At 45.1% G+C, this 57,671-nt stretch carries 51 protein-coding genes (2 of these 51 cut by a window edge); 38 read left to right on the top strand and 13 right to left on the bottom strand.

Annotated elements, in window-relative coordinates; translation table 11 throughout:
- From AC27HD_RS13455 to AC27HD_RS13440, 4 genes are all read left to right on the top strand, one after another.
- Positions 1-535, top strand: the 3' portion of a protein-coding gene (locus AC27HD_RS13455) for a CsgG/HfaB family protein (protein WP_487106667.1). 137 nt of this gene lie to the left of the window's left edge; only the last 535 of its 672 coding nucleotides appear in the window; its start codon lies beyond the left edge, outside the window; it ends in the stop codon at positions 533-535.
- Positions 532-882 (top strand): DUF4810 domain-containing protein, encoded by a 351-nt coding sequence (locus tag AC27HD_RS13450; protein WP_442853194.1) that lies wholly within the window; start codon positions 532-534, stop codon positions 880-882. The genes AC27HD_RS13455 and AC27HD_RS13450 overlap by 4 nt, the downstream gene beginning before the upstream one ends.
- Before the next feature lie 3 nt (positions 883-885).
- On the top strand, positions 886-1,560 hold the full coding sequence (locus tag AC27HD_RS13445; protein WP_032097680.1) for a DUF799 domain-containing protein: 675 nt from the start codon (positions 886-888) through the stop codon (positions 1,558-1,560).
- Positions 1,561-1,872: 312 nt separating this feature from the next.
- On the top strand, positions 1,873-3,957 hold the full coding sequence (locus AC27HD_RS13440) for a TonB-dependent receptor (protein WP_487106495.1): 2,085 nt from the start codon (positions 1,873-1,875) through the stop codon (positions 3,955-3,957).
- A 100-nt stretch (positions 3,958-4,057) separates the two neighbouring features.
- On the opposite strand, the gene AC27HD_RS13435 is transcribed toward AC27HD_RS13440, so the two are convergent.
- Positions 4,058-7,003, bottom strand: a complete 2,946-nt coding sequence (locus AC27HD_RS13435) for a TonB-dependent receptor (protein ID WP_487106493.1) — start codon at positions 7,001-7,003, stop codon at positions 4,058-4,060.
- Between the two features lie 62 nt (positions 7,004-7,065).
- Positions 7,066-9,747, bottom strand: coding sequence for a glycoside hydrolase family 16 protein (locus AC27HD_RS13430; protein ID WP_487106491.1), 2,682 nt, complete (start codon positions 9,745-9,747; stop codon positions 7,066-7,068).
- Between the two features lie 674 nt (positions 9,748-10,421).
- Here AC27HD_RS13430 and AC27HD_RS13425 point away from each other — a divergent pair.
- Entirely contained in the window at positions 10,422-11,399 is a 978-nt protein-coding gene (locus AC27HD_RS13425; protein WP_487106489.1) for a cation diffusion facilitator family transporter, read from the top strand.
- Positions 11,400-11,431: 32 nt separating this feature from the next.
- On the opposite strand, the gene AC27HD_RS13420 is transcribed toward AC27HD_RS13425, so the two are convergent.
- Positions 11,432-12,184 carry a TSUP family transporter gene (locus AC27HD_RS13420; RefSeq protein ID WP_487106487.1) on the bottom strand — a complete coding sequence of 251 codons (753 nt, stop codon included), beginning with the start codon at positions 12,182-12,184 and terminating at the stop codon, positions 11,432-11,434.
- Between the two features lie 317 nt (positions 12,185-12,501).
- Here AC27HD_RS13420 and AC27HD_RS13415 point away from each other — a divergent pair, with 317 nt between their 5' ends.
- From AC27HD_RS13415 to AC27HD_RS13405, 3 genes are all read left to right on the top strand, one after another.
- A complete protein-coding gene (locus tag AC27HD_RS13415; protein WP_487106485.1) occupies positions 12,502-13,587 on the top strand; it encodes a methyl-accepting chemotaxis protein in 1,086 nt (361 codons plus the stop codon).
- A 64-nt stretch (positions 13,588-13,651) separates the two neighbouring features.
- Positions 13,652-15,166, top strand: coding sequence for a sensor histidine kinase (locus tag AC27HD_RS13410; RefSeq protein ID WP_487106483.1), 1,515 nt, complete (start codon positions 13,652-13,654; stop codon positions 15,164-15,166).
- A gap of 148 nt (positions 15,167-15,314) precedes the next feature.
- Entirely contained in the window at positions 15,315-16,898 is a 1,584-nt protein-coding gene (locus tag AC27HD_RS13405) for a methyl-accepting chemotaxis protein (protein ID WP_487106481.1), read from the top strand.
- Positions 16,899-16,912: 14 nt separating this feature from the next.
- Here AC27HD_RS13405 and AC27HD_RS13400 read toward each other — a convergent pair whose 3' ends face one another.
- The 3 genes from AC27HD_RS13400 to AC27HD_RS13390 all read right to left on the bottom strand — a co-directional run bounded on the left by AC27HD_RS13400 (position 16,913) and on the right by AC27HD_RS13390 (position 19,598).
- Positions 16,913-18,340, bottom strand: a complete 1,428-nt coding sequence (locus AC27HD_RS13400) for an ABC transporter permease (RefSeq protein ID WP_487106479.1) — start codon at positions 18,338-18,340, stop codon at positions 16,913-16,915.
- The gene (locus AC27HD_RS13395; protein WP_487106477.1) at positions 18,334-19,113 is read right to left on the bottom strand and encodes an ABC transporter ATP-binding protein; all 780 of its coding nucleotides are present in this window, start codon (positions 19,111-19,113) and stop codon (positions 18,334-18,336) included. Before AC27HD_RS13395 ends, AC27HD_RS13400 begins: the two co-directional genes overlap by 7 nt.
- Before the next feature lie 197 nt (positions 19,114-19,310).
- On the bottom strand, positions 19,311-19,598 hold the full coding sequence (locus tag AC27HD_RS13390) for a YebG family protein (RefSeq protein WP_032097690.1): 288 nt from the start codon (positions 19,596-19,598) through the stop codon (positions 19,311-19,313).
- A gap of 344 nt (positions 19,599-19,942) precedes the next feature.
- Between AC27HD_RS13390 and AC27HD_RS13385 the strand changes: the two genes are divergently transcribed.
- The 5 genes from AC27HD_RS13385 (at position 19,943) to AC27HD_RS13365 (ending at position 23,673) form a co-directional block, all read left to right on the top strand.
- A complete protein-coding gene (locus tag AC27HD_RS13385; RefSeq protein WP_032097691.1) occupies positions 19,943-21,115 on the top strand; it encodes a GAF domain-containing sensor histidine kinase in 1,173 nt (390 codons plus the stop codon).
- Positions 21,116-21,294: 179 nt separating this feature from the next.
- Entirely contained in the window at positions 21,295-21,696 is a 402-nt protein-coding gene (gene rpsF, locus AC27HD_RS13380; protein ID WP_032097692.1) for a 30S ribosomal protein S6, read from the top strand.
- 11 nt (positions 21,697-21,707) lie between these two features.
- Positions 21,708-21,935 carry a 30S ribosomal protein S18 gene (rpsR, locus tag AC27HD_RS13375; protein ID WP_012519954.1) on the top strand — a complete coding sequence of 76 codons (228 nt, stop codon included), beginning with the start codon at positions 21,708-21,710 and terminating at the stop codon, positions 21,933-21,935.
- 26 nt (positions 21,936-21,961) lie between these two features.
- Positions 21,962-22,414, top strand: coding sequence for a 50S ribosomal protein L9 (rplI, locus tag AC27HD_RS13370; protein ID WP_032097693.1), 453 nt, complete (start codon positions 21,962-21,964; stop codon positions 22,412-22,414).
- A 176-nt stretch (positions 22,415-22,590) separates the two neighbouring features.
- Complete coding sequence (locus AC27HD_RS13365; protein ID WP_487106665.1) at positions 22,591-23,673, top strand: MBL fold metallo-hydrolase; 1,083 nt, start codon at positions 22,591-22,593, stop codon at positions 23,671-23,673.
- A gap of 13 nt (positions 23,674-23,686) precedes the next feature.
- On the opposite strand, the gene AC27HD_RS13360 is transcribed toward AC27HD_RS13365, so the two are convergent.
- Positions 23,687-24,322 carry an MOSC domain-containing protein gene (locus AC27HD_RS13360; protein WP_487106471.1) on the bottom strand — a complete coding sequence of 212 codons (636 nt, stop codon included), beginning with the start codon at positions 24,320-24,322 and terminating at the stop codon, positions 23,687-23,689.
- 133 nt (positions 24,323-24,455) lie between these two features.
- Here AC27HD_RS13360 and AC27HD_RS13355 point away from each other — a divergent pair, with 133 nt between their 5' ends.
- The 5 genes from AC27HD_RS13355 (at position 24,456) to dnaB (ending at position 29,069) form a co-directional block, all read left to right on the top strand.
- On the top strand, positions 24,456-25,031 hold the full coding sequence (locus AC27HD_RS13355) for an RNA polymerase sigma factor (protein ID WP_032097695.1): 576 nt from the start codon (positions 24,456-24,458) through the stop codon (positions 25,029-25,031).
- Complete coding sequence (locus AC27HD_RS13350) at positions 25,024-25,605, top strand: hypothetical protein (protein ID WP_032097696.1); 582 nt, start codon at positions 25,024-25,026, stop codon at positions 25,603-25,605. Before AC27HD_RS13355 ends, AC27HD_RS13350 begins: the two co-directional genes overlap by 8 nt.
- 14 nt (positions 25,606-25,619) lie before the next feature.
- Positions 25,620-26,624: a DUF4097 family beta strand repeat-containing protein gene (locus AC27HD_RS13345; RefSeq protein ID WP_487106469.1), complete on the top strand. Its 1,005-nt coding sequence runs from the start codon at positions 25,620-25,622 to the stop codon at positions 26,622-26,624.
- Between the two features lie 213 nt (positions 26,625-26,837).
- Positions 26,838-27,428, top strand: coding sequence for a hypothetical protein (locus AC27HD_RS13340; protein ID WP_235207850.1), 591 nt, complete (start codon positions 26,838-26,840; stop codon positions 27,426-27,428).
- A 255-nt stretch (positions 27,429-27,683) separates the two neighbouring features.
- Positions 27,684-29,069, top strand: a complete 1,386-nt coding sequence (dnaB, locus tag AC27HD_RS13335; RefSeq protein ID WP_032097697.1) for a replicative DNA helicase — start codon at positions 27,684-27,686, stop codon at positions 29,067-29,069.
- A 160-nt stretch (positions 29,070-29,229) separates the two neighbouring features.
- Here the strand turns inward: dnaB and AC27HD_RS13330 are convergent, their stop codons facing one another.
- The 4 genes from AC27HD_RS13330 to AC27HD_RS13315 form a co-directional block, all read right to left on the bottom strand.
- Entirely contained in the window at positions 29,230-30,435 is a 1,206-nt protein-coding gene (locus AC27HD_RS13330) for an OmpA family protein (protein ID WP_487106466.1), read from the bottom strand.
- 119 nt (positions 30,436-30,554) lie between these two features.
- Complete coding sequence (locus AC27HD_RS13325) at positions 30,555-30,992, bottom strand: secondary thiamine-phosphate synthase enzyme YjbQ (RefSeq protein ID WP_032097699.1); 438 nt, start codon at positions 30,990-30,992, stop codon at positions 30,555-30,557.
- A complete protein-coding gene (locus tag AC27HD_RS13320; protein ID WP_032097700.1) occupies positions 30,982-31,446 on the bottom strand; it encodes a chemotaxis protein CheX in 465 nt (154 codons plus the stop codon). Before AC27HD_RS13320 ends, AC27HD_RS13325 begins: the two co-directional genes overlap by 11 nt.
- Positions 31,436-31,909 carry a transcriptional repressor gene (locus AC27HD_RS13315; protein WP_032097701.1) on the bottom strand — a complete coding sequence of 158 codons (474 nt, stop codon included), beginning with the start codon at positions 31,907-31,909 and terminating at the stop codon, positions 31,436-31,438. The genes AC27HD_RS13320 and AC27HD_RS13315 overlap by 11 nt, the downstream gene beginning before the upstream one ends.
- 709 nt (positions 31,910-32,618) lie before the next feature.
- On the opposite strand from AC27HD_RS13315, the gene nudC reads away from it, so the two are divergent.
- The 3 genes from nudC to AC27HD_RS13300 all read left to right on the top strand — a co-directional run bounded on the left by nudC (position 32,619) and on the right by AC27HD_RS13300 (position 35,457).
- A complete protein-coding gene (nudC, locus tag AC27HD_RS13310; protein WP_487106463.1) occupies positions 32,619-33,452 on the top strand; it encodes an NAD(+) diphosphatase in 834 nt (277 codons plus the stop codon).
- A 298-nt stretch (positions 33,453-33,750) separates the two neighbouring features.
- Complete coding sequence (gene hemE, locus AC27HD_RS13305) at positions 33,751-34,842, top strand: uroporphyrinogen decarboxylase (RefSeq protein ID WP_487106461.1); 1,092 nt, start codon at positions 33,751-33,753, stop codon at positions 34,840-34,842.
- Positions 34,843-34,917: 75 nt separating this feature from the next.
- Complete coding sequence (locus AC27HD_RS13300) at positions 34,918-35,457, top strand: hypothetical protein (RefSeq protein WP_487106459.1); 540 nt, start codon at positions 34,918-34,920, stop codon at positions 35,455-35,457.
- 54 nt (positions 35,458-35,511) lie between these two features.
- Here the strand turns inward: AC27HD_RS13300 and queG are convergent, their stop codons facing one another.
- Positions 35,512-36,669: a tRNA epoxyqueuosine(34) reductase QueG gene (gene queG / locus AC27HD_RS13295; RefSeq protein WP_487106457.1), complete on the bottom strand. Its 1,158-nt coding sequence runs from the start codon at positions 36,667-36,669 to the stop codon at positions 35,512-35,514.
- 6 nt (positions 36,670-36,675) lie between these two features.
- Between queG and AC27HD_RS13290 the strand changes: the two genes are divergently transcribed.
- The 14 genes from AC27HD_RS13290 to AC27HD_RS13225 all read left to right on the top strand — a co-directional run bounded on the left by AC27HD_RS13290 (position 36,676) and on the right by AC27HD_RS13225 (position 53,916).
- Positions 36,676-38,178, top strand: a complete 1,503-nt coding sequence (locus tag AC27HD_RS13290; RefSeq protein WP_487106455.1) for an NAD(P)H-hydrate dehydratase — start codon at positions 36,676-36,678, stop codon at positions 38,176-38,178.
- 80 nt (positions 38,179-38,258) lie between these two features.
- Positions 38,259-38,741, top strand: coding sequence for a tRNA (adenosine(37)-N6)-threonylcarbamoyltransferase complex ATPase subunit type 1 TsaE (gene tsaE / locus AC27HD_RS13285; protein WP_487106453.1), 483 nt, complete (start codon positions 38,259-38,261; stop codon positions 38,739-38,741).
- Between the two features lie 58 nt (positions 38,742-38,799).
- Positions 38,800-40,161 (top strand): N-acetylmuramoyl-L-alanine amidase, encoded by a 1,362-nt coding sequence (locus AC27HD_RS13280; protein WP_487106451.1) that lies wholly within the window; start codon positions 38,800-38,802, stop codon positions 40,159-40,161.
- A gap of 92 nt (positions 40,162-40,253) precedes the next feature.
- A complete protein-coding gene (gene mutL / locus AC27HD_RS13275) occupies positions 40,254-42,224 on the top strand; it encodes a DNA mismatch repair endonuclease MutL (RefSeq protein ID WP_487106449.1) in 1,971 nt (656 codons plus the stop codon).
- Position 42,225: 1 nt separating this feature from the next.
- Positions 42,226-43,161 (top strand): tRNA (adenosine(37)-N6)-dimethylallyltransferase MiaA, encoded by a 936-nt coding sequence (miaA, locus tag AC27HD_RS13270; RefSeq protein ID WP_032097708.1) that lies wholly within the window; start codon positions 42,226-42,228, stop codon positions 43,159-43,161.
- Between the two features lie 77 nt (positions 43,162-43,238).
- Positions 43,239-43,490, top strand: coding sequence for an RNA chaperone Hfq (gene hfq, locus AC27HD_RS13265; RefSeq protein ID WP_032097709.1), 252 nt, complete (start codon positions 43,239-43,241; stop codon positions 43,488-43,490).
- A gap of 17 nt (positions 43,491-43,507) precedes the next feature.
- On the top strand, positions 43,508-44,797 hold the full coding sequence (hflX, locus tag AC27HD_RS13260; RefSeq protein ID WP_032097710.1) for a ribosome rescue GTPase HflX: 1,290 nt from the start codon (positions 43,508-43,510) through the stop codon (positions 44,795-44,797).
- A gap of 67 nt (positions 44,798-44,864) precedes the next feature.
- Positions 44,865-46,016: an FtsH protease activity modulator HflK gene (gene hflK / locus AC27HD_RS13255; protein ID WP_032097711.1), complete on the top strand. Its 1,152-nt coding sequence runs from the start codon at positions 44,865-44,867 to the stop codon at positions 46,014-46,016.
- Between the two features lie 5 nt (positions 46,017-46,021).
- Positions 46,022-46,903: a protease modulator HflC gene (hflC, locus tag AC27HD_RS13250; RefSeq protein WP_032097712.1), complete on the top strand. Its 882-nt coding sequence runs from the start codon at positions 46,022-46,024 to the stop codon at positions 46,901-46,903.
- A gap of 307 nt (positions 46,904-47,210) precedes the next feature.
- Complete coding sequence (locus AC27HD_RS13245) at positions 47,211-48,812, top strand: AbgT family transporter (protein ID WP_326938234.1); 1,602 nt, start codon at positions 47,211-47,213, stop codon at positions 48,810-48,812.
- A gap of 185 nt (positions 48,813-48,997) precedes the next feature.
- Entirely contained in the window at positions 48,998-50,077 is a 1,080-nt protein-coding gene (gene hemH / locus AC27HD_RS13240; RefSeq protein WP_487106445.1) for a ferrochelatase, read from the top strand.
- A gap of 152 nt (positions 50,078-50,229) precedes the next feature.
- Positions 50,230-50,643 carry a DUF4112 domain-containing protein gene (locus AC27HD_RS13235; protein ID WP_487106443.1) on the top strand — a complete coding sequence of 138 codons (414 nt, stop codon included), beginning with the start codon at positions 50,230-50,232 and terminating at the stop codon, positions 50,641-50,643.
- Positions 50,644-50,776: 133 nt separating this feature from the next.
- Positions 50,777-52,417 (top strand): acetolactate synthase large subunit, encoded by a 1,641-nt coding sequence (locus AC27HD_RS13230; protein WP_032097715.1) that lies wholly within the window; start codon positions 50,777-50,779, stop codon positions 52,415-52,417.
- Between the two features lie 68 nt (positions 52,418-52,485).
- Positions 52,486-53,916: an aldehyde dehydrogenase family protein gene (locus tag AC27HD_RS13225; protein ID WP_032097716.1), complete on the top strand. Its 1,431-nt coding sequence runs from the start codon at positions 52,486-52,488 to the stop codon at positions 53,914-53,916.
- 115 nt (positions 53,917-54,031) lie between these two features.
- Here AC27HD_RS13225 and AC27HD_RS13220 read toward each other — a convergent pair whose 3' ends face one another.
- The gene (locus AC27HD_RS13220) at positions 54,032-54,391 is read right to left on the bottom strand and encodes a DUF2237 family protein (RefSeq protein WP_032097788.1); all 360 of its coding nucleotides are present in this window, start codon (positions 54,389-54,391) and stop codon (positions 54,032-54,034) included.
- 205 nt (positions 54,392-54,596) lie between these two features.
- On the opposite strand from AC27HD_RS13220, the gene ubiG reads away from it, so the two are divergent.
- From ubiG to AC27HD_RS13205, 3 genes are all read left to right on the top strand, one after another.
- A complete protein-coding gene (gene ubiG, locus AC27HD_RS13215; RefSeq protein WP_032097717.1) occupies positions 54,597-55,349 on the top strand; it encodes a bifunctional 2-polyprenyl-6-hydroxyphenol methylase/3-demethylubiquinol 3-O-methyltransferase UbiG in 753 nt (250 codons plus the stop codon).
- Between the two features lie 461 nt (positions 55,350-55,810).
- A complete protein-coding gene (locus tag AC27HD_RS13210) occupies positions 55,811-56,704 on the top strand; it encodes a lipase family alpha/beta hydrolase (protein WP_235207859.1) in 894 nt (297 codons plus the stop codon).
- On the top strand, positions 56,704-57,671 hold the 5' portion of the coding sequence (locus AC27HD_RS13205; RefSeq protein WP_032097718.1) for a lipase chaperone family protein. The gene runs 7 nt beyond the window's last position; only the first 968 of its 975 coding nucleotides appear in the window; its start codon is at positions 56,704-56,706; its stop codon lies beyond the right edge, outside the window. Before AC27HD_RS13210 ends, AC27HD_RS13205 begins: the two co-directional genes overlap by 1 nt.

The raw sequence follows: 57,671 nt of genomic DNA, 5'->3' as shown, positions 1-57,671 counted from the left end.
AAGTAAGCTCGTTGTCGGTCAGTTTGTCAATCGCTCTAACTTCCAAAACGGAATATTTTCTAACGGCCTAGATAGACTTGGTAATCAAGCAAAAACTACACTAATGAGCCATCTTCAACAGACAAATCGGTTCAGCGTTTTAGACAGAGATAACATGGCATTACTTGCTGAAGAAGCAGGTCGTACAGGCACGCAGCAGAATATTGCCGGTGCAAAGTTTGTTATCACTGGTGATGTGACTGAATTTGGAAGAAAGGCGATTGGTGATAAGCAGCTATTCGGACTTTTAGGAAAAGGAAAGTCACAAATTGCCTATGCCAAAGTCACGCTAAACGTTGTTAATGTAACTACGTCTGAGGTTGTGTATTCGGTAGCTGGAGCTGGCGAGTATAGCTTATCGGAAAGAGAAGTGATTGGATTCGGCAGTACCGCAAGCTATGACGCAACACTCAACGGAAAGGTACTAGACTTGGCAATTAGAGAATCAGTCAACAATCTTGTAAATGGTATTGAGTCGGGCGCATGGACACTGTGAAAATAAAAAAACTATTAATATCTTTTGCGTTTATTTTAACGGTAACTGGATGTAAAACCACAGAGCCTTTGTATTACTACGGAGACTATACTACTGCTGTGTACAGCTACTTAAAGGCTGAAGACACAACGTTAGAAGAGCAAATATCAGCACTTGAAAAGACCATTGAATTAGCGGCTGCAAAAGGGCGAAATATAGCTCCTGGCGTTCACGCCCATTTAGGCATGCTTTATTTTGAAACGGGTAATCCCCAGCTTGGAGCTTCTCATTTTGAGCAAGAAAAACAGCTTTTTCCTGAATCATCACACTATATAGAGTTTCTTTTAAACTCTGCACAAGGAGCATAAAATATGACTTTGCGTTTACTCATAGCGATTGCTCTTATTACGTCGCTAACCGCGTGCGTTAACATGCCCCCAGCTCATGATTACACTGCGTTTAAAGCTGCTAATCCAGAGTCTGTTTTGATTTTGCCACCAGTCAACAACACGCCTGAGGTTATAGCGCCTTTTAGCGTTATGACACGATTAGCTACGCCTATCTCTGAGTCTGGCTTTTATGTATTTCCAGTGGCGCTAGTTAATCAAACCTTTATCAACAATGGTCTAACCGAGGCCACCGATATACACGCGGTTGATACGTCAAAACTCAATGAAATTTTTGGCGCCGACACTGCGCTGTATGTATCCATTGAAGACTATGGAACCAGCTATGTTGTGATTTCTAGTGAAACTAGAGTAACCGTATCAGCCTCTCTTGTTGATCTTAGAACAAACCAGATGCTGTGGACTGGAAAGGCAACTGCGTCGAGTGCTGAACAGCAAAATGCTAATAGCGGTGGACTGGTAGGTATGCTTGTACAAGCAGCCGTTAGTCAAATATTTGAAACAGTAACGGACCGAGGCTTTGATATTGCTGCCATGACCTCTACACGACTACTATCTGCAACGAGCTATAATGGACTGCTTTATGGCCCTCGCTCACCTAAGTATGGACAACCAGTACCAAGTGAAAAAGCGAAATAACGTTCGCTAAAATAGAAACATCGCCGCTCGGTATTCAATCCGTAGTGGCGATTCTTGTTTCTTACCCTCAGTTTTTCACAAACCATCACATCAGCTACGTCTTTTCCATTAAGCATTATTAAAAATATGACTGCATCACTCGCAAATGCGACTCGTTTCCATTATCATCAGCAACATAAATGGTAACTATTCCTATTAACATTAAAAGACGCATTCAACGCGCAATGTTAATTGTGTAAGTCAAAAAGGGGATAACCCCTTATTGCATGCCAGAAACACACATAAAACTTGTAGAACACGTGGAGAATTATAGTGAAATTTAAACTTACGACTATTGCTACAGCCGTAATGTTAAGTCCTGCTGCCCTAGGGGTGGCAATGGAAGATATTGAAAGACTTACCGTTGAAGGGAAGTACCTCTCGGTAAACCAGTCTAACTCTATAAAAAGTCCAACACCTATTCTTGATGTCCCCCAAAGCTTATCTATCATGACGGCAGAAGAAATTACTGCCCGTGGTATTACAAGCGTGGGCCAAATTATCGATTACACCCCTGGGGTAAATACCTCTCAGGGCGAAGGACATCGTGATTCTGTTGTGTTTCGTGGTGTTCGTTCAACCGCGGACTTTTATATAGACGGAAACCGTGATGATGTTCAGTATTACCGTGCGCTGTATAATGTTGAGCAAGTAGAAATTTTACGCGGCCCGAATGCCTTATTATTTGGTCGTGGCGGTACGGGCGGTATTTTAAATCGCGTCTCTAAGAAAGCGACTATCGATCAGCAGTTTGTCAACTACAACGTATCTGCGAATACTTTTGGTGCTTATAACTTACAGCTTGATACTAACATCGACACGGGTGAAGATTCTGCAGTAAGAATTAATGCCATGTATGAAAGCTTGGATAACCATCGAGACTTTTTCGATGGCGATCGTTATGGTTTTAACCCCACAGCGCGCTTCCAGTTAAGCGATGACACTATTTTAGATTTATCTTATGAATATATCGACCACGAACGTTTTATCGACCGTGGTATTCCTACAGGTGCAAACGGCGAGCCGGTAGAAGCGTTTGAAAACATCGTATTTGGCGACCCTGAAAATAACTATCAAACGCTAGATGCCGATGTGTTTCGTGCCAATATACAACACAACTTTTCTGACAACCTAAAAGGTAACTTTAACGCTTTTTATGGTAACTACGATAAAGTGTATGCCAACTTTTACGCCGCTGATTTTGCGCCAGAAACGAATGTAGTTACACTCGATGGCTATATTGATGAAACTGAGCGTGAAAATCTTATTCTATCGGCAAACTTAGTCGGTGAGTTTGCAACAGGTAGCATTGAGCACACGGTGATTTTCGGTGGTGAATTTATTAACACCGAATCGGACCAAAATCGTTTAAACCCAGTCTTCGATTCTAATGGCGACGACCAAGAAGCTTTCTTGGTCAATCGTCCATTAGACTTCAGAGGTCTAACGGGGACTAACGCCGCTGGCACCACAGTTACAACTGCATTTTCAGCGCTAAACGACGATACTCGTGTAGATTTAGACGTATACTCGTTTTACGTACAAGACGAAATTGCCCTGTCTGAAAACTTCGATCTTGTATTAGGTGCGCGTTTCGACAGCTTCGACATACAAGTATTTGACGCTCGTCCTGATGTATTAGAAACCCGTAACCGCACTGATGAAGAAGTCTCTCCTCGTGCAGGTTTGGTGTACAAGCCGCAAGAAAATATCTCAATTTATGCCAGCTACAGTGAGTCGTTTCTACCACGTAGTGGTGAGCAATATGCCAATATTAACGGCGATGCAGATAGCCTAGACCCTGATACGTTCACCAATCAAGAAATTGGTGTGAAGTGGGATTTCGCCGACAGCATGAGCTTTACAGCGGCTATATTTGAGAATGAGCAAACTTCATTAGATAACGATCCAAACGACCCTGAAGGCTTCATAGAAGTTGATTCTGACGTGTCAGGTTTTGAGCTTCAGCTGCAAGGTTACATTACAGATAAGTGGTTTGTTACTGCCAACTACAGCAACTTAGACGGTGAAAATGCCAGTGGCGTTGAGCTTCGTGAGCTTCCAGAAAACACCATGTCGGTATGGACAACGTACCAAGTAAGCGACGTGTTAGGCTTTGGCGTTGGCGCAACCTATCAAGATGAGAGTTTTGTGGTGACTGCTACCGACTCGCCAGTATTACCTAGCTACACGCGTGTAGATGCGTCAGCATACTACGAGCTAAACAACGGCATGCGTTTACAGCTTAATGTGGAAAACTTAACTGACACATTGTACTTCCCGAACGCACACTCTAGACATCAAGCAACCGTTGGTGCGCCAATTAATGCAAGACTGTCTGTTATTGGGTCGTTCTAATAAGTACCTAATAACGCTCACAAAAAAGGCCGCTTCATGTGAATGAAGCGGCCTTTTTAATGGGGCGCATCTTAATAGACGTGCCCCGTGCTAAACACACTTAGAACGTATAGCGAGCACCTAGCGTGTAACGAGGACCGTATTGACGGGCAAATAAGAACTGCTCTTCAAAACGCCCATAACCACGTTCGGTTTCATCGTTAATGTTTATCCCTTCAAGGAATACCGTTAGGTGTTCATCAACGTCGTAGTTAATGCTTGCATCAACCTGTGCGTAGGTATCAAACTGAGTGGCAGGGTTATCTGATGAGCCCTGAGCTTGACCAATTCCCACTACGTAGTCTGAACGCCATGCGTAAGTGACTTTCACAGACAAACCATTTTTCTCGTAGAACACTTGGAAGTTGGCAGAGTCACTGATACCGACTAACGGGTCTTGCTCTTCAAGGTTATATGGGTCGTATTCAACGTCGCCGTCCACTAATGTGGCGTTTGCGCCAAAGCCAAAGCCGGTTTCGCCAAAGGTATGTTGAACCGCAAGCTCAATACCTTCTACGGTTTTCGCATCACTGGAGTTACCAGGCTGGGTGGTACGCCATGTAATTAATGGGTCATCTGCATTAGGCGTCACTACGCCATTTTCATCAGCAAATCCATTATCTACAAAGTAACCATAAATAGCGCTGTCAGTAGCCTGCGTGCCGGCCGCTTCAAGTGCACTTACCGCTTCGTTCCAACGTGGGCCTAAGTAAATATCGTTAAGCCCTTCAAACTGACGGTCTTGACCGGTCGTAGTAATGTAGTTTTCTACTGACTTTCTGAATAGACCAATTGACGCATAGCTAGCTTCGTCGTAGTACCATTCAAACGATAAGTCTAAGTTTGATGATTCAAATGGCAATAAGCTGGTGTTACCTGCTGAGGCCGTACGCGATCCAATTTTAGGGCTGCCGCTAAACGCTAGGCCGCCTTGCAATAGGCCGATAGGCGCGCGGGTAATTGATTTACCCCAAGAGAAGCGGGCTACTACGTCATCGGTCACATCAACTTTCACGTCAAACATAGGAAGCAATACGTCGTATTCGCCTGTGAAGTCCTGTACTTGCAGTCCGTCTTCAAATTGCGTGATCCACTCTGAAGCGGCTACCCAGTTAACTTGTTCTGGAACGCGAACTTCCGCAGAGCTTGGTACTTCAGTTTCCTCATAACGCACACCTGCATTTATCTGTACGTAGTAGTCGCCAACTTCAAAGTCCCACTCGGTCTGAACATAAATAGAGTTAGTAATTTCTTCAACGTTACTCACAGCAGGCGCACCCATGTAATAAGGGTCTGTAGAGTAGGCGTTTGCTTCGCCCACGACATCTGATGTGATAAACGCTAATTGTCGAGCAATAGCTTCGTCAAAATCATAGGTGTAGTAATAGCCAGGGTTCATGTTAGCACCGCCGCTACTAAAGGCGTCTAAGAAACCGCTGGTGTCGTTGCGTACGAACATGCTGTCTGGGAATATTTGCGTAAACGATGGGTTGAAGCCCGGGCCGCCACGCAGACCGCTCCACGCGGTAAAGCCGCTAAGCGCTTGCTCTGTGCGCGCAACACCAAAATCAACCTTCATTAATGGAATATCGAATGCAGAGTTATACCAGGTGCCATCCAGCTGGAATTGCTCAATGTCAGAACGACCAGGTGAGTAAATGAACTGACTAAAGTTAGAGTCAATTTCGCCCGGGGCAATTTCGTTAGTGCCGTTATTCCAGTTTACAAATACTTGAGGAATGTCACCTTCGCGGTAATCATAAACCTTAGAGCGAAGCTGGTTTGAACCAAGAATGATTTGACCGGAACTACCTAGCCCTTCGTCATATCCATTGTCAATTTCGTTGTATGAATCGTGGTAATCCACGGCAAAGTGCCAATCGTCGCTAACGGTCCAATCTAGATTAATACCGATTGAGCGAGCGTCTACACGGGTGGTATTTCTGCTTGCAGTGAATGAGCCGTCATCGCCGCTAATATCAGCATAAACAGCCGTGCCGTTGGCATCGAGCTCATATTCATTAATGTTAGCACCAAAGTTATTCCAAATACCCCAACCTACAGTATTAGTGCCTGTGGTAGCGCGAGAAGCGGTATAGTCTACTGTTGCTGTGAAATCATCAATGGGACGAAACTGGAACGTAACTTGTGCGTTTTGACGTTCGCGCTGTACATCGCTAATGCTGTAGTTCATATCTTTTGGAAAGAAGGCTGCATTGGTGATGTTAGAGCGGTTATCAACCACGTTTTCTGCGTCTAATTCAGGTAACGCATCATTTTCTTGCAGCTGCCAACCTTGAATATTGGCGGCTTGCTGTTGAAAATCGCGCTCTTGGTGAGAAAAAGACACACCAAAACCGAACATATCGTCGGCAAACGTGTTGCTGTAAACACCTGCGATTTCTGGCGTTACATCGTCACCTTCTTCGTTTGAGGTATCGTAAATGCCTTTCACTGAAAATGAAGCTTGTTGTCCGGACTGGGCAAGCGGCTTCATCGTAATGATGTTTACCGTAGCACCTAAACCACCACTTGGGTTCTCAGCGCGAGCGGTTTTTTGTAGCTCTAGCGTGTTTACACCTTCAGAAGATAAGTTAGACAAGTTGAATGAACGGGTGAAACCTGTTCCCGGCATTTGACGGCCATTAAGGGTAACTAAGTTAAATTCTGGGCCAAAACCACGTACTGTAATTTCGTTACCTTCACCGTTATTACGGCTAATGGTTACACCCGTTATGCGCTGGAGGGCTTCGGCTAAGTTAGTATCGGGAAACTTACCGAGTTCTTCTGCTGATATTGCATCAACAACACCGCTAGAACTGCGCTTCAAATCCATAGAGCGGATCATGGAACCGCGAATACCGCTTACTTGAATAACTTCTACTTCGCCTTCTTCAGGCGTCGCTGCTTCTGCTTCTTGTGCGTAGCTAGGCATAGCTAAAGTAGAGCCCAACAACAAAGCCATTGATGTGGCAAGCTGGGTCTTTTTAAAAGTTGTGTTTTTCATAATTGCCTACTAATTCTTATCAATTTGATGTGCCGCCAGGCTACTGGCGGCAAATTACTTTATTACTGAGCTGCTATTTCTACATTATCAATGCGGTATACAGCGCCATTACCTGTATCCCAAGTAGGGAACATCATAAGAACGTTGATTGCACTGATATCTAAGCCTGCATCGTAAAGTGTTTGCAGCGGGAATGTGTATGTCTGCCACTCGCCTTCAACAGGCTCTACACCTTCAAGGCTTGATGACATTGGCAGCTCTACCGCAGAAGACGCGCCGATAGACTCAATTTTAAATAACCACTGACCTGATGTATCAATAGGCATTGCGCTTACTTTCATTTCAAAGCGAACTACGCCAGTTGAAAGCAGTGCCGATGCGTCGTAAGACACCTCTTCATCAGCAAGGAAACCCATTACCGTTGCTGTTTCACCAATTCTGAATTCAGCCACTGTACCGTGCTCAGCGTCGTCTACTTCTTCTGTTGGTGTTGAACCACCACAGCAATCCCAGATAGACCATTGTTCAGCTGCGGTGTCAGCAAAAATGTTCAAGCCTCCAGCTGGCGTTTCGTTGCCGCTGTCAGGGTGGAAGAACTTCGCATTATCAACACGGTATACCGCGCCTTCACCTGTACTCCACGCTGGGAATATCATGATGACGTCAATACCGCTTACATCTAAACCGCGAGATTGAAGATCGGCAATAGAGAACGTATAAGTTTGCCACTCACCTTCAACCGGGGCTTGACCTTCCACACTGTCGGCAAGTGGAAGCTCAACGGCAGTGGCAGCATCATTGGATTCAACTTTGAATACCCAAGTAGAGTCTGGGTTAGTTGGTGCGCTTACAACTCTCATTTCGAACTGCAGTAAACCACCATCAGTAAGTGCAGTGGCGTCAAATGGTGTTGCACCACCGCCATCAATTGAACGAGTGGTAAAGCCCATGACTGTTGGCTCTGCACCTATACGGAATTCAGCAGTAAGACCGTGCTCTTCATCATCCATTTCTTCAGTTGGTGTTGAACCGCCACAGCAATCCCACATTGGCCAATTTGGATTTTGTCCATCTTCGAAGATAGTGAGCTCAGGATATGACGCACCGCCTTCTTGTGAGATTTCAACATTGGCCATGCGATATACCGCACCGCTGCCCGTATCCCATAGTGGGAATACCATGATTACGTCGATGGCACTGGTGTCTAGGCCTGCCTCGGCTAATACACTCAGTGGGAATTCGTACGACTCCCATACGCCTTGTTCAGGTGTGTCGCCTGCAACGTCAGCAGGTCCAACATAGCCATCCATCAAAGGAAGTTCAGCGAAAGTCGAGCCTTCAGAGCTCTCAACTTTAAACAACCAAGACGTTGCTGCATTGTTTGGTAAGGCAACCGCTTTAAGGTCGAACTTAATGCTGCCTGTTTCTTCCATTGGTGACGCGTCAAACGGTGAAGCTTGACCGTCAGGGTCGGTAATGAACGCTGAGCGGCTAATGAAACCCATTACCGTTGGCGCATCGCCAATACTAAATTCAAATACCTGACCTTCATCTGCATCTTCAACGAGTGCGGGTGTAGAACCACCACAGCAATCCCATGCCGGCCAGTTTGGATTAGGTGTACCGTCAAAAATGGTAAGGTTTTGAGCTATGCCAGTAGAAGGTGGTGATGGAATGGGTGCTGCACCTTCAACTAATGCATCTTCAAGTGAGTCGTAACCTGGGCGAACGGTTTCGCAGCCTTTACCTGTCATTGGGTCTGAACCACACTCGTACACGCGAACGTAGTCAACTTCAAGGCTTTGACCTTCTGCAAATGCGTCGGCATCGATACCGGTTTCATTGACAGACTCAGGCCATGCTCCACCAACAGCAAGGTTCAAAATAAGGTAAAACTCTTGGTCGAATGGTGCATTGTCCCAATGTGTTGTTAACTCGCCTGTGCCTTGTTCGAAGTATTCTGCATACCAGCCACGGTGTGAAAGGCCAGTTGCTTCGCCTTTACTGTTTTCACGTACTTCAGAGCGACGCTGAGTGGCATACAGGTAGCCATCCATATACCAACGAATTTCGCCTTCTTGCCATTCAATAGCATAGGTATGGAAATCGTCGGCAGGGTTAGCGCCACTAGGTAGTGAATAAGCTTGGCCCGAACTGTCGTTGTTAGGCCACTCTTGACCGTAGTGAAGTGTGCCGTAGATATGATTTTCAGGATTGCCGTCAATGTCTGCTGCTTTTAGGTTAACCGCTTCCATGATGTCGATTTCACCAGAGCGAGGCCATCCACCGTATACTTCATCTGTTGGCATCATCCAAAATGCTGGCCAAGAACCTTGTCCTTCCGGCATTTTTGCTCGCATTTCGATGCGACCGTATTTGAAATCACCTTTATAACGTGTATTCAGTCGCGCAGAAGTATAGGGCTTTGGTGCACCTTCTTCTGCTGGAAGCGCGACTATGTTTAACGTGCCGTCCTCAACAAAAGAGTTGCTTTCACTTTCTGTGTAGCACTGAGCTTCATTGTTGCCACCGCCGGCGCAATCTACTTCGTGAGTCCATTTGTTCTCATCAATGCTTGAACCGTCAAATTCGTCGCTCCATACAAGCTGCCAATCTGACACTGGTGCAGAGGCGTCTACCGCGTCTATATCAGTAGATGTGGTGGCACCGCCCCCACAGCCAAATAGGGTTGTGACTGACAACGCGGCAGCTACCCGCGTAATTTTAGATGCATGTTTAGTCATTGCTTTCAGCCTTGCTATAAATGTGTTGTTAAGTGTGTCGTTGAGTGTGTATTAACGACAGCCGCGATGGCTTTTGTGTTTTTGAAAGCGCTTACAAAATTAAGCGTAAAGATTTTGGAAGCGCTTACATTTTCCTAACATTAAGGGAGCGCAACGAAAAGATCAATCATCTTTTCAACTTTTTAACATTAAAACCGTTCACGAATTACCATATCGATAACATTTATTGAAAATGCCATCGCTGTTTGGATAGCGTCTTTAACGATCAGTATTACAGGATTTTTTACTCTATGTTTATGAATTTAATGTATAAAAATGGGTTTTAAATAATTCTTTGAAAAAGCACATAACCTGAAAACGAGTGAAGAGCGCAGGTTAAGTGATTGTGTTATCCCAGTTTTGTGAAAATTATGTTTATTATCACCATCACGAATAGACTAAAGTGTTAATAACACGTTTTTGGGTGAGTTAATTTGCAGTCTTTGTCAAAGATAGGTCGTGAAAATGTGTCTTTGATACATTGGTTCATGAAATTAATCGACAATGGTGTTTTATATAAGGCGTAAGCAGAGCCTATAGTTAAAACAGCCAGTTGATGTTTAAGCTATGTTTTATTTTATAACCCCGCTGTGAAAACACCTTTATTAGCCTAACTGTAAATGGAAAGATTCTCTATGCACCATCATCATGGACATTCACACTCAGACGATTTGCACTCAGGTCATTCCCACAAGGACCATGCAAGCGAAGATAGCCAACGAATTGGGTGGGCATTTTGGTTAAATTTCATCTTTACCATAATAGAATTTATAGGAGGGTGGCTAACAAACAGTGTCGCAATAATGGCTGACGCTGTGCACGATCTAGGTGATTCTTTATCTATCGGGCTAGCATGGTACTTAAGTAAATTGGGTCATAAAGCCGCTACCGAAAAGTACTCCTACGGATTCAAAAGGCTGAGTCTGCTGGGGGCTATGATCAATGGACTAATTTTAATCGTCGGTTCTGTATGGATACTGTTTGAAGCAATTCCCAGGTTATTCGAACCTGAAATGCCTGTTACTGAGGGCATGATAGCATTGGCAATATTAGGCATTGCAGTAAACGGGTTCGCCGCCTACAAACTCAGTGGCGGCCACTCCATGAACGAAAAAGTGCTCAACTGGCATTTGATTGAAGATGTACTGGGTTGGGTGGCGGTGCTTTGTGTGGCTATTTTACTGCAGTTTGTGCATTGGCCCATTTTAGATCCTATCCTTTCAATTGTTTTCACTCTGTTTATCTCTATCAACGTTGTCCGATATGTAATAAAAACAATGAAGCTGTTCTTACAGGGTGTGCCCGATTATGAGAGTCGCTTAGAAATTCGTAACACGCTGTTAGCGATTTCTCATGTTGAAGAAATTCACCATCTGCACTTTTGGTCTCTTGATGGCGATCAGCATGTATTAACCGCACATTTGGTAATTGAATGTAGCGTTGATACGCAGACTCTACTCAAGTTGAAATATGAAGTGGCAAAAAGTCTAGAGCCCTTTCATTTAGCTCATACGACCATAGAGTTTGAATTGCCTGGTGAACCATGCCGAGATGAGAAAGACCACCTCCACAGGCATTCCCATGACAATGCTCACGTGGAAATTGAGAATTAATGGCTACATCGATGAGAAAAACGAATATCGTTTTACAGCGTAATATTTTGAATGATAAGCAAGCTGCCGCTTAGGGTGAGCATAAGTAAGGCCAGTAATTTTATGTGTTTTGCAGAGACTTTTGCTGCCAGTAAACGGCCAATACGAGTAAATAGTAAAACGATGGGAATGGCAAAAAGAGTTGAAAGGACAATGTCGTAGGAGGGCAGCGTACCAAAGGGCACCACAATTAAGCGCATTAGCGACGTTAAGCAGAAAAAAGCGAGCAAGGTAATGCGTATCTCTGTAATCGACCACTGCTGTCTGTAGCATTGAAATACCACAGGGGGGCCAAACGTAGAAAAAAGCCCGCCGAGTAGACCGCTCATTGCCCCAGCAACACCAAAACCTATCGAGGGTTCAGAGCGCTCGGCAGCGCTGCGTTTAATAACGAGCAGCCCACAACACAGTAAAATCACACTCCCTAACATAATATTGAGCCAGTGGGACATAGACTGAGAAAGATATTCCAGCAATACGTATCCCGCAGCCATAAATGGAATTGCAGTGACAAGCAGTATGTTGAAGGCGCGCTTGTTCACATGATGAGTGTTTTTAAAAACCAAGCTAACAGAGTTAAATAAACTCAAAAAGCTCACTAAAAACGTTGTTGCAGTTAGCGGCATAATATCTAGTAGTGTGAAGCTTGAGACAACGATTAAACCAAAGCCAAAGCCACTTAGTGTTTGCAACAATGTGGCTACGCCAAGAAGCGCAAACGTTAAAAGAAGTGTCTCAATAACCATGTGAAAAGCTCACCAGTAAATGTAGTTGTCGATATAAAGATAGTGGCGTTGATAGCGATGCTAACCTTACTGACTATGTTAACGCGTTTCTGTGAACGAAAGGGGTAACTTATAAGTTTATGTATGCTATTCGCCGAAAAGGGCTGCAACTGTGTTAATCCCTCTCGCTCACGCATATTTTATTAATGGGGTAGGTAAAACGGTCGATAATTTTAAACACGGTTTTACACTCGTATTCGACTTCAGATTAATAGTCACATCTACGTATTTTCTGTTACTCTGAATAAAACGAATAACAATAATTTTCGGAAAAACATATGTTTGTTTCACGCGGTAAGTATGATGAAAAAGAGGCGTTGGCTAAGCAATTAGAAACGCGTCTGCAAGAAACCTTAGATAGAGTCGCAGTATTAGAAGCTGAAAATACATCGCTGGCAAACGAAGTTGAACATTTACATGCAGCCTCTGCACAAATGAATGATTCTGTTTTGCTTAAATGCATTATCGATGCGCTTCAGCAAATTGATGGCATTCGAGAATCAGTGCTTGCTGCGTTTCACAATATTGATTCAGAAAATCAGTCTATTGCAGACATTGATAGCCTATTTACACACTCAGCATCGACGCTAAGCAATATTGTCAATGATATGAGCGGCTTGAATGTGCAGATGGGCAGTATGAGCGAGCGTATCTCCGGGCTTTCTACTACCGCTGACAATATTAATAAATTTGTCACTACTATCACCAGTATCTCAGATCAAACAAACTTACTTGCTCTTAACGCCGCTATTGAAGCAGCGCGAGCGGGCGATGCCGGTAGAGGATTTAGTGTTGTTGCTGATGAAGTAAGAGCCCTTGCCACTGAAACGAATAAGTCGGCTACCGAAGTATCTGAATTGGTTAATGGTATTATTCAAAGCACCGCTAAAGCGGTATCTGGCGTTAACGAGTTGCGCGGTAATAATGAAAACTTAGAAGCTGGCATCAATGAACTCAACGGCAGCTACGAGGGCATGGTGGCTCACTGTACCAGCATGAAGTCGACAATTACCAAAGGTTCTTTTAGTACGTTTATTCAAACTGTTAAGCTAGACCACGTGGTGTGGAAAGCTGATGTGTATGCTGTGCTTTGTGGCTACAGCGACAAATCTGTCTCTGAATTGTCAGATCATTCAAGCTGTCGCCTAGGTCAGTGGTACAGAGAAAGTGCTAGCAGCAACATAGGCAAGACTGCAGCGTTTAGAGAGCTCGACACTCCCCATGCAGCCGTTCACCAAAGTGGTAAAGCAGCGATAGAAGCAAAATTGGCGGGTGATCAAACTAAATCTGATGCTAAGCTTATGGAAATGGAGCAAGCAAGCGGGCGAGTCATGCAGCTTCTCGACACGCTAGCCGGTTATTAGCGGTAAGAATGACTATGTGGGTGCGCACGAGAAGCCACCCATTTAGATTTTAAGGTAGCTGACCGTGAGTGATGAGAACCAGAGCATTGCAAGTCAAAAGATAAGCGAGCTGGAAGCACGTGTTAACTCATTGGAGCGACAGCTCAAACGCCAAAAGCTAGCGCGGCAAAGTGCTGAAGCATTTTTGGAAACCTACTCTCAAGATGCTTACTTAGCAAATCAAGCCCTCAGAAAATCCCTTCAGGCCTCCAAACAAAGAGAGCGAGAGTTACTTTATTTAAGTCGCTCGGCCTCTCAACTTGGCGCTAACAGCACCGTGGCCTCTTTTATCTTTTCTGCATTAGAGTCTGCCGTGGAGTTTTGTCAGGCAAGCTGTGGTAAAGCAATTATCATTAAAAACGGCAACATGGTCGTGGGTGATGATGACAAAGTGCTAACTTCAGATAATGGCTGGGTAGAAGCACCACAGCTCTCTACGCTTATTGTGGATGAATTACCGTTAACGTTCACAGAGAGTTACTCACATTGGTGCGTTAATGCGGTGGAACGCCAAGATGTAGGGCGTGAGGCCCGTGTTATCCATCTTATGCACCAACTTTCAGATAACGAATACGCGTGGTTAGCCCTTCTCACTGCCGATGATACCCTAGAGGAAGAGACGCTCTATATCCTCGACACCACCAAACATTACTTAAACTTTGGTCTTCGCGATAAAGACAAATCTCACAAGTTGAGTCATCAAGAAGCTGCCATCTCCTCGATGGAACAAGATAGAAAGCATTTAGAGGAGCGGTTGGTTAGCGCTGATAAAATGGCCATGTTAGGCCAACTTGCCGCAGGTATTGCTCACGAAATAAATAACCCTATAGGTTATGTAAGAAGTAATACGGCGGTAGCAAAGGAAATATTCAGTGATTACCAAAGCGCATTAGATCAAATTGGTGATTTATGTCGAGATGCGGGTGGTCACATAGCGGAAACCTTCCAAAAATTAGAAAAAGACTTTTCTCTTGAAGATAGCGCAAAAGACATTGCCGAAATGTTTGAGGAGTCTTCTGAGGGCATTGAGCGAATCATCGATATAGTTAAAGCGTTGCGAAGCTTCTCATATCCCAGTTCTGGAAAGCCGGCGGATATCAGCGCTACAGAAGCCATGCAAACCGCAATTAAGCTAACCAATAATCTGCATCGATATAAAAACACAGTGCACTTTAAAGCGCCTGAACACGATGCAACCTTCAAAGGTAATGCTGGGCAGATTCAGCAGGTGTTGGTCAACTTTCTAACGAATGCCATTTACGCCACGGCAGAAGGTAAGAGCATTACGCTGAGTATTGAGGTGGACGAGCCTGTAGTGCGCCTCATTGTAGAAGATGAGGGTGAGGGAATGCCCCCCGAAGTGCTCAATAAAATCTTTACGCCTTTCTACACCACTAAGCCGCCTGGCGATGGAACCGGGCTTGGTATGTCAATTTCACTCACGATTGTGGAAGAGCACGACGGAACGGTAGATATTTACAGTACTGAGGGTGTGGGTACCCGCGTTGTTGTTTCTCTTCCTCTTGCTGACGAAAGTTAGTTTTTTTCACCGAATTCCTACTTAAACACATAACGCGATACTAAAGTTTCATTAAAACTAGACGTTAACTAATATTGTTCTAGTCTTAAGTATTAGGAAGCAGTGCTGCACCAGCAGCAATGATGAGTTCTAATGGAGCCCGTGTTTAATGAGAAATAATCAGCCAGTTACTCAAAAAGAGTATAAGTTTCCTCCTCACTTCAGACTAATTTCGTCAACCGACAGGCGAGGTGTTATTCAGCATTGTAATGACGAATTTGTTGAAGCGAGTGGATTTAAGCGAGATGAGTTAATTGGTAAAAACCACAACTTAATTCGCCACCCGGATATGCCACCCTCGGTGTTCAAAGAAATGTGGGCAACCCTTGAGTCTGGTCAATGCTGGCTCGGATTAGTCAAAAATAGACGCAAAGACGGTGATCATTATTGGGTGTCGGCATTTGTCACTCCAGTTTATGATAAATCGACTATTGTGGGTTACGAGTCAGTGAGAGTGCCTGCACTTGCAGAGGAGGTTCAGCGTGCTACTGACATGTACGAGCGAATTCGTGCGGGCAAATCTGCCACTTCAGTGTCTCATCAAATAGCCCATCGCCTCGGTCACGTTTGGCCGTCGCTATTCATTGGCCTTGTTGGGGTCGCAGCGGTGTGGTTTACATCTAATACAATAGCCGCGGCTATTTCACTTATTGCGTTGTTAGTGCTTATCAGTGCACAGGCTGCGAAAACGCGAAGTGAGTGGACAGAGTTCTTATCGTTAAGCCCTGAGAGCTACAGCAATGACATTGTGGCTCAGACGTATTTTGCAGATCCCCCTTATATTGCACAGGCAAAGCTGGTTCTTGGCTGTGAACTTGCAAGAACACGTACTGCACTTACGCGAATAAAAGATGCATCCGCGGGGCTTGAAACCGTGTCTCGAACCACTCACACACAGGCTGAAAACACCAGTGCAGCTGTGGTGCAGCAAAATCAGGCTACTCAGCAAATAGCATCTGCGGTAACGCAAATGAGTCAGGCTATTCAGGAGGTTGCTGAGCGGGTAGAAAGCAATGCGAAGAGTGCTAGAACTGCTGCCATGAACGTGGACACGGGCAATAAAAAAGCCGAAGAGGCCATGCAGGCTATTGTGTCATTACGAGGAGCGGTTGAATCAATTTCAGAAACCGTGACTGAGCTAGCGCAGTCAACGAGCGATATTGGCGAGGCTGCCAATATTATTTCCGCCATCGCAGAACAAACAAACCTATTAGCGCTTAACGCGGCAATAGAAGCCGCGAGAGCGGGTGAACAAGGTAGAGGTTTCGCCGTGGTTGCCGATGAGGTAAGAACGCTTGCGTCTAGAACTCGAGATTCTACCGATAGAATTCACAATATTATCACTGAGCTGGCTGAGCGTTCAGACCGTGCGGTACGGGTATCTACCGATGGTTTAGCGTCGGCAGAGAGAGGCAGTTTGATAGTAGAAGAAACCCGCGGTGCCTTGTTTGAAATTAATAACGCAGTAAGCGGTATTGCAGACGCAACGGTAGAGATGTCATCAGCAGTTGAAGAGCAAAGCACGGTTGCTGAGCACATTAATCAACAGCTTGTCGATGTTGCAGACGGTGCTGAGGAAACCCAGCGTTCTTCAGAGGCCTCACTGGCCGCAAGCGATGATTTACGTGAAACGGTTAATCGCGTTCACGAGCTTATTTTGCGCTTTAGTACCGACAAGCGTGTGGGAGAGTAACAATAACTTGCGTGTTATTGACTGTTTAATTCAGCGTGTAAGCCGCGTTTATACGCGGCATAGGCTGGAAAAAATGACACAATGTAGGTGCTTACCAATACAAGTATGACTATTGCTAGACTGTTTGAAGACAGAAGAGTATCACTTAAAAATAAGCCAAACTCGGCGCTTAACCATGGCTTGAGCACAGTGAGCAAGCCTGTTACCAGCAGCATACTGACACCGCACCCAGCTAACGCAATAAGCAGCGCCTCTAGTTGTACCAGTACAAGAAGGGCGGCTGGACTTGCGCCAATAGTGCGAAGTACCGCGATTTCTTGATAACGCTCTCGCATGGTCGCCAATAGCATGGTGGCTAGGCCAATAAGGGCTGACACCACAATAAGTGAAGACAACAGCAAAAGCAGCGCCTCCACATTTCCCATAATTTGCCATAGCTCAGCGAGTGCCATACCCGGCAATATGGCTAGCACGGGTTCATTACTTCGCTGATTAAGTTGATATTGTAGTTGCAGAGCGGTTACGCGATTTTTAAGTCCCAGCATCACCGCAGACACCGATGAAACATTATTGTTTTCAACGTTCATCTCACCCATGCGTTGGCGATCAGGTTCCTCTTCGTGGGAATGGGGGGGATTATCGCCCTCGTACGACTCTTTTTCACGGCCAGCTTCTTCGTGACTGATTCCTTTATGCTCACTGTTACCGTGAACAGCAGTTTCACCGTCAGTATGTGCGTGTGCCTGAGCGTGTAAGTTTGACGGGCGCTGGATGGATTGGGATGGCTTAACTATGCCGGAATGGCCAGCATGTTCATGGGCTCTTTCAAGGCCAATAAGCGTGACATACACCGCTTTATCAACAGGAGTGCCTGTTTTCTCTAACACGCCAGCCACTGAAAAAGGAAAGCTGTCGTGCTGACGAAAGGACACATTTCCTAAGCCATGAGATATAACAATACTATCGTCAACGCGGTAACCTAAAGACTCTGCAACGTCAGCGCCAATAACTGCTGAGCCCACGTGGGCGAATGGGCCCCCTTCAGCAAACACCAAAGGTTGTTTATCGCCATATTTGAAATGCTCAAAGTAAGCGTTAGTGGTACCAATTACGCGATACCCGCTGTGTGTATCGCCAAGCGATAAAGGAATTAGCCAAGATACACGGGGGTCGCTGTTGAGCGAAATTACGCTGTCCCAACTAATCCCTTTCGACGGTGTGGTTAAGTTAAAGACAGACGACAGCAATAAATTAAGCTGGCCGCTTGGCGCTCCTACAATCACATCAACGCCCGACACCGTGCGCGTGAAACTGTCTTTCACCTGAGAACGAATAATATCAACACTAAGCAGTAAACTCACACTAATCACAATGCTCACTAACGTAAGAAGTGCAGTGTTCTTGCGGCGCTTTAAACTTTCTATCGCGATTGTGGTTAACACGGTGATACGTCCCTAGAGGCAGTAGGCACATCAGTGACTTTTTGATGATTCGGGGTAAATTGGTGCATACTTATATGCCTTGAGAAATACTTCTTTAAGTAAGGGTCGTGACTGACAAAAACCAACGCACTGTTTTTGGCGAGTTTTTTTAGCACGTCCATGAAGCTATCTCTTGCTTTGGCATCAAGGGCTGATGTGGGCTCATCGACAATTAAAATATCAGGCGTATTGATGAGTGCGCGGGCAATGGCAACGCGTTGCTGTTGACCCACGCTTAGGGTGTCTGCTTTCGCATTTAACAGTTGGTTTGATAGCTGCAAGTCGTTAAGTAGCGTCAATATCCGCTCATCAAGGGCTTTGTCCTTTATATTTGCACCGGCAAAATAGAGCGCGGCCTTAATATTTTGTTTAACAGACAGGTAGGGAATGAGATTAAACTGCTGAAACACAACGCCAATATTGTTAGCGCGAAATCGATCCCGCTGCTTATTAGAAAGTGCAGAAAAAGGCTGTTCCAAGAGTGATATTGTACCGCTGTCAGGTGTAAGTGTGCCGCTTAGCAAGTTTAAAAACGTGCTTTTGCCGCTTCCCGATGGGCCGGAAAGAAACACATGCTCTCCACGGTACAAATGCCACTGCTCTATTTCAATAAAAGGGCGGGCTCTTTCACTATGAGCAGCGTTATGGGAAAAGCTAACGTTATCTATAGCAATGGCAATGTTATAAGAACCGTTTGTCTTTGGGCTTTCTGTTGCACTAACGCCTGCTTTCACGCTAACTCCTAACTACTATCTCAATCTTCATTCTTCTATATTATCGAATAACGAAGTGACTTACATGTCTTAGATGTTCAGCCCTAAACAAGATTATTGAGATAGTAAGTCATAGAAAGCGAGCCCTAGCTTTAGGGCAGCTTAATATAAAGGCAGGAGCAAGCACCGTAGAAAGCACGCGTGCTAACGGCTGTTTGCTAGCCGTTAGCTTTGAGTTTTACCACTTCTGCGCTTTCGTCTTCCAGTACGCTTTCAGCAGACGAGCCCTTAAATATTTTACTGATCTTGTCTTTGTTTTTAGACAGCAAGATGGATAGTTCTTCTAACGCGCTGTCATCAAGACCAATACCCTTCGCTTGGATATATTGCGCTAAGTTATCTGCTGCATCGAGCATCTTGTCGTACTGATCAGCTTCTTTTTTGTCGGTAGTTACCAATTTTTCTACCCCTTTGTGCGTAACAACATACTGTGTGGTAATGGCCATGGTAGGTCCCCTTCTTTTTAAGTTCTCGAAAACTGTACAGTATTTAACTGTATAAATAAACAGTTGATAGGTTAATTCTTCTTCGCTGCATAATATTTAATATTCTCTTTTTAAAATGTACGTTGTGTAGAGCACTCGGGACGTCACAGGTATTTCATAAACATAAATAACACCTTTTATTTTGTAGGGTTCAGTGTCACCATATGAATGGGGACAATGCTAATTCCATGGCGATGCTGCTTTTTCTTCAATGGCCTTTTAAGAAACAAATTGAGAGTAAAAAACAGATTGAGAATAAAGAATAGATTGAGAAACGGAATACTCAAAAATGGAGAAAGCTGCCCGTGAGCATTAAAGTCCCAAAGGATATTAGCGTTATACAAACTATTGATGTTATTCCGCACATTATGGAAATGCTTGCGGATGTAACAGGATTACGATTTATTTGTGTGGCTCGAGTAACCAAACAAGAATGGACTATGTGTTCTGTACTCGACCGTATCGAGTTCAATCTGAACCCAGGTGACAAGCTTGATATACAAACCACCTTCTGTAATTCGGTAAGAATTTCTCAGCAGCCCATTATTATTGAACATGCGTCTGAAGATGACGAGTTTAAGCAAAGCCCGATCCCACAAATGTATGGCTTTGAAAGCTATTTCTCATACCCTATATACGATACTGACGGCAATTTTTTTGGCACTATTTGCGGTTTAGACCCTCGTCCTGCAACGCTTAAAACCGAACTTATTACTAATCAGATATCTTCTTTCGCTGCACTCATCTCTCGCCAAATCAGAATAAGCGAGGCCCTAGAGGATACAAAAGCGGCCCTTTTTGACGAGCAGTCGGCAGCTAAGTTGCGTGAGCAATACATCGCTATTTTAGGGCACGATATTAGAACGCCTCTATCGTCACTAAAAATGGGGATCGACTTTTTATCTGATATTATCCAGGACGATACGGCCAAAAACGTGCTAACACGTATGGATAACAGTGCAAGTAGAATGTCTAGGCTGATATCAGATGTTATGGATTTCACCCATGGCAAAATGGGAAGTCGTATTCCCCTTAACACGCAGTATGTTGACAACCTCAATAGCGTTTTACTGCATACAGTGTCAGAGTTAACGCTGCTGCATGAGCAGTGCAATATACAATGCGATATCAATGTAAAGGGTAAGGTGCATTGCGACCCTGAACGGATTAGCCAAGTACTGTCTAACCTTTTAATAAACGCCATTGTGCATGGCGATGATACCCGGCCGATTCAGGTGAATGGGAATATTGTTGATAACAGCTTGGTCGTCCGAGTTTCCAATCACGGAGATGCCATTTCACCTGATGCGATGTCACGACTATTTCAGCCGTTTTGGCGACAGCAAAATCATCGAGATACAGGTGGCCTAGGGCTTGGGCTTTTTATCGCATCGCAAATTTCCAGCGCCCACAACGGAACGTTAACCGTAGAATCAGATGCCTCGAAAACAGAATTCTCGCTGAAAATTCCTATCTAAGCCGTTCCCCAATAACAGTAAAGTGTACATCCCTCCAGAACTGTTAAATATGGCAGTGATTAATGCTTGTGCAATTTTAACGGTATGCGTATAATGCGCGCCCTTACAGCCATCCCAATTCGTTCCTTGTCTCCATACAGTTGGCTGTACTGTCGAGGCTACAACCGTAAGGAGCTATAATGCGTCATTACGAAATCGTATTTATGGTTCACCCTGATCAGAGTGAACAAGTACCTGGTATGATCGAGCGTTATACTACTATTCTTAAGCAAGACGGTGGTCAGATTCATCGTTTAGAAGATTGGGGCCGTCGTCAATTGGCTTACCCAATCGAAAAGCTACACAAAGCACACTACGTACTAATCAATGCTGAAGCATCTGCTGACGCCGTTGACGAATTGGAAAATGCTTTCCGTTTCAATGACGTGATCTTGCGTAACATGGTAATGCGCACTAAAAACGCTGTTACTGAGCCTTCTCCAATGATGAAAGAAGAGCCTCGTCGTGAGCGTCGTGAAGATTCTGCACCTCGCACAGAGCGCGCAGAAAAGAAAACTGAAACCACTGAAGACAACGCTTAAGGAGATCACCCATGGCTCGTTTTTTCAGACGTCGTAAGTTCTGCCGTTTTACAGCAGAAGGTGTGACCGAAATAGATTACAAAGATATCGCTACTCTTAAGAACTACATTACTGAGAGCGGTAAAATTGTCCCTAGTCGTATTACTGGTACTAGCGCAAAATATCAGCGTCAGCTGTCATCTGCGATCAAGCGCGCACGTTTTCTTGCGTTGCTTCCGTACACTGATTCACACAAGTAATTTGGCGAACTTAAGGGGTAGCTTAGATGAACATCATCCTACTAGATAAAATCGCCAATCTTGGCGGCTTGGGCGACCAAGTGACTGTAAAGTCTGGTTATGCTCGTAACTTCCTTTTCCCACAGGGTAAAGCGGTTCCTGCAACTAAAGACAACGTTGAAAAGTTCGAAGCACGTCGTGCCGATCTTGAAGCGAAAATTGCTGATCAGCTAGCTGCTGCAAACGCAAACGCTGAAAAAATCAACGAGTTGGCTGAAGTTACAATTGCTGCACCTGCTGGTGAAGAAGGCAAGTTGTTTGGCTCTGTTGGTACACGTGACATCGCTGATGCAATTACTGCAGCTGGCGTTGAAGTACAAAAAGCACAGGTTAAACTACCTACCGGTACACTTCGTGAAACTGGTGAGTACGACATCGACGTACAGATTCACTCTGATGTAACCACTTCAATTAAAGTGATCATCATTGCTGAAGCGTAAGCGTTCATGTAATTAGAAAAACCGCTCTTATGAGCGGTTTTTTTATGCCTAAAAATCACCTATACACACTGGTATTACTTACATTTTTATACTTGTGCTAGGTAAGGTATAAATACAATACTATCAGTGTATTAATTCTCTTTGAGGTCGCTATGCAGCTCGCTATTACGTTCGCTATGAAGTTCGTCATTTTATCTCTCGTATTGCTTTTATGTGGATGCGCCGCAAAAAACCACGTTGAGACTAATGCTCCTTCAGAGTCGGTGATAAAGCGAGATAGCACGGATGGATTTGAAGAGCGATTCAGCAACCTTTACGCTAACTTTCCAAGCTACCCAATTACGTGTACTACAAATTGCTATGCGCCTACTGACAAAATAAAGTGTGAAGGCGATATGGAAGACTGTGTCTATCGCGGTGACAACCCATCACTGGCTATCGATAGCGGCTTTACCGTTCGTTGGTTAGGACATGCTAGTTTTGTGGTGACAACCGAAGAGGGACAGCAGTTTCTGTTTGACCCCGTATTTGAACAATTTGACTGGCCGGTAAATTGGGCATTTAAATTAGCAGATGGTTTTTTCCGCAACCCTGCCTCAGCGCTATCATCACAAGAAATAGAGCAAACTGACGCCGTCATGTATTCCCATATTCACTACGATCATTTTAATAAATCGGATATCGAGCACATTGGTAATATGCCCTCCTATCTAGTACCACTAGGGTTTGGTGAGCACTTTCCTACTGGCGGCTATAACATTACCGAAATGGCTTGGTATGCAAAAAAAGCACTCGGCGATACCACCATACACTTTGTTCCTGCCCATCATTTCAGCAGTCGTATAATGGTGCCCTTCTTGTATGAAGATAATGACAAAGCGCTATGGGGTGGTTGGGTGCTAGAGCGCAACGGTAAAACCTTGTTCTTTGCCGGCGACACTGGTTACTCAGCTCACTTTAAAGATATCGGCGATCGATTTGGTCGTATCGATGTTTGCCTACTTCCTATCGCCTCGTACTTCAGTGAGTCGTCTCCTAAATGGTATCGCAATGTGCACACCACGCCAGAAGATACGCTTGTGGCTGCAAAGGAATTGAACTGTGGCGTGATTGTTCCGTGGGGTTATGGCAATGCGAGTTGGCAAATGGGTGATAAAACCTCCCACTCAGCACTGTTTAGGTTAATAGAAATGGACAAGCAGTTAGATAACACCATCCCGCTGTATATTCTCAATGAGGGGGAAGAGGTGACCTTTTAAGGCCAGCTAGTTCTTAACGTTTGCTAATTTTTTCACACTTCAATCGCCATTCATCATCAAGAACGGAGAGCGACGACAGTGCTGTTGCCAAGGCTTTATCTGTTTTTGTGTGTGTACACTGCATGAGTTCATGCACACTAACGGTGTTGTCCTGGCGTTCAATCAAACGCACCTCATCGCCGGGTTGAATAACGCCGGTTTTTAACACTCGGTAATACCAACCTGTGATGCCTCTTTCACCCACAAATCTGTCTAAATTTGATATACCAAATCGTTGAGATATTTTGCTGCAGGGTGCTCTTGGAGCGCTCACCTGTAATTGAACCTCACCAAATTGCCAAATATCGCCAATGAAAACCGTTGCGTCGTCCATACCCTCAACACTCAGGTTTTCACCTATGCTGCCGGGTACAAACTCTCCCTCGGGGAAATGTTTGCGAAGGGTAAGGTAGTTAGTAGGGTTATATTGATGCAGCACTTTTTCAGGGCCACCGTGAAGCCGCTTGTTTGCCTGTAAATCTTCATCAGTTTTATCGGTATGCACAGTGAGTTGAGACACCGGTTCTTTCACAATACTGCTGGGTGCTCCTCTCGGCCCTAAAGGGCTTGGTTGACCTGCAAACAGTGCATTGACTTTAAATTCTGACATACCGACTCCGCGTTTTTGAAAAAACTTATTTTTTTCTTTAAACCTTTCTACTATAGGCTACGACTAAGGTTATAACACTAACAAGTGCCACACTGACATTTTCTATTACAGTGTACACAAAAAAGAGAGCGTCATGGAGCAAGGCCACCAACGCATTTGTTGCGACAGAGCGGTTTTTACCGCTAAATCACAAAGCGAGGTAATCGCTGACGTAAAAGCGGGCAGTAAATACGCTTTTAAGACGCTATACGAGCAGCATATAGGCCGCGTCTATGCACTATGTTACCGCTTAACTGGCGACAAAAGCTTAGCCGAAGATGCGTCGCAAGAGGTGTTTATTCAGCTATGGAGAAAAATTGCCAGCTACGATGGCAATAGTCAATTTTCTACTTGGCTACACAGCGTGACGGCGAATGTCACTATCTCCTATATGCGTAAGCAGCGCAGTTGGTTTCAGCGCATGCTAAATATAGAGACCAGCAGCATTACAGAGCCTGTAGCGCCTCAAGAAACAAATGATCATGATTTAGACACGCATATTCGCGCGTTGCCAGAACGAGCCCGACTTGTGTTCGTACTTTATGCAATAGAAGGCTATCGACATGAAGAGATAGCCAGCATGCTCAATATGGCGGTGGGCTCGAGCAAAGCACAGCTGCATCGAGCCAGAGGGCTTTTAAAACATGCAATGGGGTGTACCGATGAGTAATGCGGATAAACAGTTGTTACAGCGCCTTAACGAATTGAAAAAAGAACGTCAGCCAGAGCGAGATCTTTGGCGTGGTATTGAACTAGGGTTAACCCGTCAAGATGACGGGGCAGAAGGTAGCGCTGTAATCAATGAGCATGGCGGGCGTCAGGCAGTGTTCGCCTCAAAAGGCCTGTGGGCAGTGGCTGCCGCGTTTGCTGTTGTGTGCTCCATGCTGTGGTTTTTAACGCCTATTGGTAACCCTTCAGCATCACAACCTACTGATATGTTGGTTAACGCGCCGGGCTCAACACATAAAGATGGTTCAGTGAATAACTACGAACTTGTTGAAGCACAAAGCTTACAGCAGCGTCAATACATTACGGGATTACTCGCAAGTTATGAAACTACGCCAGCGCTAACAAAAGACTGGCAGCAGCAATTAAATGAATTAGATACGGCAGCAGATGCCATCAAAGCAGCATTAAAAGAGGACCCTGATAATTCAGCGTTAATCAAAATGCTACACCATGTTTATCAACAACAAATTGCCTTAGTTGAGCGAGTGCACGCGCCAAAATGGCAGCAAATTTAATAAGAGGTAATCTAATGAACGCAAAACTGAAAAACAGACTAACACCTAAGGCGATAGCAGCACCTAAGGTAGTAGTAGCATTTAGCACCGTGATATTACTCGCGCTTTCACCTACTGCGCTTGCAGGTGAAAAAGTCGATAAAACCATTGAGACTTCATTATCACCAAAACTCGATATTGAACACGTAAACGGCAGTGCCGAAATCAAAGTGTGGGACAAGTCACAGGTTCGCGTGGTCGGGGAGCTCGGCGATCGAACGGAAGAGTTTATTTTTGAAAAGCGTGGAGATGTGGTTGTTATTCATGTTGAGGTAAAGCGCAAGTCGAAACAGTGGTATGGGAATAATAACGATGGCGATGAGCTTACCATTTATGCGCCTGTTGGCAGTGACCTTCACTATACCGCAGTAAACGCTGATGTCATTGCTACAGGGATTCAAAATGCTGTAGACATTGAAGTCGTCAATGGCGACGTAACCATTGAGAATTCGGGTTCACACATTGAAGTAGAGTCGGTAAACGGTGATATTGAGTTGTTAAATGTAGTGGGCGACCTCGATGTGGAAACCGTTAACGGTGATATAGAGGCAACGCATACAGGCAGTAATGAAATTTCATTTACTTCGGTTAATGGAGACCTAGACGTTAACACAACAAGTCCAGAGGTTGCGGTTGAAACGGTCAATGGTCGTATTGAGCTTACATTAGCAGCAATAGATAGATTAGAAATTGATACGGTTAATGGGAAGACGACGGCTAGTATGTCGTTAAACGACAACGGACAAGTAAAAGCAAACTCCGTTGGTGGTGCTATGTCCCTTGCCTTTCAACAAGGTGTTTCAGCGCAGTTTGACATTGAGGCCCATGCTGGCGGCAACATCAAGAATAATCTTAGCGACGATGAAGTGAAGAAACCGAAATACGGTCCAAGTCGTTGGCTTCGCTTCATTCAAAACGGTGGCTCTGCAAACGTTGACATTTCTACCGTGCACGGGCGAATTGAAATAGACGAAAAGTGAATAAGCTAGTGCATTTCTAATTCGTTTACTAGGTTGAATAATCAGATTTAGTCCGCATTTATTAATCATGATGTGGTTCGCTAAAAATCGATAGATAAAAAGCTGCTCACACAAAGGCAGCTTTTTTTTTGATACAAATTAAGAGATAAACCGTACAGATTTTCTCTTCGCTCCCCCAGCTTTCCTTGAACTCAACGTCAAAGCGATAAGGTTGTGTTAGATCAACACGTACTAAATAGCAGCAGTTATGATGAGAGCGAGTGTGAAAGCGAAGGTGATAGCAGTGATAGGTTGCAGGAAGCCACAATAGATTTAGAGATAATGGAGACAGCAGTGAAGATTATTGGACATGTTAAACGCTTTTGGAAATTTCATAGCCTTATTATAGGCGCGTTTGGCATCTGCGCATTAACGTTAGGTTGCGCTATCCATGAACCGTCCTTTTATGAGGGAACGTGGGTGATAACAGATACTTATCAAGATGAAAAAAGTAGCCAAAATACGAGTAAGAGTCGCGTACTTGGGAGCTCTTTCACCTACTCGGCCACGTCCGCTCAGCTAGACCAATTTGCCTGTGAAGTGCCTGAATACGACACTCAACGGTTAAGTTTAGATGACTTTTATTCACAATATAAGGTAGATCCGCAGCGTATTGGTTTTTCACGGGACGACGTCACTAAGATTGAACTAACCTGTGCATCTGATGTTGCAACGTTAGGCAGAACACTGCTCATTCAGCAAAGCGATAACGCAGTTATACCTGCTAATGGAACGTTTTTTCGCCTAGAAAAAGCAACGATTTAAAAGCGGTATTCCACAATACGGGACCTTTTGTGTACGCTAAGAGGCAACTCTCCCTAAGTCGTTTTCGTATTATGGTCGTGAAAACGCAAAGGGTTTATACCACTTACAGTGGTGTTTGGCGTTGTCATTACTGGCTTAAAACATCTGTGTAAATATTGTCCTGTTGCAGAGAATGCGGTGTAAGTTTATTGAGAGACGCGTGGTAAAAGCGCATAATAGTTCACTGTTTTTGTTTCATCACAATAGGTTTCATACGTGGCTTCTCCCCCCCAAGGCGATAAGAATATAGAAAAATTGAAGGTTCCCCCTCACAGTATAGAGGCGGAGCAGTCTGTTTTAGGCAGTATGCTTATCGATCCTGAGAGTTGGGATAAAGTAGCGGAACTCGTCACTGAAACAGATTTCTACAATCGTTCGCATCAAATTATATTTAAAGCCATAACTCGTCTTTTAAATATCAGTAATCCCATCGATCTCATTACCGTATCTGAAGAGCTAGAAAAGCACGATCAGCTTGAAGATGCTGGTGGGTTTGCCTATCTCGGTGAGCTGGCAAAAAACACACCGAGTTCGGCTAACGTGGTTTCTTATGCTCAAATTATTAGCGAGCGTGCAATAACCAGAGAGCTTATAGGCGTTGCGCACGAGATTGCAGAGGTTGGCTACAACCCAGAGGGCCGAGATAGCGCCGATATTCTCGATTTAGCAGAAAGCCGAGTGTTTGAAATCGCCGAGCGAAGAACCGGTGAAAATGAAGGTCCTCGCAATGTTGAGTCTGTTCTAGGTAAAACTATTGACCGACTTGAGGAGCTGGTTAAGACAAATAAAGAGGTGACCGGTGTTACAACAGGGTTTACCGATTTAGACAAAAAAACCAGTGGCCTGCAGCCTTCCGATCTTATTATTGTTGCAGCTAGACCATCAATGGGTAAAACCACGTTCGCGATGAACTTGGTCGAAAATGCCATGATGGCAGAAGAAAAGCCGGTTCTCGTATTCAGTCTTGAGATGCCCTCTGAACAAATTATGATGCGTATGCTTGCATCATTAAGCCGTGTTGACCAAACAAAGATTAGAACCGCTCAGCTAGATGATGAAGATTGGGCGAGAATTTCAAATACGATGGCGATGTTAAAAGACAAAGACCGCCTTTTTGTTGATGATTCTTCAGGCCTAACACCCATGGACGTGCGCAGTAGAGCAAGAAAGCTTGCCAGAGAGCGCGGCGGTATCAGCCTAATCATGATTGATTACCTTCAGCTAATGCGGGTTCCTTCGTTAAGTGAAAATCGTACTCTTGAGATTGCAGAGATATCACGCTCGCTAAAAGCACTAGCAAAAGAGCTGGAGGTGCCGGTAGTGGCCCTATCTCAGCTTAACCGTACCCTAGAGCAGCGAGCCGATAAGCGACCGGTTAACTCGGACTTACGTGAATCAGGCTCTATCGAGCAAGATGCCGACTTAATTATGTTTATCTATCGTGATGAGGTGTATCACGAAAACAGTGAAGATAAAGGTATCGCGGAAATTATTATTGGTAAGCAGCGTAACGGGCCTATTGGTACCTCTCGACTTACTTTCCAAGGCCAGTTCTCGCGCTTCGACAATTACGCAGGGCCGGCAATGGCCGATGATTATTAGCGCTACTAAAGAGTAGGGTATACCACCGCTAGTGCTTAAATCGCCGCGCTCTGTAGATTAATCAAATCATCAGTTAGAGCGTCAGTTGAAACACAGTAGTAAAAAAGACATACACAAAAAAGGCGCCCTTAGGCGCCTTTTTGCGTTAGCTGGTTGAGAATTACTTCTCTTCAGCTACTTTAACAGTGTCTTTAACTGTCACTGATATGCGACGGTTTACACGATGTGCTTCAGCGTTACTTGCTGAATCTAGTAATTGTGTCTCACCATAACCTACTGTATCTAGACGAGTAGAATCGATACCATACATATCAACCATTACGTCTTTAAAGTTAGCAGCACGACGCTCAGATAAGTCCATGTTGTATGACTCAGTACCTGGCGCAGAAGTGTGACCTTCGATTACCGCTGTAGTAGAAGGATACTGCTTCATGAAACCAGCAAATTCAGAAATTTCTGGATCTTTAGGCATTTTAACAACAGCACTTTCACTGTCGAAAAGAACGCGTAGTGTAATTTCTACCGTCTCTTCGTCAAAAACAGTACAACCTTTCGCATCAACTTTTACGCCAGCTTCTGTATCTGGACACATGTCTTTGCTATCTACAACGCCGTCGTTGTCTGCATCTTTAATTGCACAACCCATTGCATCTACTTGCGTACCTGCTGGTGTGTTTGGACACTGATCAACGCTGTTCATTACGCCGTCGTTATCATTGTCTACAGAACAACCTGTTGCATCAACGCGAACGCCGGCAGGTGTCATAGGGCACTGGTCTTTACCGTTTACAACACCGTCGTTGTCGCTGTCCATTGGCGCTGCTGGTGTGCTTTTACCAAATGGTACTGCAATACCTACTTTAACGCTGTAGTCGTTATAGTCTTCGCCAAAATCGTGGTAAGCGGCAATTTCTGTGATAAGTCTTACAGACTCATGTACGTTCCAGTGCTTACCAATACCGACGTTACCTTGAGTAGTCGATACACCTACTGATTGGCGCTTAACACCAGCAAATAGGAAGTAGGCGTCATCAGGCATGAAGTACATAGCGTCAACGCCAACCATCTCACCGTCTGCGTCATTTGCAGGGATGCCGGCTGCGTTATCTAATTCTAAGTCAGTGAACTCTACGCGAGCTGCCCAGCTTTGTGTGAAACGAAAGCCGTATTCTAGTGAAAGGCCTTGACCCTTATCGTAGGTTCCGCCTTCAGTGAGTGACAAAGGGCGAGATTCGTCGGCATTGTAGTACATGCCTGAAAGACCAATCCAGTGCTTGTAATCTGGTTCTGAAGATTCTTGTGCAAACGCATTTGTTGAAGCCATTACAGCAAGAGATAGCGCTGCTAATTTTAAGTTGTGTTTCATAGTCACATCCTGTTTAACGTTGAGTGATTATCAAATTGATAATTATAGTTGTGCTTGCGAGCTTAGTTTTGAACTAGTTTCCTAGGACAAAGCACAAAGCATGCCATTTATTATGCGGGCTAAGCTGCTGTCCCTTGTAGTGTGGCAATAATAGTGCGTCTTCCACCGCTGTCGCGGTGCTCGCCGAGCATGATACCTTGCCACGTGCCAAGTGCAAGTTTTCCTTGCTGTACGGGCACAGTTATTTCGCATCCTAATAGGCTAGATTTAATGTGGGCCGGCATATCATCGCTTCCCTCATAGGTATGCCTAAAATACGGGGAGTCTTCTCTTACGCTGTGGTTAAGATAATCTTCCATATCTTGACGAACCGTAGGGTCAGCATTTTCGTTTACCGTGAGGCTGGCGCTTGTGTGCTGTAACCACAAATGCAGCAAGCCAACCTCAACAATATGCAGTGAAGGAATGGCTTCTACAATTTTTTCAGTGATGAGGTGGAAGCCTCGTGGGTAAGAAGGCAGTGTAATTTTTTCAGACTGCCAGACATTATTTGTCAAAGCAGATTTCCAAATGAGCGAGTCCTTCGTCACACATAAACGGCAGAATGATTTTCGCACCGTCTACTTGGTGACTTATTGTGTGCTGATGACCAGACACTACAATAGGTGTTGCCATACCAAATTCGTACCCTCGTTCGGCAAGGTCTCGTTTGGCATTTCCGCAAATCATGTTAGTGACTTCACCGACCATATCAGCCACTTCAGCGTCAAGCTTCTCAGGTCGCTCTCCTACCATACGTTCCATGATGGTAAGTGCTAGCGCCTCATCAAACGTAATCGACATAGAGCCCCTTACGTTTGGACCTACCATACCAATAAGTCCTGACACATCACCTTTAGCCACGTCGCTTTGTTTTTTCTTTGGTTTGCCCGGTGTAAGTTTGGTCTGCGCCATTGTTTCCATTACGTTGAGTAAACCGCCGATAAACGGATTTACAAATTCAGCATTCATGTACTTGCTCCTTAAGTGAGGAATCTTCCGTTTTCTGACATTCTGCGCAAAGTCCATGTGCTTCAATAGTTTGCTTAGAGACCCGAAAGCCGTGTGCTTCAGCCTGACTGTCAAGCGTATCCTTAAGGCCTTCCGATTGAATCTCTGCCACATCGCCACAGCTATCGCAGATTAAAAACTGAACCGGGTGATTACACCCAAAGTGATAACAGGCTACAAATGCGTTGGTAGATTCTAGTCGATGAATAAAACCAAAATCGAGTAAAAAATCTAATGCTCGATAAACGGTGGCCGGCTTAGCGCTAGACTCGGTTTCTTTTAGCGAATCAAGTAGCTCATAAGCACCCATAGGTCCGTGTTTGGCAAGCAGTATTTCGTACACTTTCTCTCGCAATGGCGTAAACCTTGCCCCGCGCTGTTCGCAGTAGGCACGCGCTTTGTGAATGAGTGTCATATTATTCATTTATCGCTACCGTTAGCTCGGCCATCACAGTAGCTACCTATATACTATATAGGTACCACCTAGGCCATTAATTAGGCTATTAAAAAGTCTTCTTTTAACAATATTATAGAGCACTTTAGTTAAGCATTTCTTTTTCGTGCTTTTTTACAAAATTAGCGCATTGATTCTTTAATGGCGGTACTTCAATGCTAAAACCTTTCATACTTTTAGTTCTGATACTGACGTAACCACTATTTTTTCAATAAACTCGCACAGAGAAAAAGCGTACCTGTCAGTCTCAACGTGGCTGCCGTAAGTGCAGTAGCCCGCGTCTCTTCTATTTAAAAACAACTATTTAAAACAGCTATAAAAAACTGTTATACAAAATTAAGTACAACTTTTACGAAACCCCATAGTCAGGGATCGCACGGCGCGAAAATAAATCTAACGTACCTGAGATTTTGCTCTGTTTATTACAACCGATGAGACGTAAAACCGGAATGCAAAAACTGAACTGTCACACTATTTTTTACAATACGTTGCTCGCAGTATAACACTGTGCTTTTACGACACAAATGCCAAGGCTATTTTATCCACCATTATCCAAAATAATGTGAATCATTAAGTCGTACAGTAAGCGTACTTTCGTTTATGCTATGCGAAGAATGTCAGCAAAGGCCCAAAGCTTTGTGATTATGATGAGCAAGAAAAATTAGAAGGCACTTAATCTATGATGATTAATTTATCTGGTACTGAAATCAGTAAGCGCAGAGCAATATGGGTAATCTTTAGCCGTGGAAAAATTGTGGTGCGAGAGAACGATCCTATATTGCCTGAGGCGCACTTTGAGGAGCTTTCGTTTCTCGCATCGTATCACGAAGACGTGCATGAATTGCCCCCTCTTAATGATGCCGCTGTAACCGAAGCGCCCATATACGTGGTTGACGTTGGCTCAGAACACATTGAAAGCCCTGGCTGGGAACGAGTTTCACTGCGCCAGCTTCTATTTACACAACAAAATATAGCGTTTTCTGTGCTAGGTCGAGCTTGGCAATATATCCATTTTTTACGAACCCACAAGTTTTGCGGGCAGTGTGGCGCTGAAATGGAGCGTGTAAACTGGGAGATGGCAATGCAATGCCATCGCTGTAAGCATCGCACGTATCCCCGAGTATCGCCCTGTATCATCGTTGCCATTCACAATGGAGAAAAGCTGTTATTGGCCAAAGGGGTCAGGCACAAAGAAGCAAATATGTACTCTACGCTGGCTGGGTTTGTGGAAAGCGGCGAGAGCCTTGAAGAAGCCGTTCACAGAGAAGTTTTCGAAGAAGTTGGGGTAAAAGTAAAAAATCTACGTTACTTCAGCAGTCAGCCGTGGCCATTCCCTCATTCATTAATGGTTGGGTTTATCGCCGAATACGACGGTGGCGATATCGTGTGCCAAGAAAATGAAATAGATGATGCTCAATGGTTTGACGTGGATGCGCTACCTAATATACCGCCTAAGGTTTCAATTGCTGGACAGCTTATAGCGGAAACGTTGTCGTTGATAGGCGAAAAATAACCCGCCCTGTCGTCAATAAGCGACAAATAAAAAACCCTGCCGGAGCAGGGTTCTAGGTTTTTTTAGCACGGTCCTCTGAGAGGCTTCTTTTTGTTAGCGTGTATAGTAATAGCAAAGGTATTTTAAAAGCGCAAGTAAATTTGTGCATTGGGGTTGTCGCTATTTACACACACTACTCATCGCTCTGTGCAGCACATACATCGAAAGCATGTGTTTGAATTAAGGTTTTTCACACACACAGTGATAATTACTGGTATAATTTCGCCGCTTAATTTTAATCTCAAATCAGGTGAGTTATATGTCGCAAAATATTCCAAATGTCGATAAGCCAGCGTTAAAGAACGACCGTTATTTACGGGCGTTGGAAAAAAAGCCGGTTGATGTAACACCCGTATGGATGATGCGACAAGCAGGTCGATACTTACCAGAATACAAAGCAACACGTGCCGTGGCAGGTGACTTTATGTCACTGTGCAAAAATGCAGAGCTAGCTTGCGAAGTAACGTTGCAGCCCCTGCGAAGATTTCCTCTCGATGCGGCAATTTTATTTTCAGATATTCTAACCATTCCAGATGCCATGGGATTAGAGCTGTATTTTGAAGCAGGGGAAGGCCCACGTTTTAAAAAGCCTATTACCTGTAAAGCCGATGTAGATAAAATTGGTATTCCCGATCCTGAAGGCGAACTGCAGTACGTGATGAACGCAGTACGCACTATTCGCAGAGAGTTAAAGGGCGATGTTCCGTTAATTGGCTTTTCTGGCAGTCCGTGGACGCTAGCGACTTATATGATTGAAGGTGGCTCAAGTAAGGCGTTTACAAAAATTAAGAAAATGGCGTTTGCAGAGCCTGCAATACTGCACACCTTACTGGAAAAATTAGCTGATTCAGTCACCTCGTATCTCAATGCGCAAATTGCTGCCGGTGCCCAGTCTGTCATGATTTTTGACACGTGGGGCGGCGTTTTATCGCCACGTGACTACAAAGAGTTCTCGCTACAATACATGGAACGTATCGTGAGTGGGTTGACGCGAGAAAACGAAGGTCGAAAAGTCCCTGTTACCTTGTTTACCAAAAATGGCGGCATGTGGTTAGAGTCTATCGCAGCAACTGGCTGTGATGCAGTTGGCCTAGACTGGACTATCGACATCAAAGAAGCCCGCGCCCGCATTGGCGATAAAGTTGCTCTGCAGGGGAATATGGACCCTTCAATGCTGTATGCGTCGGCTCAGCGAATTGAAGAAGAAGTGGGCACCATCTTGAAAGGATACGGAGAAGGCTCTGGTCATGTGTTCAATTTAGGCCACGGTATTCATTTAGACGTTCCGCCTGAAAATGCAGGTGTCTTCGTTGACTCTGTGCACAAGTTAAGCAAGCAGTACCATAAATAGCCTTAATTCTGTTTAAATAAATCAGCAGGCTGGGTCAACACGCCCTAATCATTAGCAGGTGAAAAAGGATAAACGATGAAAACCTGGCTGTTAGTGCTGCTTGTCGCTTTTTCTGTTATTGCCGGTTTTAAGGTGGTCTCTTATCAACAGAAACTAGATCACTCAAAAGTAGAACACGAACGCCTAAGCGATGTCTTAGCGCGTTCTCGTTCTACACAAACCAGCGAGCTAAAAATTATAAAGCCTATCAATAAAGTGAAAGAAGTAAGAGAGACCGCTGATGTGTCGGCGGCTCATAAAGATTTGCTTCACTTTTTTGATACATCGCCGTACGAGCAACTATTCTCCCTTGATAATATCGCCTGTACTCAAGTCGCTTGCGAGATTGTGGGTGTATTTATTGGCACGGTAGATGAGCTCAACGATGCAGTAAAAAGTCTTCCAAATCCTTCATGGTGGACGTTTGGGGTAATGGAATCATCAGATGAGGCTTTACAAACCGAAGTGGTAAAATTTAGTGCTACTTTTATGCCTCATAAACAACAACAGACAGATAAAACCGTTTCCCAAGAACAAACAACTTCGGTTAAAAACCCGTTAACCAAAAGCGCTTGAGAACACGATTAAGTGGGCTTACCTTGTGAACATGCCCGAGCGAATAATTTTTAGCTAGGCGTCTCGCACAAGTCCCTTCTCGATAACTCTGATCAGCCTTTGTTGCTTGCGCTGTTCGCTTCTTTGGTGATGTTCTTTTGCAGTTTGTTGAGTCATAGCCCAATCAATATGCCTATCAACTTGCTCGCTTACCATTCCTCTTTGTGCCTTTAATAGCGCTATATTATCTTCACTAAAATCAGCATTACCGATAGCAACAGCAATATTACGCTGCCATTTTTCATACCCAATGCGGCGAATAGGTGAGCCCAGTGTGTTGGCTAAAAAGGTTTTCTCACTCCAAGAAAATAAGGTTAAGAGGGATTGTCCGTGCAGTACTTGTCTTGGATGAAAATCTTCTTCAGTTGTAACATCGGCATAGCGGTTCCAAGGGCAAACAAGCTGGCAATCATCACAACCATAAATACGATTGCCCATCAGGGGTCTAAGTTCCTCGGGAATATCTTCGCCTGACTCAATAGTAAGATAGGAAATGCATCGTCTCGCATCCACTTTGTAAGGGGCTACAATGGCATTGGTTGGGCAAATAGTCATACAGGCTGTACAGCTTCCACAGCCCTCTTCAATAGGAGAGTCGGTAGGCAACGGCAGGTTGATAAAAAGTTCGCCTAGAAAGAACCAAGAGCCGGCCTCTTTATTCAGCGTTAAACTGTGTTTTCCGGTCCAGCCTAGTCCAGCTTTTTCGGCAATGGCATGCTCTAGCACAGGGGCAGAGTCTACAAAAGGCCGATATTCAGTATCACGATATTCGATAGCACTTAACGCAGCAGTAATTTTCTCACCCAGTTGCTTAAGTCGCTTGCGGAGCACTTTATGATAGTCTCGCCCAAGCGCATAGCGACTGATGTAGCCAATGTCTGAGGTTTTAAGGTGTTTGGCAAAAGATGCATCGGGAGGCAGGTAATTCATTCGCACGCTGATTACTCTTAGCGTACCGGGCACCAATTCGTCTGGCCGAGCCCGTTTCATGCCATGCGCTTTCATGAAGTGCATGTCACCGTGGTAGTCGTTGTCTAGCCAATCTTGTAGATGAGCCTCGTGCTGATGTAGATCAATATCGCTGATACCAACCTGTTGAAAGCCTAGCGCAGCTCCCCAAGCCTTGATATTGTGGGTTAACTCAACGAGATCAATAGAATTAATTGCGGACATTTTCTCATGCTAGATACTCAACTCACGTCAAGTTTATCATACAAACTATTTCGAGCCGACCAAGTTCGGGAAAATGAAAAGTTAGCTGCTGCTAATTCAAACTGTGACATGTTCACATTGATGCAGCGCGCGGGAGACGCGGTTTTTAAGCAATGCTTAGAGCTCATTCCAAACTCCGATGTCTATCTTGTTCTTGTGGGTCAGGGCAATAATGCGGGAGACGGTTACATAGCCGCAATGAACGCAAAGCTTGCAGGTAAGCAAGTGTTTGTGTGTGCTATTGAGCCTGAGCGAGTGTTAGAAGGCGATGCCGGACTCGCGCAAAAGCGATGGGTTGACTCAGGTGGCGCTGTGGAATGTTTCGATGCATCACTGCTTGAGCGAGCCGATGTGATCATTGACGGGCTATTGGGCACGGGAATTAATAGCTACATCAGAAACGAGTTTGCCGATGTTATCGATGCCATAAACAGTAGCGATACCCCTGTGGTGAGTGTTGATGTTCCCTCTGGTTTAGATGCCAATACCGGCCAAAGCCTAGGTCGCTGTGTGCAAGCTGATATTACGGTGACTTTTGTCGGCATCAAGCCTGGGTTAGTAACCGGAGCGGGTAAGCAGTCTTGTGGTAAATTGGTTTATGCTGATTTAGGCATTGGTAACGCGTTTCAATCGTTAGCCAAGGCGAGCGCTACCATGCTAAACATAGACCATTTCAAAGGCATGGGACCACGGGACGTGCACAGTCATAAAGGCACCTATGGTCGATTGCTATGTATAGGTGGTAATAAGGGCACTGCCGGAGCCATTCGTTTAGCGGGCGAAGCGGCGCTTCGAAGTGGTGCGGGTATGGTGCGTGTTTATACTCACGAATCTTCCGTTGTGCAGGTAAGCGCTGGTCGCCCTGAATTAATGGTGACCGATAGCCAGTTAGACGATGCTCTTCAGTGGGCAAGTTGTGTGGTTATCGGCCCTGGGCTTGGTCAGGATGAGTGGGCTGAAGACGCCTTTTCAACCACACTTAAGCATTGCCAACAGACGAATAAGCCTATTGTTATTGATGCTGATGCGCTAAATATACTGTGCAAGCAGTCTACGGCATTCACGCTATCGCAAAGTATTCTTACCCCCCACGCGGGGGAAGCCGCTCGTTTGTTAGGCGTGTCCATAGATGACGTTGAAAGCGACCGGTTTAACTATGCTCGCCAGTGTTCACAGCGCTACCATTCGGTATGTGTGCTCAAAGGTGCAGGTACGTTAATCGACAACGAGAAAAAGACGTGGGTGTGTCGACACGGTAACCCTGGCATGGCAACCGCTGGCAGTGGCGATGTACTAAGCGGTATTTTAGGCGCGTTACTCGCTCAAGGGGTAGAGACAGATATTGCGGCTAAGTACGGCGTTGTACTGCATGCAAAAGCGGGCGACGATATTGCCCAACAGTATGGACAACGTGGTATGATAGCGAGTGATTTTTATGATGCGGTTCGTAGCTTGATAAACCACAAATAAGTGCCTTTGTAATAAGGCCTTCCTGATTTGCGGTTTGTAAGATATTTACTGCACAGTTTAGTTTCAGTGGAATAACGCAGATGTCTTACCCGCAGTCCTCCTATTTTGCTAGCGATGTTGATGATACATCGCTACTAGCTCAAGACCTTGCTCAAGCAGTGTCTAGCCAATTGCCCGCGAATGTGGTCGTTTTTCTCAATGGCGACCTCGGCGCTGGAAAAACCACCTTTAGCCGATATTTTATCCAGGCACTTGGTCATTCAGGTAGTGTTAAAAGTCCTACCTATACACTGGTTGAACCTTATGAGTTAGACAGCGTCAATATATATCATTTTGATTTATATCGGTTGTCAGATCCTGAAGAATTAGAGTTTATGGGCATACGCGATTATTTTGGCTGTGATGCGATTGCACTTGTTGAATGGTCACAAAAGGGGGGAGAGTACTTGGCATCCCCTGACTTAGTGATTAATATAAACGCAACGCCATCGGGTAGGCAGTTTGTTTTAGAGTCAAAATCTGCACTTGGCGCCAAGCTGCTCCAGCAATGTAAACGTATATAAAAACGATAAAATCACATCTTGTGTAATCCACGTGAGAGTGAAGACGTAAAGGCAAATTATGGTGCGCAGTATAATATCGGTCTTAATGTTGTGTCTTATGGCGCAAGTTGTCAGTGCTGCACAAAACACGATTAATGGTGTAAGAGTATCACCAGAGGCCACCAAAACACGTATTGTCTTTGACGTAGATTCTGCACCAGATTTTACCTACTTCACACTCAAAAAGCCGCTGCGAGTGGTCATAGACTTCAAAAATACTGCCAATACGTTCGCACTTTCTTCGGTTGAAAATAGTGGCAGCTTAGTTCGAAAGCTTCGCTACTCAACACCTAAACGTGCAACTTCTGCACGTGTTGTCGTAGAGCTAAACCGCAATGCCGAACCCTCATTGTTTGCAGTAGCGCCAAATAAGTCCTACGGCCATAGGCTTGTACTTGATTTAGCCGATAGTGCGCCCGAAGTTGCACAAAAGCCTGCTTCCTCTTCAGCCATTTCGTCTTCCAAGCAGCGTGTGATTATTGATGAATCTAGCAGTACTCGCGACCGCGACATCATCGTTGCCATTGATGCGGGTCATGGCGGACAAGACCCTGGCTCAATTGGTCCTGCGGGCTCGTTTGAAAAGCACATAACCCTGAGCATTGCCAAACGGCTTCAAGCTATGGTCGATGCAGAAGATGGCATGCGCGCCATTATGACGCGCACTGGCGATTATTACCTTTCACCCAATAAACGCCCAGAAATTGCACGACAGAAAAAAGCGGATTTACTCATCTCCATTCACGCTGATGCCTTTACCCAGCCACAGCCTCGCGGCGGCTCAGTCTGGGTGCTGTCCATGCGAAGAGCTGATACAGAACTAGGACGCTGGATGGAAAGAACCGAGCGACACTCGGAATTGCTCGGTGGTGCCGCTGAAGTCATTAGTGATAAGTCCAGTGAGCGCTATTTAGCGGAAACTATATTGGGACTTTCTATGGACCATTCCATGGCAACAAGCCACGATTTAGGCAACAAAGTAATAGAAGAGTTGAAAGCCGTAACGTCATTGCACAAGCGCAAGCCGCAGGCTGCGAGTTTGGCGGTGTTAACATCACCAGATATCCCGTCAATTTTGGTAGAAGTTGGGTTTATTTCAAATCCTCAAGAAGAAAAGAATCTCAATTGGTCTAAATATCGAGAGCGATTAGCAAAAGCCATGTTCAATGCGGCTAAGCGCTACTTTAGGCAGGTTCCTCCAGATGGGACGCTGTGGGCTGCTGAAAAAGCAAAAAATAGAACCCACCGTGTTCGCTCCGGAGAGTCGCTATCGTTATTGGCTCAGCGTTACAACGTAAGAGTGAGCAGTATTAAAGCAGCGAACAACTTGCGTAACGATGTTGTGCGCATCGGGCAAGTGTTAACTATCCCCAGTACCTAAGAAACAATACTTTTTATTCGTCGTTCATCATTCGCCATCGCAATGCTTGATTAACAAAACAACGACTATTTATTTTCAAAACAGAGGTTTCCTTGCCAATACAGCTTTTATCGCCCCAACTTGCAAACCAAATTGCCGCTGGTGAAGTGGTAGAGCGGCCTGCGTCTGTTGTTAAAGAACTGCTCGAAAACAGTGTCGATGCTGGTGCTACAAAAATTGAGATCGATATTGAAAAGGGCGGGCATAAAAGAATTCGCATTAAAGACAACGGCAGCGGTATTGCGAAAGATGAACTACAGCTTGCATTGAGTCGCCACGCAACCAGTAAAATATCGACGCTGGACGATTTAGAACAAATTCTTTCACTGGGCTTTCGTGGTGAAGCGCTCGCTAGCATCAGCTCAGTAACGCGTCTAACGCTTACATCTAAAACACAGTCGCAAAGCGAAGCATGGGAAGCCTATTGTGAAGGCAGAGATATGTCGGTGGCGGTTAGACCGGCCGCACACCCTGTGGGAACCACAATCGATGTCGCTGATCTGTTTTATAATACGCCGGCCCGGCGCAAGTTTTTACGAACGGAAAAAACTGAATTTCAGCATATTGAAGAGGTGATTAAACGTGTGGCGTTGAGCTACCCTCACGTCTCTTTCATTCTTAGGCACAACGACAAGGTCATTAAGCGGTATATCGCTGATAAAGCGGGCAGTATGGAGCGTCGTATTGCTGCAGTAGTGGGTCAAAAATTTATTCAAAATGCAGTGCATATTAATACGCAGTACGACGGATTGATTATTGATGCATGGCTAGGCAATGAAGTTATGCTAAGAAGCAGCAATGACTGTCAGTTTAGCTTTGTAAATAGTCGAGGAATGCGAGATAAGCTTATTACTCACGCTATTCGCCAAGCCTATGAAAGCGTGTGGGGCGTGGTTGAGCAACCTAGTTTTGTTGTTTACCTGAGTTTGAATCCAAAAGATGTCGACGTAAACGTTCATCCCGCAAAACACGAAGTGCGATTTCAACAAAGTCGCTTAGTACATGATTTTATATGTAAAAGCGTTTGCGACGCATTATACGCGTTAAACAACGACACCAGCGACCCAAGCGACCCCAATCACCAGCACCATGGCGAGAGCCAAGTTGGCGGCGAACAACCTTCCGATTACATGAATCCCAAAGTGGAGCATGGCTACATCCGCCCGTTAGACACAGCCAATTCACGCCCCCCTGCCTTACATACTGGACATGCGCATACTGAGCATGCGCACACTGAGAACGCACACATTGAGAATCCTCACGCCAATGACAATTCGGGTTCTGCTCATCAATTGCATACAGGTCCATCTCACTCGTATCCAGATAGAGTAGGTGAAGGTACGCCAGGTGCTGGCGAGAGAAGTGGGTCGCCTTCAGCTAACCGAATGGCACAATTTCAACGGCAAAGTAAAGGGCCCTCTGCAGCTTATCAGGCTGGGTTCAACGCCTTAATGACGCCAAATAAAGACAGGTTAAACGAGAGCGGGCTTGATCAAAATGGGCTACACCAAAACGATAGTGGGCTAGACGGGCTGGCGTACACAAGTCTTACCGCCATGCACAGATTGTATCCAAAACAGGATAGCGTATTCCTACTCTCTGCAGATAACCTCATTGGGATATGGTTAGCAGAACTATTCTGTAAGGCCCAGCATGAACAGCCCTTACTAATGCCGGTGGCAATTCATGCCGACAACGTAACCCAATCTACGCTAGACGTGCTGTCACAACTGCACTTTGACATCAACAAAGTGGCGGGGAAATATCGCTTGCAACAAGTGCCGGCAGGCTGCAGACATTTGCCTTGGATAAAGTGGTTTGAACACCTGCTGAGTGCTTCGCTAACAACGCCTCAAAGCATCGCCGATAACGTCGTTATTCCAAAAGAAGATATTGATGAACAATCGTCAGCGGCAGTATGGTACTGGTTGGAGCAGCAAAGTCTGTCTAAACAATGGGAATATATTGAGCAATTTGCTAAAGTGCGCTCGATAAACGACATACTAAAAGCGTGGGGAGAATAATATGTCTATTGGCATAGAAACTGCTTCTCCTGTATTGGCAATTATGGGTCCGACGGCATCAGGCAAAACGGCTTTGGCACTAGACGTTGCTAAGCACACTGAATGCGAAATTATCAGTGTTGATTCTGCCTTGGTTTACAAAGGCATGGACATAGGTACGGCAAAACCCACTGAGCAAGAACAGTCGGTGGTTCACCATCACCTTATCGATATAATCGACCCCGCTGAAAGTTATTCGGTGTCGCAATTTGTGAACGATACAACGCGACTTATTGGTGAAATACATGGTCGTGGCAAGCTACCCATGTTGGTAGGAGGTACAATGATGTACTTTAATGCCTTGATAAATGGAATTTCGTCACTACCTAAGTCAGACGAAGTTATTCGCGAGCAGATTAACCGTGAAGCACAAGCGTCAGGATGGACGCATTTACACAACGAACTCAAGGATGTCGATGCGGTAAGCGGAGAAAGAATTCATCCAAACGATCCTCAGCGTATCACGCGAGCGCTAGAGGTCTATCGCAGTACAGGAAAAACCCTGACTCACTGGCAGCAGCAAGAGGGTACAAAGTGCCCTTATGAGATAACACAGTTTGCTATAGCGCCCGAAGATAGATCTATACTACATGAGCGAATAGAACGCAGGTTCGACTTAATGCTTGATGATGGCTTTGAAGACGAGGTAAAAAAGTTATACGAGCGAGGTGATCTTTCTGACGAGTTACCTTCTATTCGATCTGTGGGTTATAGACAGATGTGGCAGTACTTTGAAGGACAACTTAGTTACGATGATATGCGTGAACGCGGCATCATTGCGACTAGGCAGCTTGCCAAAAGACAGCTTACTTGGTTACGTGGTTGGCAAGATGTGACGTGGTTAGACACATTTGCTAACGATAAATTGACTAAAATTGCAGCACGAGTCACACTCTAAACGATTGAGTGTGGTATACAATAGACGTGAGGCGGAGTGAAACAGCGCCCGCTAATAATAAAAACTAAGGATTACAAATGGCTAAAGGGCAATCTTTACAAGACCCATTCTTGAACGCTTTGCGCAAGGAACGTATCCCAGTATCTATTTATCTGGTAAATGGAATTAAACTTCAGGGACAAGTTGAGTCTTTCGATCAATTTGTTATTTTACTGAAGAACACAGTGAGCCAAATGGTTTACAAACATGCAATTTCAACCGTTGTTCCAGCACGTGCTATCACAATGCCAAGCACAACAGGAGATTCCGAAAATACTAAAACTGAATAAACTAAAAGGTAACGCGCTTGTTTGACCGTTATGAAGCCGGTGAACAGGCTGTACTTGTTCATATACATTTTTCTGATGAGAACAGCAAAGAAGACTTAAGTGAGCTTGAACTACTTGTGTCTTCAGCCGGTGTTAATGCCGCTGAGGTTATTACTACCTCGCGCAGTGCACCCCATGCAAAATTCTTCGTCGGATCAGGTAAAGCAGAGGAAATAGCTGCTGCTGTTAAGGCACACGATGCCAACGTAGTTATTTTCAATCACTCCCTCTCTCCCTCACAGGAGCGAAATCTCGAGGCTGTGTGTAAATGCAGAGTATTAGATCGCACCGGTCTAATACTCGATATCTTTGCCCAACGCGCTAGAACTCATGAAGGTAAACTTCAAGTGGAGCTAGCACAGCTACGCCATATCTCTACTCGTTTAATACGAGGCTGGACTCACCTTGAGCGCCAGAAAGGGGGTATAGGATTACGCGGGCCGGGTGAAACGCAGTTAGAAACTGATCGTCGCTTATTACGCGGGCGTATTAAAGCCATTCTACGCCGGTTAGAAAAGGTTCAAAAACAACGTGAACAAGGAAGACGTTCGCGCAAACGTGCCGAAATACCAACGGTATCCTTAGTTGGCTACACAAACGCGGGTAAATCGACACTGTTTAATACCATTACAGATTCACACGTTTACGCTGCCGACCAGTTGTTTGCCACCCTTGACCCTACACTCAGGAAAATTGATCTGCAGGATGTTGGGCCGGCTATTCTTGCCGACACGGTTGGTTTTATCCGTCATCTTCCCCACGACCTTGTTGCCGCATTTAAAGCGACGCTGCAAGAGACTCAAGAGGCTGACCTGTTGCTTCACGTCGTCGATATTGCGGATGCCAAATATCGTGAGACGATGGATGAAGTTAATAACGTATTAGAAGAAATTGACGCAGGCGAGATACAACAATTACTAATCTGTAATAAGATTGATAAACTAGACGATGTCGAACCGCGTATAGAAAGAAACGAGGAAGGTATTCCAACCCGAGTGTGGCTGTCAGCCCAATCTGGTGAGGGTACTGAGCTTCTTGGTCAAGCACTCACCGAATGCCTAGCCAAAAGCATGGTAAATTACACCTTGAAGATACCTCCGGCACATAGCCGTCTTCGTGGAGTGCTTTATGAGCTTAACTGCATTTCCAACGAAGAGTATGACAATCAGGGCGATTGGGTAGTGGATGTGAGAATGCCAGCTGCCGATTGGAATAGACTCGAAAAGCGTCTAGAAAACGGAATATCAGAGTATGTTGTGCGACATTAATCAGTGCGAAAGCGTTGATAATGCATGCGAACTTAAAAAATAAAACTGTAATCTATGGAGTATCAGCATGGCTTGGAATGAGCCGGGTGGCAATAAAAACGACCCGTGGAAGAATCGCGGAGGCCGAGAGCAAGGTCCCCCAGATTTAGATGATGTATTTAAAAACTTATTCGGTAAGTTTGGTAAATCAGGTGGCAATGGTGGCGGTTCAGGTAAAAGCCTAGGCGGTATCGGTGCTGGTATTTTAGCTGGGCTACTTATAGCCATTTGGGTTATAAGCGGCTTTTACACTATTAGAGAGGCTGAGCAAGGCGTTGTTTTGCGTTTTGGTGAGTATCATAAACAAGTGGAGCCAGGTTTACGCTGGGCCCCAACGTTTATCGACTCTGTGATACCGGTAGACGTTCAGTCTATCAGAGATCAATCTTCATCAGGTTCAATGCTGACCGAAGACGAGAACGTGGTCAGTGTTCAAATGGAAATGCAGTTTCGCGTTGTTGACCCTGTTCGCTGGACGTTCGCAGTAGAAGATCCAGACCGTAGCTTAAGTCAGTCATTAGACAGCGCAATTCGCTATGTTGTTGGTCATTCTAGAATGGACGACGTGCTAACAGACGGTCGTGAGCTAACTCGCCAACGTGTGTGGGAAGAGCTTCAAGGTATTATTGAACCCTACAACATGGGTGTATCAATTATTGATATGAACTTCAGGGATGCCCGTCCGCCAGAGCAAGTTAAAGATGCATTTGATGACGCGATAGCGGCACAGGAAGATGAGCAACGTTTCATCCGTGAAGCTGAAGCATATGCAAGAGAGATTGAGCCACGAGCGCGTGGTCAGGTCAATCGTATGAATGAAGAAGCGCAAGCATACAAAGAACGCGTTACCTTGGAAGCCCAAGGTGAAGTAGCACGCTTTGAAGAGTTGCTGCCTCAGTTTGAGCGTGCGCCTGTGGTAACCCGTGAGCGTATTTACCTTGAAACAATGGAAGAAGTGCTGAGTAACTCTAGCAAAATCCTTGTGGACAGTAAGGGCGGTAACAACATGATGTATCTACCACTTGATAAGATCATGGACCGTCAGCGTGAGAATGCTAAGCCAACGTCGAGAAGTACGCTGGAAGGACTACAAATGCCGGTAACGAATGAAGGCGGTCGTAACCTTAACAGTACTCCGACATCCGGTTTGCGCGGCGAATCATTTAGAGAAGGGAGATAATCGCTATGAAAAACATAATTATTGCTGTTGTCGTTCTCCTAGTCCTATTGGCGTCGGGTTCTCTGTTTGCCGTTAAAGAGGGCGAACGAGCTATTGTAATCCAATTCGGTAAAATACAGCGTGATGAAGCCACTGGCGAGACACGAGTATTTACGCCAGGCTTACACTTTAAACTACCGTTTATTGATTCTGTGCGTCGTTTAGATGCGCGTATTCAAACGCTAGATGGCTCGCCGGATCGTTTTGTAACCAGTGAGAAGAAAGATCTGATTGTTGACTCATACGTGAAATGGCGCATCGACGACTTTGCTCGTTACTACCTATCTACGGGTGGCAACAAGCTACAAGCCGAAGCACTACTGAAGCAAAAAGTGAATAACGGTCTGCGTTCAGAGTTTGGTACTAGAACTATTGCGCAAATTGTTTCAGGCGAGCGCTCAGCGCTAATGAACCAAGCAATGGAGCAAGCGTCTACGTCATCTGACGAGCTGGGTATACAGATTGTTGATGTGCGAGTGAAGCAAATTAACCTGCCAACAGAAGTCAGTAACTCTATTTTCCAGCGTATGCGTGCCGAGCGTGCAGCTGTTGCTCGTGAGCACCGTTCGGAAGGTCAAGAGCAAGCGGAAGTGATCCGCGCAAACATCGACGCGAAAGTGACGGTAATGCTTGCTGATGCCGAGCGTAATGCGAGACAGCTACGCGGTGAAGGTGACGCTCTAGCAGCGCAAATATACGCTGACGTGTACTCGAAAAATTCAGATTTTTACAGCTTCCTTCGCAGTATGGATGCCTACAAAAAGAGTTTCTCTAGTAAGCAAGACGTCATGGTTATTGCGCCAGACAGTGATTTCTTCAAATATATGAACCAATCACAAGCTAAATAAGTTAATTTATGCTTTGAAAAGCCAGCCTTCGAGCTGGCTTTTTTGTGTCTTCTGTAAAGTGCTAAGTGCTTGTTTAAAAGTCAAATATTGGAATTTCTGACGCCGTGTCTTTGAGCACTAAACACCTCATTTATACCTCGCTCTGCCAAATTCGTGTTAAATCCGATAAAATGCCATGGAATTTACAATAAAAGTGCCGCTAACTACGCCGTGATCTTTGTTGCTTTATGCATATCACACAACGCATCTTTGCCTTCCCAGCAACGAGTATATTAAGCAGGCACGTTATAACGACAGAGGGAACGTTTTGACAACGGACAACAAACAAATAAAGTCTGCCGATAATAATGGCGGACAAGGTGGTTTATTTTCGCGGTTTCTGGCAACGGTAGAATGGTTAGGGAATTTACTTCCACACCCCGTCACCCTGTTTGCACTGCTATCGCTATTTATCGTCTTACTTAGCGGTATTCTCGGTTATTTTGACTTAGCTGTGGTCGACCCTCGCCCAGAGGGTGCCAAAGGCCGAGAAGCTGATGGAATGATTGAAGTTATCTCGTTAATGAGCGCAGAGGGACTGCAGCGCATTGTGACGGGCTTAGTGACCAACTTCACTGGTTTTGCTCCACTTGGAACGGTATTGGTTGCGCTACTTGGCGTATCGGTAGCGGAGCACTCTGGGCTGCTTTCGGCGGCCATGCGGGCACTCGTGATGAATGCGTCTAAACGCGCTGTGACTTTTGCTGTGGTGTTTGCGGGTATCGTGTCAAATACCGCATCTGAGCTGGGCTATGTTGTTCTGATCCCCCTTGCGGCAATGATATTTCACTCTCTAGGACGACACCCCTTAGCGGGCTTGGCGGCAGCCTTTGCTGGCGTATCGGCGGGATACAGTGCCAACTTGCTGCTGGGCACAGTGGATCCACTTCTTTCTGGTATAACCGAAGCAGCGGCGCACATGATAGACCCAGACTACGCGGTTGGCCCTGAAGTAAACTGGTACTTCATGTTTATCAGTACCTTTGTGGTGGCTACAATGGGCGCGCTGGTTACTGAAAAGGTGGTTGAGCCGCGACTTGGGCAATATGACCCTTCTGAAGCGTCTATCGACCTAGGCAGTCAGTCAATGGATGCGCCTACCGACCTTGAGAAGAAAGGATTGCGTTGGGCAGGTATTTCATTTGCCCTAGTGTGCGCTATTTTGGCACTTACGGTGGTTCCTGAAAATGGCATCTTGCGCCATCCTGAGACAGGCGAAGTTGCGGGTTCTCCCTTCCTAAAAGGCATTGTCGCCTTTATTTTTATCACCTTTGCGGTTCCCGGCTTTGTCTATGGCAAGGTGACAGGCTCTATGAAAGGCGATAAAGACGTTATCGACGCTATGTCAAAAAGCATGGGCGCAATGGGGTTATACATTACGTTAGTGTTTTTCGCCGCTCAGTTTGTAGCATTTTTCAAATGGACAAACTTAGGCACGGTATTGGCTGTAAAAGGCGCGGCGCTATTACAAGCCGCTGGCTTAGATGGGCCCTCTGTATTTATCCTGTTTATTTTGATGTGTGGCGTGGTCAATCTTTCACTAGGCAGTGCTTCAGCACAGTGGGCTGTTACCGCCCCTATCTTCGTTCCCATGCTTATGCTGATTGGCTATGCGCCTGAAGTTATTCAGGCGGCGTATAGAATTGGTGACTCAGTGACCAATGTTATCGCACCTATGATGAGTTATTTCGGGCTTATATTAGCCATGGCAGCGCGGTATAAGAAAGATTTAGGAATGGGTACACTCATCGCAATGATGCTGCCTTATTCAATGGTATTTGTTATTGGGTGGACTATCTTGTTTTACGTATGGGTCTTCTTACTAGGTATGCCGGTAGGGCCAGGTGCTGCAACCTACTATCAGCCTTAGCCTTTAACCTCTGAAAGTGATAAGTGTTTGTCAGAAAAGGGCGTGAGATTTTATCTCGCGCCCTTTTTGTTTTAATCTTAATATCCTATCAACGCAATTGCGTATTTATAGGCGTACAAGAGATCATAACGGTCCTTAATTCAGTATAATAGTGTCATTACGTTGTACTTTTCGGACTGCTTTTAATGAAATACAAATCGAATAAAGGTTTTACTCACTCCCAGGCGGATAAGATTGGCGTGCTGGTGACCAACTTAGGTACTCCACAAGCACCAACTAAGCAAGCGCTACGCCCTTATCTGAAAGAGTTTTTATCAGATCCGCGAGTTGTGGAAGTGCCTCGTATTATTTGGTGGTTTATTCTAAATATGGTTATTTTGAATATTCGCCCGAAGCGTTCTGCCGAAGCTTACTCAACGGTATGGACAGATGAAGGCTCACCATTACTATCAATTACAAAAGCCCAGTCAGAAGCTATCGCGCAGCGCTGTAAAGAAAAGTACGGTGATGATGTTATTGTCGATTTTGCTATGCGTTACGGTCAACCAGCCATCAGCGATACTATTGATAAGATGTTAGAAAACGGGGTGAGAAAACTGGTAGTGCTGCCCCTTTATCCTCAATACAGTGCATCCACTACAGGCTCTACGTTCGATGCGATAGCAAATGACTTTACGAAAAGACGTTGGTTACCTGAACTGCGTTTTATCAACCACTACAATGATAGAAGTAACTTTATCGAGGCCCTTGCCAATAAAGTGAAAGCACACTGGGAACAACACGGTCGTGCCGATAAGCTAATTCTTTCTTACCATGGTATTCCTAAGCGCTACTTGATGAATGGCGACCCGTATCACTGCGAATGCCACAAAACATCACGCTTACTTGCTGAAAAGCTCGGTCTATCTCATGATGAATACATGACGACATTCCAATCCCGCTTTGGGCGAGAAGAATGGTTAAAGCCGTACACTGACGAAACGTTAAAAGGGCTTCCTGGCAAAGGGGTTAAGTCAATCCAAGTGATGTGCCCGGGCTTTTCCGCTGACTGTCTAGAAACTATTGAAGAGATAGGCGAAGAGAACCACGAGTACTTCATGGAAGCAGGCGGAGAGCGTTATGAATATATTGACGCGCTAAATAGCGACGAAGAACACATCGATGTGTTATTTGATATTGTCCAAGAAAACCTTCACGGTTGGACAGTGGAATCTGACAATTCGGTGCGCGCAGGATTAGCCAAGGCGCTAGGTTCTGAAGTGTAAGCTCAAAGAAATAGCGCCCCGAAGTATTTGTCTTATTATAGGCCCTAAAATATAGGGCTTGGTTTGAGCTCTGGTTATTCAAATGGGGCATGGTAATGTTAATGCCTCATTGTTAATTTACATCAGGGCAGTATGCCCAAAAAGGAGTGAATATGGACGTTAAAGTACCACCGGCATTACTGAAGGCGCAAAAGCTCGCCAACTTATTAGATACTGCGATTAAACTCCCTTTCATCCCTATCAAAATTGGCTTGGATTCTATTGTCGGCCTAATCCCTGGTGCAGGTGATGCACTCATGTTATTCGTTTCTTTGCGCATTGTTTGGCTTGGTAAATCTCTTGGTATGCCAAGCGCCTTAGTTGCTCAGATGGTAAAAAATTCTGCCATCGATTTTGGTTTAGGTTTTATTCCCTTTGTTGGCGACATCATCGACGTGTTTTACAAAGCAAATCAAAAAAATGTGCGAGTAATGGAACGCTGGTGGATAAGTGAGAATAAAGCATCGGTAGATGCAGCCACCAAAGAAAAGCTCGAACAATGGGAAGCTGAACAGCAAAATAGCTAGGTACAAATTCCACGTTCATTGGGCACAAACACCACAATTCACCTATTGTTATAACCACACCAATCGATTTTTGGCTTAAGTGCGTAGCAATAGGCACTATTTGAATTTTATTCAACAAAGGAGTGTGTGGTATATGAAAGCGTCTGATTTATTTGTGAAGGCACTTGAGGCCGAAGGCGTTGAGTACGTGTTCGGCATTCCAGGTGAAGAAAATTTAGACCTGCTTGAATCATTGCGTTCCTCATCCATTAAGCTTGTGCTTACGCGACACGAGCAGGGTGCTGGCTTTATGGCCGCTACCTACGGGCGATTAACCGGTAAGGTAGGTGTGTGTCTGGCCACACTTGGCCCAGGAGCAACGAATTTAGTCACGCCCGCTGCCTACGCGCAACTTGGCGCTATGCCCATGTTGATGATAACGGGCCAAAAACCTATTAAAACCAGCAAGCAGGGGCGCTTTCAAGTCATCGATATTGTGGACATGATGCGTCCTATCACCAAATTTACCACGCAAGTAGTCAGCGGTGACAGAATACCCTCAACGGTAAGGGAAGCATTTCGACTGGCTCACCAAGAGCGACCTGGTGCGGTTCACATTGAACTACCAGAGGACATCGCTGCTGAACAAACTACCGCGCACCTCTTAGAGCCAAGTGTGGCAAGACGACCTATTGCGGAATATAAAGCGGTGTCTTCTGCTGTATCCATGATAGAAAATGCAACTTCGCCACTGCTATTAATTGGTGCCGGTGCTAATCGAAAGCTTACCGCTAAAATGCTCCGCGAATTTGTGGATAAAACCTGTATTCCATTTGTGACCACGCAAATGGGTAAAGGCGTGCTTAACGAGAGCGACCCGCGATTTGCCGGCAACACGGCCCTATCGGACGGTGACTTTGTACATCGCGCTATCGAGCGGGCAGACCTTATTATTAATGTAGGCCATGACGTGGTAGAGAAGCCGCCCTTCTTTATGCATCACAACGATAAAAAAGTGATTCATGTTAACTTCGACCCCGCTGCAGTGGACCCTGTGTATTTCCCGCAGCTTGAAGTTGTTGGCGACATTGCTAATAGCATTTGGCAAATCAAAGAAGAAATTACGCCGCAAAAGGACTGGAAGCTCGATTTTTACAAAGACGTTCATGAAGCTTATGTGCATCATCGTGCAGAGGCCGAAGACGACAATCGTTTTCCAATATTGCCAGAGCGCTTTGTGAGAGATATTAGAAAGGTGATGCCCGACAACGGCATTGTGACCCTTGATAACGGTATCTATAAAATTTGGTTTGCTCGTAATTATCCCGCTTATCACCCCAATACCCTTTTACTCGACAATGCGTTAGCCAGTATGGGCGCCGGATTACCATCTGCAATGGCTGCAAAATTAGTGAACCCAGACGTTCCCGTGCTAAGTGTATGCGGCGACGGTGGTTTTATGATGAATAGCCAAGAAATAGAAACCGCCGTAAGGCTTAAACTTGATCTCGTGGTGATCATTTTACGAGATGACGCCTACGGCATGATCAAATGGAAGCAGGCGAATATGGCGTTCGACGAATTTGGGTTGGACTATGGCAATCCCAATTTTGTCAAATACGCTCAAAGCTACGGTGCGCAGGGCTGGAGAGTGGATGACACCGACGTGCTTATTCCCATGGTTGAGCGCTGTTTACAGACCCCGGGCGTTCACATCATCGATTGTCCCATTGATTACAGCATGAACGATGAAACGCTCAACCATACCATTAAAGAACTCAGTGCTAAGTTGTGATATTGCGCGCTTAATTAGCAACTGCATGCAGCAATTTAAAACAGCAAAGCAAAACAGAAGGAGCCAATATGTTAAAGGAAAGCTATCCGTACTACCTCGCCAGCGAGGCGTGTTACGCTAATACTAATCTTGACGTGACAAATAAATATACCGGTGAGGTAGCCACTCAGGTTGCCATCGCCGACGCCGATACCATCGACAAGGCCATTGCGGCGGCAGAAGCCGCCCAGCCAGCAATGACCGCAATGGCACCTTACGAGCGCCAAGCAGTGCTAGAGCATTGTGTAAAGCGGTTTCAAGAGCGCGCCGATGAGCTTGCACAAGCGCTGTGTATAGAAGCGGGCAAGCCAATTAAAGATGCGAAAGGCGAGGTAAGTCGCCTTATCGACACGTTTAAAATTGCTGCTGAGGAATCGGTTCGCATTAATGGCGAAGTGGTTAATTTAGAAATTTCAGCTAAAGCCAAAGGGTATCAAGGTATGACGAAGAAGGTGCCAATAGGGCCTTGTTCGTTTATTTCTCCCTTTAACTTTCCCCTTAATTTAGCGGCGCACAAGGTGGCCCCCGCTATTGCAGCGGGTTGTACATTTGTGCTTAAGCCTGCGTCACGCACACCCATCGGTGCACTTATTATTGGTGAAGTGCTAGCTGAAACCGCACTACCCAAAGGGGCGTTTTCTATTTTGCCTTGCAGCAGAGATGGCGCAGACCTTTTTACAACAGACGAGCGCTTGAAACTGCTTAGTTTCACAGGTTCCCCTGATGTAGGTTGGGCCCTCAAGGCCAAAGCGGGTAAAAAGCCGGTAGTGTTAGAACTAGGTGGCAACGCTGCATGTATTGTAGATGAGGATGCCGACCTTGATGATGCCGTAGAGCGTATTATCATTGGTGCGTACTATCAGTCAGGTCAAAGCTGTATCAGTGTGCAAAGGCTACTGGTACACAGCGCCATTTATGAAGACTTTAAAACGCGCTTCGTTGAAAAAGTAAAAGCGCTGGTCAGTGGAGACCCGTCGAGTGAAGATACCTTTATTGGGCCAATGATTTCTGAGGGCGAGGCAGAGCGACTTCACGACTGGATTATTGACGCTGAAAAAGCAGGCGGAAAAATTCTGTGTGGCGGTACCAGAGACGGTGCCATGCTTGATGCAACGGTAATGGAAGGGGTACCCAAAGACTGTGATGCTAGCGCGGAAGAAGCGTTTGGTCCGCTATCAGTGCTTTACTCTTTTGATAGTTATGAAGAGGCGCTAGATGAAGTTAATAACAGTCGTTATGGACTGCAGGCTGGGGTGTTTACCCGAGATATTTATAAAGCACATAAGGCATGGAACGAGCTAGATGTTGGTGGTGTTGTCATTGGTGATGTACCAAGCTGGCGCGTAGATAATATGCCTTATGGCGGAGTGAAAGACTCTGGTTTGGGCAGAGAAGGCATACGTTACGCCATCGAGGATATGTCAGAGACACGGCTGATGGTGTTGCGAACGCCGCAATAATTGTAGAGCTAAAATTAAGGCGCTAACAAGCGCCTTAATTTTTTGTGCTTTGTATAAGCTGATAATGCTACATTTCGAGAAAGACATGTTTTTAACATGTCATTTTTCGATAAAATTAGGTTGCTGCATACTCTTCAAGTATCGCTAGCGGAATAACGTCCAACGCTTTTTCATGTGTAGCCTCTAGACGCACGGTAGGTGCCACACCAGCTTCATAAGCTTGTAGCCATCGACTTGCACATAAACACCATCTGTCGCCCGCTAGTAGGCCCGAAAATTCCATGCTCGGCCACGGCGTTATAAGGTCATTACCCTGGCGCAAAGAGAATTGTAAAAACTCATCTGTTACTACTGCACATACGCTATGATTGCCCACATCAGCCGAAGGCACATAGCAAAAGCCTTCTCTCGTAAAACCGGCGTTGCCGCAGCAAAGCTGAAGCGGTCTGCCATAAACATTTTTTGCATTCGCCAAAATCAAATACCTCGCTAATTGCGTATCTAGTAAATCTAGAGTGTATACGGTTTTGTGTAAAAAGGGATGCATCCCTTTTTACACATCATTTTGATAACCCCTTTTTGTACACTCCATTTTTCGAGATACGCTTTTTGAGATACGCTTCTCAAAATATGAGTTTCGAAACATGCTTTTCGAAATACGAACTTGAGGTAACACATACATGTTGGATAAAAGCACCAAAAGCGGCAACGTCAACTTTTCTCAAGAGGAAATAGCTAGATTTGATGCACTTGCTGAAACCTGGTGGGATCCAAAAGGTAAATTTAAAACGGCGCTAGACTTTAACAATGCGAGACTTGACGTTATCGAGTCCCAAATACGCTCACACTTTACATGCCAAGAGAGCTCGACACCCTTTTCTAACCTATCAATCATTGATATTGGCAGTGGCGGCGGCCTAATCAGTGAACCACTAGCGTCAAAAGGCGCAACGGTCACGGGTATTGATGCCAGCGCAGTAAGCGTACAGGTGGCTAAACGTCACGCTAAGCAAAGTAATGTGGATGTGGAATATCGCCATCAACTCTCTAGCGAGGTCGTTAAAGAGGGTCGACAGTTTGACGTGGTGATTAATGCAGAGGTGGTTGAACATGTGCCAGATCAAAAGCAGCTAATCAATGAGTGCGCTAGCATGGTGAAACCCGGTGGACTGCTAATATTAGCGACGCTAAACAGAACGGTGAAAAGTTTCGTTATTGCTATTGTTGGCGCTGAATACGTTATGCGCTACCTGCCTATCGGTACTCATGACTGGCGCAAGTTTGTCACCCCTAAAGAGCTTATTAATTGGGTGGGCGACGACTTTAAAGTACAGCATCAAGTGGGCATGAAACTCAATCCGTTCACTTCAACGTGGCATACTACATCAAGCCTCGCGGTGAATTATATTCAGGCTTATGCGCATCAACAGTAGCTTTCGTGCACCTCGTTTAAAACACCGCTGACGTAACACTTTTCGTAGAAATTGACAGTTTACCCTAGTGGGTATATTCATAGCGAATGGTCACTATCCATAGTAAAAATAGTATGGATAGTCATACGCTGCAATTGTTATAACTTACTGATTATTAGATATTCACTGCCTCCGTATTGCTTAAATCACCTCGAATATCTCTTTTCTGCATATTAATTATTTTTCTCCTCCCTTGATATTTACAATATATTTACATAATCATAACAAAGGTCTGACATCGGACCTGTTTGGACATTTGCCGTTCATAAAGGCCGGCTCAATGAGATTAAAGGTTGATACGATTCTAATTCGTTCGATAAAAGGTCGTGGAATAGAAGGTCGATACGAGTGAAGGTCGTGCGATTAAAGGGGAACACATGAAAACAATTAAAAGAGTGTCACTACTACTCGCTGTGATTTGCATGGCATTTGCCAGCCATGCTTCAGCATCCACATACGCAAAAACAAAATACCCTATAGTGCTAGTACATGGCCTATTTGGGTTTGAAGATATCTTATTTGTAGATTACTTCTACAAAGTACCGCAAAAGCTGACACGCAATGGTGCCGTTGTTTACATTGCCGAAGTATCACCTGCAAACTCAACGGAAGTGCGTGGTGAGCAGTTATTGAACTATATAGACGAAGTGCTTGCATTATCAGGCGCTGAAAAAGTGAATTTGATTGGGCACAGCCACGGTGGTCCAACTGCACGCTATGCGGCAAGCGTTGCACCAGATAAGGTTGCTTCAGTAAGCTCAGTAGGCGGTGTGAATTGGGGCAGTAAAGTCGCAGACCAACTGCGTAATGCTATTGCTGAAGATTCTTTTCAAGAAGATGCTGCTGGAGTTGTTGTCAACGCGTTTGCCAACATTATTGAGTTTGCCTCGGGGTCAGATCCTAGAGACAAACCCACCGACGCTATTGCTGCGTTGAATTCGTTATCAACGGATGAAACCGTGAGATTTAATCAACGCTACCCAGAGGGTATGCCATCGGCGTACTGCAGAAATGATGGCAAAATGCTGGCGGAAAATGGGGTGTATTATTATTCATGGAGTGGAGGTAAAACTTTTACCAATGCCCTTGACGTTGTTGACCCTTTCTTAGCCATTACCGGCACTGCATTTAACGAAGCCAATGATGGATTAGTGGCTACCTGTAGCTCTCACTTAGGTAAAGTACTGCGAGATAACTACAGAATGAACCATCTTGATGAGGTTAATCAAAGTTTTGGTATTACCCACTGGTTTGAAACCAACCCAGTGAATGTGTTCGTGCAGCAGGCTAACAGACTGAAACGTCAAGGGCTGTAGTGAAAGCGGCGGTTATAGGAGGGGGGCTATTAGCCCTCCTTATCATTGTTGTGTTACTGACGGTTGCTACACCACAGAGCGATACAGAAACTTCTGTGGTGTCTACTTCAGACCCACAAAGCACCACTAGCAACGGCGGATCCCCATCGTTACACGCTGCTGTAAAAAGCACTGCTGCAAGTAAGGCAGCCTCATCCACTGCTGAAGGTGAAAATACCAAAAACCTCATTCCATTTGTGCTAAATATTTGGGTAAAGGACAGGTTCGAGCTCTTTATTGCAGAACACGCTGAGCAAGCGCCGTTGGCCGTACAAATTGCCTATGTGACCCACAGTGAATCGCTACATACCAAAGATACCCATGATTACGCAGTAGACTTGTTTTCCCGTTTTGTTAACTACAAAGTGGCATTAGCCAGCGAAGATGTAGAAATAGATACGGATCACACATCACTCAAAAGTGTTCAGGAAAAGCTAGACGCCCGATATGATTTACGACGGCAGTTTTTCAGTCATCAAGAGTATGAATATTTATTTGGTAGTGATGCGGCCTCTGATAACGATGCGCTAGCAAGGCTTGCCATAGCCCAAGACAACACCCTTACTCGTGAGGAAAAAAAGAACACCATCGTCGAATCTCTCGCTATTGCAAGCGATAGTAAAGCCTTTAAGCCGACGGTTGATATGCACAGAATTCAACAAATAAAGCAGCAATACCGTGATAACAATTCTCGCTTTAGCGCAATAAGCGCTGAATTTGGTTATGAAGTGGCCGAGCGTTTTAATACATTGTGGGAAAAGCAGGGCGCGTGGGAACAAAAAGTAGAAGATTACCGCGCACATATTAAAAAGCTGGAAAGCGCTAATCTTTCAAAGCAAGAATACAGCAAATTGATACGAGAATATGAGACCTCGGATTTTACAGAAAATGAAATTAAGCGTCTTAGAGTAGTGGTGAACGGCAATAA

Source organism: Alteromonas sp. 4NS20-0143 (assembly GCF_057542855.1).
This window is presented reverse-complemented; position numbering and strand designations above follow the sequence as displayed.

Coding starts and splice junctions, on each gene's coding strand:
- ubiG (WP_032097717.1), top strand. CDS start 54,597: ATGTTGGATAAAAGCACCAAAAGCGGCAACGTCAACTTTTCTCAAGAG.
- AC27HD_RS13420 (WP_487106487.1), bottom strand. CDS start 12,184: ATGGTTATTGAGACACTTCTTTTAACGTTTGCGCTTCTTGGCGTAGCC.
- rpsF (WP_032097692.1), top strand. CDS start 21,295: ATGCGTCATTACGAAATCGTATTTATGGTTCACCCTGATCAGAGTGAA.
- AC27HD_RS13290 (WP_487106455.1), top strand. CDS start 36,676: ATGCTAGATACTCAACTCACGTCAAGTTTATCATACAAACTATTTCGA.
- hemE (WP_487106461.1), top strand. CDS start 33,751: ATGTCGCAAAATATTCCAAATGTCGATAAGCCAGCGTTAAAGAACGAC.
- AC27HD_RS13300 (WP_487106459.1), top strand. CDS start 34,918: ATGAAAACCTGGCTGTTAGTGCTGCTTGTCGCTTTTTCTGTTATTGCC.
- AC27HD_RS13390 (WP_032097690.1), bottom strand. CDS start 19,598: ATGGCCATTACCACACAGTATGTTGTTACGCACAAAGGGGTAGAAAAA.
- queG (WP_487106457.1), bottom strand. CDS start 36,669: ATGTCCGCAATTAATTCTATTGATCTCGTTGAGTTAACCCACAATATC.
- AC27HD_RS13345 (WP_487106469.1), top strand. CDS start 25,620: ATGAACGCAAAACTGAAAAACAGACTAACACCTAAGGCGATAGCAGCA.
- hfq (WP_032097709.1), top strand. CDS start 43,239: ATGGCTAAAGGGCAATCTTTACAAGACCCATTCTTGAACGCTTTGCGC.
- nudC (WP_487106463.1), top strand. CDS start 32,619: ATGATGATTAATTTATCTGGTACTGAAATCAGTAAGCGCAGAGCAATA.
- hflK (WP_032097711.1), top strand. CDS start 44,865: ATGGCTTGGAATGAGCCGGGTGGCAATAAAAACGACCCGTGGAAGAAT.
- rplI (WP_032097693.1), top strand. CDS start 21,962: ATGAACATCATCCTACTAGATAAAATCGCCAATCTTGGCGGCTTGGGC.
- miaA (WP_032097708.1), top strand. CDS start 42,226: ATGTCTATTGGCATAGAAACTGCTTCTCCTGTATTGGCAATTATGGGT.
- AC27HD_RS13350 (WP_032097696.1), top strand. CDS start 25,024: ATGAGTAATGCGGATAAACAGTTGTTACAGCGCCTTAACGAATTGAAA.
- AC27HD_RS13360 (WP_487106471.1), bottom strand. CDS start 24,322: ATGTCAGAATTTAAAGTCAATGCACTGTTTGCAGGTCAACCAAGCCCT.
- hemH (WP_487106445.1), top strand. CDS start 48,998: ATGAAATACAAATCGAATAAAGGTTTTACTCACTCCCAGGCGGATAAG.
- rpsR (WP_012519954.1), top strand. CDS start 21,708: ATGGCTCGTTTTTTCAGACGTCGTAAGTTCTGCCGTTTTACAGCAGAA.
- AC27HD_RS13320 (WP_032097700.1), bottom strand. CDS start 31,446: ATGAATGCTGAATTTGTAAATCCGTTTATCGGCGGTTTACTCAACGTA.
- AC27HD_RS13355 (WP_032097695.1), top strand. CDS start 24,456: ATGGAGCAAGGCCACCAACGCATTTGTTGCGACAGAGCGGTTTTTACC.
- hflC (WP_032097712.1), top strand. CDS start 46,022: ATGAAAAACATAATTATTGCTGTTGTCGTTCTCCTAGTCCTATTGGCG.
- AC27HD_RS13425 (WP_487106489.1), top strand. CDS start 10,422: ATGCACCATCATCATGGACATTCACACTCAGACGATTTGCACTCAGGT.
- AC27HD_RS13430 (WP_487106491.1), bottom strand. CDS start 9,747: ATGACTAAACATGCATCTAAAATTACGCGGGTAGCTGCCGCGTTGTCA.
- AC27HD_RS13405 (WP_487106481.1), top strand. CDS start 15,315: ATGAGAAATAATCAGCCAGTTACTCAAAAAGAGTATAAGTTTCCTCCT.
- AC27HD_RS13230 (WP_032097715.1), top strand. CDS start 50,777: ATGAAAGCGTCTGATTTATTTGTGAAGGCACTTGAGGCCGAAGGCGTT.
- AC27HD_RS13330 (WP_487106466.1), bottom strand. CDS start 30,435: ATGAAACACAACTTAAAATTAGCAGCGCTATCTCTTGCTGTAATGGCT.
- AC27HD_RS13280 (WP_487106451.1), top strand. CDS start 38,800: ATGGTGCGCAGTATAATATCGGTCTTAATGTTGTGTCTTATGGCGCAA.
- AC27HD_RS13225 (WP_032097716.1), top strand. CDS start 52,486: ATGTTAAAGGAAAGCTATCCGTACTACCTCGCCAGCGAGGCGTGTTAC.
- AC27HD_RS13435 (WP_487106493.1), bottom strand. CDS start 7,003: ATGAAAAACACAACTTTTAAAAAGACCCAGCTTGCCACATCAATGGCT.
- tsaE (WP_487106453.1), top strand. CDS start 38,259: ATGTCTTACCCGCAGTCCTCCTATTTTGCTAGCGATGTTGATGATACA.
- AC27HD_RS13315 (WP_032097701.1), bottom strand. CDS start 31,909: ATGAATAATATGACACTCATTCACAAAGCGCGTGCCTACTGCGAACAG.
- AC27HD_RS13235 (WP_487106443.1), top strand. CDS start 50,230: ATGGACGTTAAAGTACCACCGGCATTACTGAAGGCGCAAAAGCTCGCC.
- AC27HD_RS13445 (WP_032097680.1), top strand. CDS start 886: ATGACTTTGCGTTTACTCATAGCGATTGCTCTTATTACGTCGCTAACC.
- AC27HD_RS13210 (WP_235207859.1), top strand. CDS start 55,811: ATGGCATTTGCCAGCCATGCTTCAGCATCCACATACGCAAAAACAAAA.
- AC27HD_RS13415 (WP_487106485.1), top strand. CDS start 12,502: ATGTTTGTTTCACGCGGTAAGTATGATGAAAAAGAGGCGTTGGCTAAG.
- AC27HD_RS13365 (WP_487106665.1), top strand. CDS start 22,591: ATGAAGTTCGTCATTTTATCTCTCGTATTGCTTTTATGTGGATGCGCC.